The organism is Flavobacterium sp. LC2016-01, assembly GCF_009711135.1.
In the GTDB taxonomy this organism is placed as follows: domain Bacteria; phylum Bacteroidota; class Bacteroidia; order Flavobacteriales; family Flavobacteriaceae; genus Flavobacterium.
The window spans coordinates 403,701-461,371 of sequence record NZ_WMIC01000005.1; the positions used below are offsets into that span (position 1 = coordinate 403,701).

Annotated in this window: 45 protein-coding genes (2 of these 45 cut by a window edge); 16 read left to right on the top strand and 29 right to left on the bottom strand. The window is 34.2% G+C overall.

Going from position 1 to position 57,671, the window contains the following annotated elements; all coding sequences use genetic code 11:
• The 7 genes from rplA to GKZ88_RS12990 form a co-directional block, all read left to right on the top strand.
• Window positions 1-583: the 3' portion of a 50S ribosomal protein L1 gene (rplA, locus tag GKZ88_RS12960; protein ID WP_035619180.1), read on the top strand. Its footprint begins 107 nt before the window's first position; 583 of the gene's 690 nt are visible here — the last part of the coding sequence; the start codon falls outside the window, past its left edge; the stop codon is at window positions 581-583.
• 22 nt (window positions 584-605) lie between these two features.
• Window positions 606-1,106, top strand: a complete 501-nt coding sequence (rplJ, locus tag GKZ88_RS12965) for a 50S ribosomal protein L10 (RefSeq protein ID WP_155102780.1) — start codon at window positions 606-608, stop codon at window positions 1,104-1,106.
• 88 nt (window positions 1,107-1,194) lie between these two features.
• On the top strand, window positions 1,195-1,566 hold the full coding sequence (gene rplL / locus GKZ88_RS12970) for a 50S ribosomal protein L7/L12 (protein ID WP_007807437.1): 372 nt from the start codon (window positions 1,195-1,197) through the stop codon (window positions 1,564-1,566).
• A gap of 263 nt (window positions 1,567-1,829) precedes the next feature.
• Entirely contained in the window at window positions 1,830-5,642 is a 3,813-nt protein-coding gene (rpoB, locus tag GKZ88_RS12975; RefSeq protein ID WP_155102781.1) for a DNA-directed RNA polymerase subunit beta, read from the top strand.
• A gap of 257 nt (window positions 5,643-5,899) precedes the next feature.
• Window positions 5,900-10,210 (top strand): DNA-directed RNA polymerase subunit beta', encoded by a 4,311-nt coding sequence (rpoC, locus tag GKZ88_RS12980; protein ID WP_155102782.1) that lies wholly within the window; start codon window positions 5,900-5,902, stop codon window positions 10,208-10,210.
• A gap of 10 nt (window positions 10,211-10,220) precedes the next feature.
• Window positions 10,221-10,532 (top strand): DUF3467 domain-containing protein, encoded by a 312-nt coding sequence (locus tag GKZ88_RS12985; protein ID WP_155102783.1) that lies wholly within the window; start codon window positions 10,221-10,223, stop codon window positions 10,530-10,532.
• Window positions 10,533-10,881: 349 nt separating this feature from the next.
• The gene (locus GKZ88_RS12990; RefSeq protein WP_155102784.1) at window positions 10,882-11,640 is read left to right on the top strand and encodes a hypothetical protein; all 759 of its coding nucleotides are present in this window, start codon (window positions 10,882-10,884) and stop codon (window positions 11,638-11,640) included.
• Between the two features lie 57 nt (window positions 11,641-11,697).
• Here the strand turns inward: GKZ88_RS12990 and GKZ88_RS12995 are convergent, their stop codons facing one another.
• Together GKZ88_RS12995 and GKZ88_RS13000 are read right to left on the bottom strand one after the other, a co-directional pair.
• Complete coding sequence (locus GKZ88_RS12995; protein WP_155102785.1) at window positions 11,698-13,290, bottom strand: peptide chain release factor 3; 1,593 nt, start codon at window positions 13,288-13,290, stop codon at window positions 11,698-11,700.
• 145 nt (window positions 13,291-13,435) lie between these two features.
• The gene (locus tag GKZ88_RS13000; RefSeq protein ID WP_155102786.1) at window positions 13,436-14,878 is read right to left on the bottom strand and encodes an alpha-amylase; all 1,443 of its coding nucleotides are present in this window, start codon (window positions 14,876-14,878) and stop codon (window positions 13,436-13,438) included.
• A 519-nt stretch (window positions 14,879-15,397) separates the two neighbouring features.
• On the opposite strand from GKZ88_RS13000, the gene GKZ88_RS13005 reads away from it, so the two are divergent.
• Window positions 15,398-16,828, top strand: a complete 1,431-nt coding sequence (locus tag GKZ88_RS13005) for a peptidylprolyl isomerase (protein ID WP_155102787.1) — start codon at window positions 15,398-15,400, stop codon at window positions 16,826-16,828.
• 77 nt (window positions 16,829-16,905) lie between these two features.
• Window positions 16,906-17,859: a MoxR family ATPase gene (locus tag GKZ88_RS13010; protein WP_155102788.1), complete on the top strand. Its 954-nt coding sequence runs from the start codon at window positions 16,906-16,908 to the stop codon at window positions 17,857-17,859.
• A gap of 56 nt (window positions 17,860-17,915) precedes the next feature.
• On the opposite strand, the gene xrtN is transcribed toward GKZ88_RS13010, so the two are convergent.
• Together xrtN and GKZ88_RS13020 are read right to left on the bottom strand one after the other, a co-directional pair.
• Entirely contained in the window at window positions 17,916-19,148 is a 1,233-nt protein-coding gene (gene xrtN, locus GKZ88_RS13015; protein ID WP_155102789.1) for an exosortase N, read from the bottom strand.
• On the bottom strand, window positions 19,149-21,644 hold the full coding sequence (locus GKZ88_RS13020) for an XrtN system VIT domain-containing protein (protein ID WP_155102790.1): 2,496 nt from the start codon (window positions 21,642-21,644) through the stop codon (window positions 19,149-19,151).
• Between the two features lie 422 nt (window positions 21,645-22,066).
• Here GKZ88_RS13020 and GKZ88_RS13025 point away from each other — a divergent pair, with 422 nt between their 5' ends.
• Together GKZ88_RS13025 and GKZ88_RS13030 are read left to right on the top strand one after the other, a co-directional pair.
• On the top strand, window positions 22,067-24,838 hold the full coding sequence (locus GKZ88_RS13025; RefSeq protein WP_155102791.1) for a bifunctional aconitate hydratase 2/2-methylisocitrate dehydratase: 2,772 nt from the start codon (window positions 22,067-22,069) through the stop codon (window positions 24,836-24,838).
• 127 nt (window positions 24,839-24,965) lie between these two features.
• Entirely contained in the window at window positions 24,966-27,230 is a 2,265-nt protein-coding gene (locus GKZ88_RS13030; RefSeq protein WP_155102792.1) for an aconitate hydratase, read from the top strand.
• An 88-nt stretch (window positions 27,231-27,318) separates the two neighbouring features.
• Here the strand turns inward: GKZ88_RS13030 and GKZ88_RS13035 are convergent, their stop codons facing one another.
• Complete coding sequence (locus GKZ88_RS13035) at window positions 27,319-28,701, bottom strand: carboxypeptidase-like regulatory domain-containing protein (RefSeq protein WP_347343876.1); 1,383 nt, start codon at window positions 28,699-28,701, stop codon at window positions 27,319-27,321.
• A 242-nt stretch (window positions 28,702-28,943) separates the two neighbouring features.
• Here GKZ88_RS13035 and GKZ88_RS13040 point away from each other — a divergent pair, with 242 nt between their 5' ends.
• Window positions 28,944-30,083 carry a peptidoglycan endopeptidase gene (locus GKZ88_RS13040; RefSeq protein WP_155102794.1) on the top strand — a complete coding sequence of 380 codons (1,140 nt, stop codon included), beginning with the start codon at window positions 28,944-28,946 and terminating at the stop codon, window positions 30,081-30,083.
• Here the strand turns inward: GKZ88_RS13040 and GKZ88_RS13045 are convergent.
• The 8 genes from GKZ88_RS13045 to GKZ88_RS13080 all read right to left on the bottom strand — a co-directional run bounded on the left by GKZ88_RS13045 (window position 30,070) and on the right by GKZ88_RS13080 (window position 35,445).
• Window positions 30,070-30,474: a response regulator gene (locus GKZ88_RS13045; protein ID WP_155102795.1), complete on the bottom strand. Its 405-nt coding sequence runs from the start codon at window positions 30,472-30,474 to the stop codon at window positions 30,070-30,072. The genes GKZ88_RS13040 and GKZ88_RS13045 overlap by 14 nt on opposite strands.
• Window positions 30,464-31,888, bottom strand: a complete 1,425-nt coding sequence (locus tag GKZ88_RS13050) for a HAMP domain-containing sensor histidine kinase (RefSeq protein ID WP_155102796.1) — start codon at window positions 31,886-31,888, stop codon at window positions 30,464-30,466. Before GKZ88_RS13050 ends, GKZ88_RS13045 begins: the two co-directional genes overlap by 11 nt.
• Before the next feature lie 633 nt (window positions 31,889-32,521).
• Entirely contained in the window at window positions 32,522-33,124 is a 603-nt protein-coding gene (locus GKZ88_RS13055) for a DUF4240 domain-containing protein (protein WP_155102797.1), read from the bottom strand.
• A gap of 47 nt (window positions 33,125-33,171) precedes the next feature.
• Complete coding sequence (locus tag GKZ88_RS13060) at window positions 33,172-33,510, bottom strand: hypothetical protein (RefSeq protein WP_155102798.1); 339 nt, start codon at window positions 33,508-33,510, stop codon at window positions 33,172-33,174.
• A 265-nt stretch (window positions 33,511-33,775) separates the two neighbouring features.
• Entirely contained in the window at window positions 33,776-34,195 is a 420-nt protein-coding gene (locus GKZ88_RS13065; RefSeq protein ID WP_155102799.1) for a lipocalin family protein, read from the bottom strand.
• A 24-nt stretch (window positions 34,196-34,219) separates the two neighbouring features.
• Window positions 34,220-34,657: a hypothetical protein gene (locus GKZ88_RS13070; protein WP_155102800.1), complete on the bottom strand. Its 438-nt coding sequence runs from the start codon at window positions 34,655-34,657 to the stop codon at window positions 34,220-34,222.
• 94 nt (window positions 34,658-34,751) lie between these two features.
• The gene (locus tag GKZ88_RS13075; protein WP_155102801.1) at window positions 34,752-35,150 is read right to left on the bottom strand and encodes a DUF5958 family protein; all 399 of its coding nucleotides are present in this window, start codon (window positions 35,148-35,150) and stop codon (window positions 34,752-34,754) included.
• Window positions 35,151-35,157: 7 nt separating this feature from the next.
• Entirely contained in the window at window positions 35,158-35,445 is a 288-nt protein-coding gene (locus GKZ88_RS13080; RefSeq protein WP_155102802.1) for a hypothetical protein, read from the bottom strand.
• Window positions 35,446-35,614: 169 nt separating this feature from the next.
• Between GKZ88_RS13080 and GKZ88_RS13085 the strand changes: the two genes are divergently transcribed.
• The gene (locus GKZ88_RS13085; protein WP_155102803.1) at window positions 35,615-37,030 is read left to right on the top strand and encodes an amino acid permease; all 1,416 of its coding nucleotides are present in this window, start codon (window positions 35,615-35,617) and stop codon (window positions 37,028-37,030) included.
• Between the two features lie 91 nt (window positions 37,031-37,121).
• Here the strand turns inward: GKZ88_RS13085 and GKZ88_RS13090 are convergent, their stop codons facing one another.
• The 6 genes from GKZ88_RS13090 to umuD all read right to left on the bottom strand — a co-directional run bounded on the left by GKZ88_RS13090 (window position 37,122) and on the right by umuD (window position 42,290).
• The gene (locus GKZ88_RS13090; RefSeq protein ID WP_155102804.1) at window positions 37,122-37,532 is read right to left on the bottom strand and encodes an MFS transporter; all 411 of its coding nucleotides are present in this window, start codon (window positions 37,530-37,532) and stop codon (window positions 37,122-37,124) included.
• Between the two features lie 253 nt (window positions 37,533-37,785).
• Entirely contained in the window at window positions 37,786-38,247 is a 462-nt protein-coding gene (locus tag GKZ88_RS13095; protein ID WP_155102805.1) for a DUF1810 domain-containing protein, read from the bottom strand.
• Between the two features lie 160 nt (window positions 38,248-38,407).
• Complete coding sequence (locus tag GKZ88_RS13100; RefSeq protein ID WP_155102806.1) at window positions 38,408-39,034, bottom strand: alpha-ketoglutarate-dependent dioxygenase AlkB; 627 nt, start codon at window positions 39,032-39,034, stop codon at window positions 38,408-38,410.
• 24 nt (window positions 39,035-39,058) lie between these two features.
• Window positions 39,059-40,438: an exonuclease domain-containing protein gene (locus tag GKZ88_RS13105; protein WP_155102808.1), complete on the bottom strand. Its 1,380-nt coding sequence runs from the start codon at window positions 40,436-40,438 to the stop codon at window positions 39,059-39,061.
• 42 nt (window positions 40,439-40,480) lie between these two features.
• Entirely contained in the window at window positions 40,481-41,740 is a 1,260-nt protein-coding gene (locus GKZ88_RS13110; protein WP_196216479.1) for a Y-family DNA polymerase, read from the bottom strand.
• 100 nt (window positions 41,741-41,840) lie between these two features.
• Window positions 41,841-42,290, bottom strand: coding sequence for a translesion error-prone DNA polymerase V autoproteolytic subunit (gene umuD, locus GKZ88_RS13115; protein ID WP_155102810.1), 450 nt, complete (start codon window positions 42,288-42,290; stop codon window positions 41,841-41,843).
• 98 nt (window positions 42,291-42,388) lie between these two features.
• Between umuD and GKZ88_RS13120 the strand changes: the two genes are divergently transcribed.
• Window positions 42,389-43,162 (top strand): LexA family transcriptional regulator, encoded by a 774-nt coding sequence (locus tag GKZ88_RS13120; RefSeq protein WP_155102811.1) that lies wholly within the window; start codon window positions 42,389-42,391, stop codon window positions 43,160-43,162.
• Window positions 43,163-43,285: 123 nt separating this feature from the next.
• Here GKZ88_RS13120 and GKZ88_RS13125 read toward each other — a convergent pair whose 3' ends face one another.
• The 10 genes from GKZ88_RS13125 to GKZ88_RS13170 form a co-directional block, all read right to left on the bottom strand.
• A complete protein-coding gene (locus GKZ88_RS13125) occupies window positions 43,286-44,047 on the bottom strand; it encodes a phosphatase PAP2 family protein (protein WP_155102812.1) in 762 nt (253 codons plus the stop codon).
• A 415-nt stretch (window positions 44,048-44,462) separates the two neighbouring features.
• Window positions 44,463-46,181, bottom strand: coding sequence for an ATP-binding protein (locus tag GKZ88_RS13130; RefSeq protein WP_155102813.1), 1,719 nt, complete (start codon window positions 46,179-46,181; stop codon window positions 44,463-44,465).
• Between the two features lie 135 nt (window positions 46,182-46,316).
• The gene (locus tag GKZ88_RS13135; RefSeq protein ID WP_155102814.1) at window positions 46,317-47,441 is read right to left on the bottom strand and encodes a sensor protein KdpD; all 1,125 of its coding nucleotides are present in this window, start codon (window positions 47,439-47,441) and stop codon (window positions 46,317-46,319) included.
• 275 nt (window positions 47,442-47,716) lie between these two features.
• Window positions 47,717-48,796: a porin gene (locus GKZ88_RS13140; protein ID WP_155102815.1), complete on the bottom strand. Its 1,080-nt coding sequence runs from the start codon at window positions 48,794-48,796 to the stop codon at window positions 47,717-47,719.
• 395 nt (window positions 48,797-49,191) lie between these two features.
• The gene (locus GKZ88_RS13145; protein ID WP_155102816.1) at window positions 49,192-49,743 is read right to left on the bottom strand and encodes a K(+)-transporting ATPase subunit C; all 552 of its coding nucleotides are present in this window, start codon (window positions 49,741-49,743) and stop codon (window positions 49,192-49,194) included.
• A gap of 137 nt (window positions 49,744-49,880) precedes the next feature.
• Window positions 49,881-51,938 (bottom strand): potassium-transporting ATPase subunit KdpB, encoded by a 2,058-nt coding sequence (kdpB, locus tag GKZ88_RS13150; RefSeq protein ID WP_155102817.1) that lies wholly within the window; start codon window positions 51,936-51,938, stop codon window positions 49,881-49,883.
• A gap of 8 nt (window positions 51,939-51,946) precedes the next feature.
• Entirely contained in the window at window positions 51,947-53,668 is a 1,722-nt protein-coding gene (gene kdpA, locus GKZ88_RS13155) for a potassium-transporting ATPase subunit KdpA (protein WP_155102818.1), read from the bottom strand.
• Between the two features lie 104 nt (window positions 53,669-53,772).
• Window positions 53,773-53,850: a K(+)-transporting ATPase subunit F gene (gene kdpF / locus GKZ88_RS13160; RefSeq protein ID WP_081909388.1), complete on the bottom strand. Its 78-nt coding sequence runs from the start codon at window positions 53,848-53,850 to the stop codon at window positions 53,773-53,775.
• A 165-nt stretch (window positions 53,851-54,015) separates the two neighbouring features.
• Complete coding sequence (locus GKZ88_RS13165) at window positions 54,016-54,297, bottom strand: hypothetical protein (RefSeq protein ID WP_026985832.1); 282 nt, start codon at window positions 54,295-54,297, stop codon at window positions 54,016-54,018.
• A gap of 247 nt (window positions 54,298-54,544) precedes the next feature.
• Window positions 54,545-55,894 (bottom strand): sigma-54 dependent transcriptional regulator, encoded by a 1,350-nt coding sequence (locus tag GKZ88_RS13170; protein WP_155102831.1) that lies wholly within the window; start codon window positions 55,892-55,894, stop codon window positions 54,545-54,547.
• A gap of 167 nt (window positions 55,895-56,061) precedes the next feature.
• On the opposite strand from GKZ88_RS13170, the gene GKZ88_RS13175 reads away from it, so the two are divergent.
• On the top strand, window positions 56,062-57,270 hold the full coding sequence (locus tag GKZ88_RS13175; protein WP_155102819.1) for a polysaccharide deacetylase family protein: 1,209 nt from the start codon (window positions 56,062-56,064) through the stop codon (window positions 57,268-57,270).
• Window positions 57,271-57,368: 98 nt separating this feature from the next.
• Window positions 57,369-57,671, top strand: the start of a protein-coding gene (locus tag GKZ88_RS13180; RefSeq protein WP_155102820.1) for an LLM class flavin-dependent oxidoreductase. It continues 714 nt past the right edge of the window; only the first 303 of its 1,017 coding nucleotides appear in the window; its start codon is at window positions 57,369-57,371; its stop codon lies off the right edge, out of view.

A 57,671-nucleotide genomic window follows, 5' to 3' on the forward strand; every position in this document is an offset into this window, starting at 1 on the left:
AAAATTTGATGAGTCTGTTGATATCGCAGTTCGTTTGGGTGTAGATCCAAGAAAAGCGAATCAAATGGTAAGAGGTGTGGTTACATTACCTCATGGAACTGGTAAAGATGTTAAAGTATTAGCATTAGTAACTCCAGATAAAGAAGCAGAAGCTAAAGAAGCTGGTGCTGATTATGTAGGTCTTGATGACTATTTACAAAAAATCAAAGATGGTTGGACAGATGTTGATGTTATCATCACTATGCCAGCTGTTATGGGTAAATTAGGTCCATTAGGTCGTATTTTAGGACCTAGAGGTTTAATGCCAAACCCTAAAACAGGTACTGTAACTATGGATGTTGCAAAAGCTGTTCAAGAGGTTAAAGCTGGTAAAATTGACTTTAAAGTTGATAAAACTGGTATCGTTCACGCAGGAATTGGTAAAGTTTCTTTTGGAGCTGAGCAAATTGTTGACAACGCACACGAAATTATTCAAACATTAATAAAACTTAAACCAACTGCTGCTAAAGGTACATACATTAAAGGTATTCACCTTACAAGCACTATGAGTCCTGCTATTGCATTAGACCCAAAAGCAGTATAATTGGTAGTTAAAAATTTTTAGTATGACTAGAGAAGAAAAATCAATCGCGATTGAAAATTTAACTGCGCAGTTAGCTGGTACAAATATCATTTATGTATCTGATATTTCTGGTTTAAACGCAGAAACAACTTCAAACTTACGTAGAGCTTGCTTTAAAGCAGGTATCAAATTAGAGGTTGTAAAGAACACTTTGCTTGCAAAAGCAATGGAAGCTTCTGCTAATGATTATGGTGATTTACCTACAGTTTTAAGTGGTAACAGTGCTATATTTATTTCTGATGTTGCTAACGCACCTGGAAAAATTATCAAAGATTTCCGTAAGAAATCTGATAAACCAGTTTTGAAAGGAGCTTACATCAATTCTGAAGTATACATTGGAGATAACCAATTAGATGCATTAGCAACTATTAAATCTAAAGAGGAACTTATTGGAGAAATTATTGGATTATTACAATCTCCAGCTCAAAGAGTTATCTCTGCTTTGCAAAACCAATTCGCAGGAAGCGAAGAGGCTGAAGCATAATTTCAAAAGCAAGGATTTTTTCCTTGCAGCTTAATTAGCGCACAATAATTAAATTATATTTTTACAAATCATTTTAAACGATAGAAAAATGGCAGATTTGAAACAATTCGCAGAACAATTAGTTAACTTAACAGTTAAAGAAGTTAACGAATTAGCAACAATATTAAAAGACGAGTATGGTATCGAGCCTGCTGCTGCAGCTGTAGTAGTTGCTGCTGGTGGTGGAGAAGGTGCTGCTGAAGAAGCACAAACTGAATTTACAGTTGTATTAAAAGAAGCTGGTGCTTCTAAATTAGCAGTTGTGAAATTAGTAAAAGAACTTACAGGTTTAGGTTTGAAAGAAGCTAAAGATGTAGTTGACGGTGCTCCAAGTAACGTTAAAGAAGGTGTTTCTAAAGAAGAGGCTGAAGGTCTTAAAAAATCATTAGAAGAAGCTGGAGCTGTTGTTGAATTAAAATAATTCAACTCGGTTTTAAGAACTAGGTTTAGGTCCTGAGTTAACACTCAAAGGCCTAAACCATTTTTCGTATAATAAAATATATCAAGTTTTATTATCAAATAGTTTAAAATACGAAAAAGTTTTTGATCAATACGAAGAAAAAAAATTGAACTTACTTTTGGTTTATTTTTAAAGATGTATTGATTATAATAAGAAAGTATAGATTAAACAGTGTGTTTCACACAAAAAAAATTACTTTTTTTTAATCAAAATTTTGTCCATTGATGATAACAAATCAGACTGAAAGATTGAATTTTGCCTCTACAAAAAATATCCCTGACTATCCGGATTTTCTAGATGTTCAGGTTAAATCTTTTAAAGATTTCTTTCAATTAGAAACGAAATCTGACGAAAGAGGCAACGAAGGGTTATACAACACCTTCATGGAAAACTTCCCAATTACAGATACAAGAAATAACTTTGTATTGGAATTCCTAGATTATTTTGTTGATCCTCCACGTTATACAATTCAAGAATGTATAGAGAGAGGTCTTACTTATAGTGTGCCTTTAAAAGCTAGGTTAAAACTATACTGTACAGATCCAGAACACGAAGATTTTGAAACTATTGTACAAGATGTTTATCTTGGAACAATACCTTATATGACTCCAAGCGGTACTTTTGTTATCAATGGTGCTGAGCGTGTAGTAGTATCTCAGCTGCACCGTTCTCCTGGAGTTTTCTTTGGTCAATCATTCCACGCAAATGGAACAAAACTTTATTCTGCAAGAGTAATTCCTTTTAAAGGTTCTTGGATAGAATTTTCTACAGATATCAACAGCGTAATGTATGCTTATATCGACAGAAAGAAAAAATTACCAGTAACAACTTTATTCCGTGCAATTGGGTTCGAAAGAGATAAGGATATCCTTGAAATTTTCGACTTAGCTGAAGAAATTAAAGTTTCTAAAACAGGTATTAAAAAATATATTGGAAGAAGACTTGCTGCACGTGTATTGAACACTTGGCACGAGGATTTCGTTGATGAAGATACCGGTGAGGTAGTTTCTATCGAACGTAATGAAATCATCCTTGATCGTGATACTATTATCGACAAAGATAATGTTGAAGAGATCATCGATTCTAACGTTAAATCTATTTTGTTGCATAAAGAGGATAATAATCAAGCAGATTATGCTATTATCCACAATACATTACAAAAAGATCCAACAAACTCTGAAAAAGAAGCTGTTGAGCATATCTACAGACAATTGCGTAATGCAGAACCGCCTGATGAAGAAACTGCTCGTGGTATTATCGATAAATTGTTCTTCTCGGATCAACGTTATAACTTAGGTGAAGTTGGTCGTTACAGAATGAACAAAAAACTTGGTTTAGATATCCCAATGGAAAAGCAAGTGCTTACCAAAGAAGATATCATTACCATTGTTAAGTATTTGATTGAATTGATCAACTCTAAAGCAGAGATTGATGATATTGATCACTTATCAAACCGTCGTGTTAGAACAGTTGGTGAACAATTGTCTCAACAATTCGGTGTTGGTTTAGCACGTATGGCTAGAACTATTCGTGAGAGAATGAACGTTAGAGATAACGAGGTGTTTACACCAATTGATTTGATTAATGCTAAAACATTATCATCAGTTATCAACTCTTTCTTTGGTACTAACCAGTTATCTCAATTTATGGATCAAACGAATCCATTAGCTGAGATTACGCACAAAAGAAGACTTTCTGCACTTGGACCAGGTGGACTTTCGAGAGAGAGAGCTGGTTTCGAGGTTCGTGACGTTCACTATACTCACTATGGTCGTTTATGTCCGATTGAAACTCCTGAGGGACCAAACATTGGTTTGATTTCATCTCTTGGTGTTTATGCAAAAGTTAACGGAATGGGATTCATCGAAACGCCATACCGTAAAGTAACTAATGGTGTAGTTGATTTAGAAAGTACTCCAATTTACTTAAGTGCTGAAGAAGAAGAAGGAAAAATGATTGCTCAGGCAAACATTGAAATGGATGCTTCTGGTAAAATTACAGCTAGCAATGTTATTGCTCGTGAGGAAGGTGACTTCCCGGTTGTTGAGCCATCAGTAGTTCATTATACAGACGTTGCACCTAACCAGATTGCTTCGATTTCGGCTTCATTGATTCCTTTCTTGGAACATGATGATGCGAACCGTGCGTTGATGGGATCTAACATGATGCGTCAGGCGGTTCCTTTGATCCGTCCTGAAGCTCCGATTGTTGGTACAGGTTTAGAGCGTCAAGTAGCTTCAGATTCAAGAGTATTAATCAATGCTGAAGGGCATGGAACTGTTGAATATGTAGATGCAAATATCATTACTATTAAATACGATCGTACAGAAGACGAGAGAATGGTTAGTTTTGATGCTGATGAGAAAACATACAACCTTATTAAATTTAGAAAAACCAATCAAGGTACAAGTATTAACCTGAAACCAATCGTAAGAAAAGGTGACAGAGTTATTCCTGGACAAGTATTATCAGAAGGATATGCTACTCAAAATGGTGAATTAGCTTTAGGTAGAAACTTAAAAGTTGCGTTCATGCCATGGAAAGGGTACAACTTCGAGGATGCGATTGTAATTTCTGAAAAAGTAGTTCGTGATGATATTTTTACATCTATCCACGTTGATGATTATTCATTAGAGGTTAGAGATACTAAGTTAGGAAATGAAGAGTTAACAAACGATATTCCTAACGTTTCTGAAGAAGCTACTAAAGATTTAGATGAAAACGGTATGATCAGAATTGGAGCAGAGGTTAAACCTGGCGACATTCTAATCGGAAAAATTACACCAAAAGGAGAATCAGATCCTACTCCAGAGGAGAAATTGCTTCGTGCAATCTTCGGGGATAAAGCAGGTGATGTAAAAGATGCTTCATTAAAAGCTTCTCCATCTTTACATGGTGTAGTTCTTGACAAAAAATTATTTGCAAGAGCCGTAAAAGATAAACGTAAACGTACTCAGGATAAAGATGCTTTAGGCGCTTTAGAAATGGAGTTCGAAACTAAATTTGTTGAATTAAAAGACAGATTGGTTGAGAAATTATTCCTGATCGTTAACGGAAAAACATCTCAAGGTGTAATGAATGATTTGGGTGAAGAAGTTTTACCAAAAGGTAAAAAATATACTCAAAAAATGCTTTACGCAGTAGAGGATTTTGCTCACTTAAGCAAAGGTCAATGGGTTGCTGATGATGCTACAAATAAAATGGTTAATGATTTGATTCATAACTATAAAATTAAGCTGAACGACTTACAAGGATCTTTAAGAAGAGAAAAATTCACTATTACAGTTGGAGATGAATTACCATCTGGAATCTTGAAATTGGCTAAAATCTATATCGCTAAAAAACGTAAGTTAAAAGTTGGTGATAAAATGGCAGGACGTCACGGTAACAAAGGTATTGTTGCAAGAATCGTTCGTCATGAAGATATGCCTTTCCTTGAAGACGGAACACCAGTAGATATCGTATTGAACCCACTTGGGGTACCTTCACGTATGAACATTGGTCAGATTTATGAAACTGTTCTTGGATGGGCTGGTATGAACTTGGGTAGAAAATTTGCTACTCCAATTTTTGACGGTGCTTCTTTAGATCAAATCAATGAATTAACTGATGAAGCTGGAGTACCACGTTTCGGACATACGCACCTTTATGATGGTGGTACTGGAGAGCGTTTCCATCAAGCTGCAACTGTGGGTGTAATTTACATGCTTAAATTAGGACACATGGTTGATGATAAGATGCACGCACGTTCTATCGGACCATACTCGTTGATCACTCAACAGCCACTTGGAGGTAAAGCTCAATTTGGAGGTCAGCGTTTTGGAGAGATGGAGGTTTGGGCACTTGAGGCTTATGGAGCATCAAGTACTCTTCGTGAAATCTTGACAGTTAAATCGGATGACGTTATTGGTAGAGCTAAAACTTACGAGGCTATCGTTAAGGGAGAATCTATGCCAGAACCAGGATTACCAGAATCATTCAATGTATTAATGCATGAATTGAAAGGTCTTGGACTTGACATTCGTTTAGAAGAATAATAAAAAGTTTTGTAGTCAGTCTCATTTTTTAATGGGACTGATTACTCATTTATAAAAGTTTTTAAAGATTTATACCCGTAACCCGTTCCGATTTTTTATAAGAATGCAAGGCATTTTATAACTAGCGCCTCAAATTAATTTGAGGTTTAGAGAAGTAACCCGAGGTAGTAGCTGAATGATTAACTCTTATTTTTTTAAGAGTAGATTATAAATCTAAATTCAATTTTTTAATTGCAAATAAATCAATAGTAAAAACTATGATGAATAATAGAAACAATAATAAGGATAAAAATCCAGTTAAAAGATTTAATAAAATCTCAATTGGATTAGCTTCACCAGAATCTATCTTGAAAGAATCAAGAGGAGAGGTGTTGAAACCAGAAACAATTAACTACAGAACTCACAAACCTGAGCGTGACGGACTTTTCTGCGAAAGAATCTTCGGACCTGTTAAGGATTTTGAGTGTGCTTGTGGAAAATATAAAAGAATTCGTTACAAAGGTATCATCTGCGACCGTTGTGGTGTTGAAGTTACTGAGAAAAAAGTACGTCGTGACAGAGTAGGACACATCAATCTTGTTGTGCCAATTGCTCACATCTGGTACTTCCGTTCTCTTCCAAACAAAATTGGTTATATCCTTGGTCTTCCATCTAAGAAATTAGATATGATCATTTACTACGAAAGATACGTAGTAATCCAGGCTGGTATTGCTAAAAATGCAGATGGAGAATCTTTACAAAGACTAGATTTCTTAACTGAAGAAGAATATTTGAATATTTTAGATACTCTTCCGCAAGAAAATCAATATTTAGATGATTTAGATCCTAATAAATTTGTTGCCAAAATGGGAGCAGAGTGTATTATGGATTTATTAGCTCGTATTGACTTAGATGCTTTATCTTATGAATTAAGACACAGCGCTAACAACGAAACATCTAAGCAACGTAAAACTGAAGCTTTAAAAAGATTGCAAGTTGTTGAGTCTTTCCGTGAGTCTAACTTAAACCGCGAAAATCGTCCTGAGTGGATGATTATGAAAGTGGTTCCTGTTATCCCACCAGAATTACGTCCGCTTGTGCCACTTGATGGAGGTCGTTTTGCAACTTCAGATTTAAATGACTTATACCGTCGTGTAATTATTCGTAACAACCGTTTGAAAAGATTAATGGAGATTAAAGCTCCAGAAGTTATCTTAAGAAACGAAAAACGTATGTTACAAGAATCTGTAGATTCATTATTTGATAACACTCGTAAAGCTTCTGCTGTTAAAACAGAATCTAACAGACCATTAAAATCATTATCTGATTCCTTAAAAGGTAAGCAAGGACGTTTCCGTCAAAACTTACTTGGAAAACGTGTGGATTATTCTGCTCGTTCGGTAATTGTTGTTGGTCCTGAATTAAAATTATTCGAATGTGGATTGCCAAAAGATATGGCATCTGAATTATACAAACCTTTCGTTATCCGTAAATTGATTGAAAGAGGTATTGTAAAAACAGTAAAATCTGCTAAGAAAATCATAGACAAAAAAGAGCCTGTAGTTTGGGATATCCTTGAAAATGTAATTAAAGGTCACCCTGTATTGCTTAACCGTGCTCCTACGTTACACAGACTTGGTATCCAAGCTTTCCAGCCAAAATTAATTGAAGGAAAAGCGATCCAATTGCACCCATTAGTATGTACGGCTTTCAACGCCGATTTTGATGGGGATCAGATGGCAGTTCACTTGCCATTAGGACCAGAGGCTATTTTAGAGGCACAATTATTAATGTTGGCTTCTCATAATATCTTGAACCCTGCGAATGGAGCACCAATTACTGTACCTTCTCAGGATATGGTCTTGGGTCTATATTATATGACCAAAGAACGTATCTCAACGCCAGAACACATAATTTTAGGTCAAGACTTAACTTTCTATTCTGCTGAAGAAGTAAACATTGCATTAAACGAAGGAAGATTAGAATTGAATGCTCGTGTGAAAATTAGAGCAAAAGATTTTAATGACGCTGGAGAATTAGTGTACAAAATTATTCAAACAACTGCAGGACGTGTATTATTTAACGAAGTAGTACCTGAAGCAGCTGGATATATCAATGATGTATTGACTAAGAAAAACCTTAGAGATATTATCGGTCACATTTTAAGTGTAACTGATGTACCGACAACGGCAGCTTTCTTGGATAATATGAAAGATATGGGGTATAAATTCGCATTTAGAGGAGGTTTATCATTCTCTTTAGGTGATATTAGAATCCCAGAACAAAAAACTAAGTTAATTGCAGATGCCAGAGAACAAGTTGAAGGTATCTCAACTAACTATAACATGGGTCTTATCACAAATAACGAGCGTTACAATCAAGTTATTGACGTATGGACTTCAGCAAATGCGCAGTTGACAGAATTAGCAATGAAAAATATTAGAGAAGACCAGCAAGGTTTCAACTCTGTATATATGATGCTTGACTCTGGGGCGAGGGGTTCTAAGGAACAGATTCGTCAGTTAACTGGTATGCGTGGTTTGATGGCTAAGCCTAAAAAATCTACTGCTGGTGGTGGTGAGATTATTGAAAACCCGATTCTTTCTAACTTTAAGGAAGGTCTTTCGATCCTTGAGTACTTCATTTCTACTCACGGTGCTCGTAAAGGTCTTGCGGATACGGCTCTTAAAACGGCCGATGCTGGTTACTTAACAAGAAGGCTTCATGACGTTTCTCAAGATGTTATTGTTAACATCGAAGATTGTGGAACTTTAAGAGGTGTTGAAGTTGCTGCATTGAAGAAAAATGAGGAAATCGTTGAATCATTAGGAGAAAGAATTTTAGGACGTGTTGCATTGCAAGATGTTATAAACCCACTTACTAATGAAGTAATGGTTCAATCTGGTCAACAAATTACTGAAGCAATTATGAGAACTATCGAAGCTTCTCCAATTGAAAAAGTAGAGGTTAGATCTCCATTAACTTGTGAGGCTTTAAAAGGTATTTGTGCTAAATGTTACGGTAGAAACTTAGCTACTGGAAAAATGACACAAAGAGGTGAAGCTGTCGGAGTTATTGCTGCTCAGTCTATTGGAGAACCAGGTACACAGTTAACACTTCGTACATTCCACGTTGGAGGGGTTGCTGGAGGTATCTCTGAAGAATCTAGTATTGTTACAAGATTTGCTGGTAGACTTGAAATTGAAGATTTAAAAACAGTTAAAGGAGAAGACGGAGAAGGTAACTCTGTTGATATCGTAGTTTCACGTTCAACTGAGTTGAAATTAGTTGACGAGAAAACGGGAATTGTTTTAAATACACATAATATTCCTTACGGATCTAGTATTTTTGTTAATGATGGTGATACTGTCGCAAAAGGAACTGTAATCTGTAAATGGGATCCATATAACGGTGTAATTGTTTCTGAATTTACTGGTAAGATTGCTTACGAGGATTTAGAGCAAGGACAATCGTTCATGGTTGAGATCGATGAGCAGACTGGTTTCCAAGAGAAAGTAATTTCTGAAGCTAGAAACAAAAAATTAATCCCAACCTTATTAGTTTATGGTAAAGAAGGTGAATTGATTCGTTCTTACAACTTACCAGTAGGTGCACACCTTATGGTTGAGAACGGTGAGAAAATTAAAGCAGGTAAAGTATTAGTAAAAATCCCACGTCGTTCTTCTAAAGCAGGCGATATCACGGGAGGTTTACCAAGAATTACTGAGTTGCTTGAGGCTCGTAACCCTTCAAACCCAGCGGTTGTATCTGAAATTGATGGTGTTGTATCTTTTGGAAAAATTAAAAGAGGTAACCGTGAGATCGTTATCGAATCTAAATTTGGTGAGATTAAAAAGTATTTAGTTAAACTTTCTAGCCAAATCTTAGTACAAGAAAATGACTTCGTAAGAGCGGGAGTTCCATTGTCTGATGGTGCTATTACACCAGATGATATCTTAAGAATTCAAGGTCCAGCTGCTGTTCAACAGTACTTGGTAAATGAAATTCAAGAGGTTTACCGTTTACAAGGGGTAAAAATTAATGATAAGCACTTTGAGGTAGTTATTCGTCAAATGATGCGTAAAGTAAGAGTTCAGGATCCAGGTGATACTTTATTCTTAGAAGACCAATTAATTCACACTAAAGACTTTATCGTTCAAAACGATAAGTTATACGGTATGAAAGTGGTTGAAGATGCTGGAGATTCTTCAGTATTGAAACCAGGTCAGATCATTACACCTCGTGAATTGCGTGATGAAAATTCATTATTGAAACGAAATGATAAAAATCTTGTTGTAGCAAGAGACGTAATTACTGCAACTGCAACGCCAGTTCTTCAAGGTATTACAAGAGCTTCGTTACAAACTAAATCATTCATTTCTGCGGCTTCATTCCAGGAGACAACGAAAGTACTTAACGAAGCTGCAGTAGCTGGTAAAGTAGATGATTTAGAAGGATTAAAAGAAAATGTAATTGTTGGACACAGAATTCCTGCGGGAACTGGTATGAGAGAATACGATAATACTATCGTAGGATCTAAAGACGATTACAATGAAATGATGGCTAATAAAGAAGAATACATTTATTAATTAGGAAAATATGAGTAATCCGAAACAACAACAAGAGCAAATTAATATTGAGTTAGACGAAACTGTCGCAGAAGGAATTTATTCTAATCTTGCGATTATAAATCACTCATCATCAGAGTTTGTTTTAGATTTTGTGAGCATTATGCCAGGTATTCCTAAAGCCAAGGTAAAGTCAAGAATTGTTTTGACACCACAACATGCTAAAAGATTATTAAAAGCAATAGGTGAAAATATCCACAGATTTGAGGCAGCTCATGGCGAAATCAAAGAAACGGAACAAGCACCAATACCGCTTAATTTTGGTCCTGCGGGACAAGCATAAATTTAAAAGCCCCAGTAATGGGGCTTTTTTTTGTTTTTGCCAAAATGTAGTTCAACCGATTTAAACCTCTTTTCGTCGACTAAATTTCTTTGTTAAGATGATTTGTTTTAGTTTCGTTACTCCTTTGAGAAAAGGTTAATTTTTGGAATATAATAACTTAGTAAAGGTTGGGATTAATTCAAATAAAAAAAAGCGCTAATTTTAAATTAGCGCTTTTTTTATGCTTTAAAATTTGGCAGTCATTACTTTAAATCAAAAAATAGTTGCGTTTGCCAACCTTTTTGCGAAATTTATACTCTATATAATTAATGATCATCTCGAATGATTTTAACTTAAATACATAAATGGTATGAAAAAGAAGTTTACCTTAGAAATAGTCGCTCCATGTTCTGAAAACTTTGATAAAATGATTCCGAATTTAACGGGTTCATTCTGTAATTCGTGTATGAAAAATGTTATTGATTTAAGTAAAAAATCAAACTCAGAAGTGGCTAAATTCATTGCAGAAAATAAAGATCAAAATATTTGTGCACGACTAAAAACGACGCAGCTGGAAGAAGAATTTGTATATAATGAAACATTTAAGCTTAATAATTTTAAATATGTTGCTGTTGCTGCTTCAATTTTATTAGCATCTAATGTTTCAGGACAAGAGAAAGAATCGGTCAAAACAGAAATAAGTGCTGATTCATCTCGTTATTTAGTTGGTAAAGTGACTTCTAGTCAAAATAGTTTTGAGAATGTTATAGTTACAATGAAAGGCAAATTGTTAGAGGCAAAAACGAATCAGCCCTTTAACCGAAAAGTGTTTTCTAATTTAACTCTATCGGTAAATGGCTCAAGTAAAAAGGTAAAAATAAATTCTAAAACAGGATATTTTTCAATACCAATTATCATCTTAAATGATACAGGCCAGTTAGAAATTACTATTCAGGGACCGAATTATTATCTTTCAAAAACAATACTTTTTAGAGGAAAGGATATTGAGGAAAATGTATTACTGAAAGATATAATTATTAGTGAAGAAGAACTTTCTAATGCCGTGATAATGATTCTTGGCGGATTAGGCATTAATTATTTACCCGAAAAAAAATCTTGGGATATCTAAAATATAAAAATGCTGTTTAATAAATTTTAAACAGCATTTTTATATCTCATATAAGGATTAATCAAACTCAGAAGTAAAGTATAATTTCACACTTGGATATTTACTTTGTGTCATTTGAATAGTAAAATCTGAATCGGCTAAAAACACTAATTGTCCATATTTGTCATGTGCCAAGAATTTTTGCTTAATACGCTTAAATTCTTTGAATTCTTCATTTTTAGCATCATCCGGTTTTACCCAGCATGCTTTATGAACAGGGAAATTTTCGTAGGTACATTTTGCACCATATTCGTGCTCTAAACGATATTGAATAACTTCATATTGAAGCGCGCCCACAGTTCCGATAACTTTACGGTTATTCATTTCTAAAGTAAACAGCTGCGCCACACCTTCATCCATTAACTGATCGACTCCTTTTTCTAATTGCTTAGCTTTCATCGGATCAGCATTATTGATATATCTAAAATGTTCTGGAGAGAAACTTGGAATTCCTTTAAAACTCATGATTTCACCTTCAGTCAAGGTGTCTCCAATTTTAAAGTTTCCTGTATCGTGCAAACCAACAATATCTCCTGGATAAGAGATGTCTACAATTTCTTTTTTCTCAGCAAAGAATGCATTCGGACTAGAAAATTTTAAATTTTTCTTTTGACGAACGTGGTAATATGGTTTGTTTCTTTCGAAAGTTCCAGAAACAATTTTTATAAAAGCTAAACGGTCACGGTGTTTCGGATCCATATTAGCGTGGATTTTAAACACAAAACCAGACATTTTTTCTTCTGCTGGATCAACCAAACGAGTTTCAGAATCTTTTGGTCTTGGAGAAGGAGCAATCGTCACAAAACAATCTAGCAATTCACGAACTCCAAAATTATTTAAAGCTGAACCGAAGAATACAGGCTGAATTTTTCCGTCTAAATAATCTTGACGTTCAAATTTTGGATAAACTTCATCAATCAATTCTAATTCTTCACGAAGTTTTTCAGCTGCTTTTTGACCCACAATTTTATCTAATTCTGGATTATTCTGAACATCAGAGAAAGCAATTGTTTCTTCAATGTTTTTACGGCTGTCTCCGCTGAAAAGATTGATATTTTCTTCCCATAAGTTGTAAATTCCCTGGAAATCATAACCCATTCCGATAGGGAAACTTAGCGGTGTAACTTTTAATCCTAATTTTTGTTCCACTTCATCCATCAAATCGAAAGCATCTTTACCTTCACGATCTAATTTATTGATGAAAACAATCATTGGAATATTACGCATTCTACAAACTGAAACCAATTTTTCAGTTTGTTCCTCAACCCCTTTTGCAACGTCAATAACAACAATTACACTGTCAACAGCGGTTAAAGTTCTAAAAGTATCTTCAGCAAAATCCTTGTGTCCAGGTGTATCAAGAATGTTGATTTTTTTATCTTTATAATTAAAAGCAAGCACAGAAGTTGAAACCGAAATACCTCTCTGGCGTTCGATTTCCATAAAGTCACTCGTTGCTCCTTTTTTAATTTTATTGTTTTTTACAGCTCCGGCTTCTTGAATAGCACCTCCAAATAACAATAATTTTTCAGTTAAAGTTGTTTTACCGGCATCGGGATGCGATATAATTCCGAATGTTCTTCTGCGTTGTATTTCTTTTAAAAAGCTCATATTTCGTATAAATAGGTTGCAAAAGTACTATTAAATACGGCTTTATAAAAATATTCACTTCTTAAATTTGGAAGTCTTTAATCATTAAGAGGTTTTTTAGAAAAAAATAAGGCTGTTTTGCAACAGCCTTATGTAGTCTTTTCAATTACTGATTAATTGACCAAATTGAATATCCTTTTGGCGGACACTGGATTTTTACCCATTTATCGGCTTGCGTAGTTGGATACCAAGTCGAGTTTCCTGTAAAATCTTTAATTTGTGTATTTGCCCAATTAGTCTGAATCCATCTTTCCTGCCAAACATCAGAATTGTTGATGTAAACTACTAAACCAGGATTTCCGTTATAACCATTTCTTCTTGCTACATATTCGTCGTTATCTGAATATAAGATCGAAGTTGTTCCGGTTGCTTTGTTGTTATGAATCCAGATCAAATTATTTAATTTATTTTTATCCAGCCATTCTTCATAATCTCTGTAGAAAATTGTTGGATAACCTTCATGAGTCAATATATAAGAATAAGCTAAAAGTTTGCTCCAAATTTCATCGGTATCATGATTGGTAACAAAAGTTACTGCTTTGTATGGATTTCGTTTCCACATCATATCATCATTTAAAAGAGCAAGATTATTTCCGTCAAAGGCATCATTCATTTTGTAATAGCAGGCAAAATCAAATACAGAACTATTAGCATTGTTTGCCCAATCGTTTAATACGTTTACATTCGAATCCCATAATTCTCCAACAGAAAATCCGCCAACATTTGCGTTCCAATCATGTATAACCCATGGAGCAAAACCTTTAACGTAATCAAATCTCCATCCGTCAAATTTCATAGTATTTTTATAATATTTTCCAACACCATCTGCTCTCAGCCAAAGCCAGTCTTGAACATTTGGAGCAGCATGGCATAAATCAGGAAATCCTCCAAACGAACCTTCATCATTATTACCAAAACTGTTTTTATAAAAATCATTATAAGTACGTTTGAATTTTCCTGAAGCAATTCCATTAAAATTAGTCCAAGTATTTGTTCCAGTAAACGGATTCGCCTCAGATTGTCCTCCACTGTTGTGATTGATTACAATGTCTGCATATACCTTCATATTTTCGGTATGTGCTTTTGTAATCAAGTTTACTAATTCTGTTTTTGAACCAAAACGGGTTTCGATGCTTCCATTTTGATTGTAATCGCCAAAGTCAAAATAATCAGTTGGATCATAACCCATTGAAAACGCACCGTTTTGCGCTTTTGAAGCTGGAGGAAGCCAAATAGAACCAATTCCCGCATTTGACCATGCAGTGACTTTACCGCTGACAGTGTCCCACCAAGTTCCTCCTGCTGGAACATCCCAATAAAAGGCCTGCATCATAACGCCTCCGCCGGGATTGTCAACATATTTTCCAGTTGGTGAGGATTTTGATGCTCCTGTGCTGAAAGGTTTTCCGTCATGATTTGTAACATTGATGATCTCGAATTTCTGACTTTCCGCTTTTGAATCATTCTCTAACGTTTCATTTTGTGAACACGAGCATAAAACGGCTGTAATCATGCCCAGAAACAAAAACTTTTTTTGTGGTTTTTTCATAATAGATTTGGTTAAAATGGTTAATAAAGTTTGTGATTAGATAATTTTTAAGCTTTAAAACGTGGATATTCTTATTTTTAAGACGAAAAAATATTAATTACGCATCGAATGTAGGTTTTTTTTGATTCAATTTTTTTTTGCAGGAAAATAGTTATACAACGAAAACGTTATAGTGTTAAAAACTTTTTTTAGAAGTCTTATTTTTAAAGGGTTGTGTTTTTGATAAAAAATGTCTTTTAGAGAAATTATGCTTTTCATGAGCATATTTTGACGGATTAAAAACGGTTTCTTATTTATGAATGAAAAGACCAATCTCTATAATTTTTTGTTAATAGTATATGCGATAGTTGTATTATGTAATTGAATTGTTATTTTTGTTCGTTATAAGTAAAAGAACTAGAGTTTAATTGTTTACTGGTTTTAAAGTTCAGCTTTAAAAATGAGGCAATTGAGGGTTTAGTTTTTAAAAAACGATAATTCTAAAAACAAGATCTTTACATTTAAATTAAATCTAAAATAATGTTATTAAAAAAATTACAGCTAAAAACAATTGATTACAAGCTTGTACTGACAATGTGTTTTTTACTTTTTTTCAGCTCAATGGTTTCAGCTCAGGAAATTATTCCAGATGCTGTAGCGCAAAAACCGGTTGAAGCTCATGTTGGAGGACAAAAAATTGACGGTATTATCGCTACCGTTGGAGATTATATTGTTTTAGATTCAGATATTGATAAAGGCTTTTTAGAAATTACTGCGCAGGGCGGTTCTGTAAAAGATATTACAAGATGCCAGATGCTTGGTAAACTTTTAGAAGATAAGTTATACGCGCACCAGGCAATTCAAGACAGTATTATTGTTAGTGATGCCGAGGTTAGAGGTATGATGGAAGACCGTTTGAATTATATGGTAAAACAGGTTGGAGATATCAATAAAGTTGTTGAATACTACAAAAAAAGTTCTGTTGAAGAATTCAAAACGTATTTTGCTGACATCTTAAAAGAGCAAAAATTATCTTCAGAAATGAGAGATAAAATCGTTAAAGAAGTTGAAATCACACCTGAAGAAGTTCGTAATTTCTTTAAGAAAATTCCAAAAGATGAATTACCGACTTTTGGAGCCGAAATGGAAGTAGCACAAATTGTTGTAGAACCTAAAGTTTCAAAAGAAGACAAGCAAAAAGTAATTGACAGATTGAACGCAATACGTCAAGATGTTATTGAAGGAGCCAGTTTTGCTACAAAAGCCGTTTTATATTCGCAGGATCCTGGATCATCTGCAAACGGAGGATATTATAAAATGACAAGAAGAACACCTTTTTTGAAAGAGTTTAAAGATGTTGCTTTTAGTTTGCAGGAAGGTGAAATTTCACAGCCTTTTGAAACCATTTATGGATTTCATATTATTATGGTAGACAAGATTAAAGGACAAGAAGTTGAATTGCGACATATTTTAATCTCGCCAACGGTTTCTGAAGCTGCTTTAAAAGAAGCTAAGGAAAGAATCACAAACATTCGTAATAAGATCATAAATAAAGAACTTTCATTTGCAGATGCTGCTAGAACAGAATCTGATGAAAAAGAAACAAGAGCAAACGGAGGTACATTAGTAAACCCTAATACGCAGGATACACGTTTTGAATTGACTAAAATGGATCCGCAATTGTATGGCCAAGTTTCAAATTTGAAAGATACAGAGGTATCTCAGCCACTTTTAAATGTAGATGAAAAAAGCAGTAAAAAGACCTATAAAATAATCACGGTAACAAACAGAATCAACGAGCATACCGCAGATTATGCAATGGATTATACAAAAATTAAAGATCTTGCATTAAAAGAAAAACAAATTAATGCAATCGCAAAATGGTTTGATGCGAAGATTAAAGATACTTACATTAAAATTATTGGCGAATACAGAGACTGTGCTTTTGCTAATAATTGGCTGAAAAAATAATTTTTATTAAATAAATAAAAGAGTTAGTTTTATGAATCCATAGAGCTGACTCTTTTTTAATTTAAAAACATACTTAAATGTCTGACGTAACAGCAATTCATAATTTAGTTCAAAAACGAAACGAGTTAAAATCAGAAATAGCAAAAATCATTGTAGGACAAGATGCAGTAGTTGATCAAATTTTACTGTGTATATTTTCAGGAGGACACGCTTTATTAATTGGAGTTCCGGGTTTGGCAAAAACTTTAATGATTAATACTTTGTCTCAAGCATTAGGCTTAGATTTTAAAAGAATTCAGTTTACGCCAGATTTAATGCCTTCGGATATTTTAGGAAGTGAAATTTTAGATGAAAACAGACACTTTAAATTCATTAAAGGACCAATTTTCTCTAATATAATTTTGGCTGACGAGATTAACAGAACACCGCCAAAAACTCAAGCTGCTTTGCTTGAAGCGATGCAGGAACGCTCGGTTACAATTGCCGGACAGAATTACAAATTAGATTTGCCGTATTTTGTTTTGGCAACACAAAACCCAATTGAGCAGGAGGGAACTTATCCTTTACCAGAAGCGCAGTTGGACCGTTTTATGTTTGCTATTAAATTAGAATATCCAACTTTTGAAGAGGAAGTTCAGGTGGTAAAACGTACTACATCTGACGTGAAAACAACAATTAATGCTTTGTTTACAGCACAGGAAATTATCGATTTTCAGCATTTGATCCGCAGAATTCCAGTAGCAGACAATGTAATTGAATATGCGGTAACATTAGTAAGTAAAACACGCCCGGATAATAAATTGTCGAATGATTTTGTGAAAAATTATTTAGATTGGGGAGCAGGACCAAGAGCTTCTCAAAATCTGATTTTAGCAGCAAAAGCACACGCCGCTTTTAATGGTAAATTTTCGCCGGATATTGAAGACGTAAAAGCCGTAGCAACTGGAATTTTAAGACACAGAATTATTAAAAATTATAAAGCAGATGCTGAAGGAATAACTGAAGAAGTTATCATTCAAAAACTGTTGTAACTATTATATTTTATGGGAAAGCCTGACAAGATTAAGATTTTGTCAGGCTTTTTTTATTACTGGTTTTTTGTTGTTTCGTTAATCAGCCGCACAGATTTATTGGTGAATAGTTTGACCAAAAGAACTTCAGGAAGAGAAGTGTATTTTTTTCTGCCACATTCGTACCACCAATAGGAATTGTATTGCATATTGTTTTTCTCCATTTTTATCTGCCATATTTTTTCATTTCCTCTCGCGATTTCTTTTTTCGCTATAATTTTATAACCATTTCCTGTCCAGCAGACTAACGGATTATGAGCTGGAGTTTTAATATAAATCAGTTTGTTTGGAGTTGAAATTTTAAAAACTTCATTATTTACCCAAGTTCCATTTTGAATGAAATATTCTGGGCTTAAATCTTCAAGTAAATTGTTAGGCTGTATTTTCTTTATTTCAAAACTGGTTGCAAATAGGATTATAGTTCCAATAAGAATAACTAAGAATTTATACTGCTGTTTTTTTATTTGAGTTTCTTCTATTTTCGGTTTTAAAAATCGGATCAGAAACAGCATTGGAACAATTTGATAAAATAGAAAACATAATATTCCAATTGTATGATGCAGTGCGTTTTCTTGTGTACATTGGAATAAAATAAGCGTAATGATTCTGAAGTAATTCGAAATTATATTAAGAATAATTACAACTACACAAAAAAGAAAAATCTGAAGGATATTGAAATATTTTGACTGTTTCTTTTCTTCTAAAGTTAATATAAAAGCACCTGACAGCAATCCGGTTTTAAACATTGACAAGCCCATGCAAGCTGTGTCGACTGTGATTTTTGCATTATTGATATAAAAATTAACGCCTTCTATTTTATCAATTGCAATGAAATTCTTTAAAACGATATAAACATAATAACAAAGAACTTGTTTTATTTCGGTTGTCATGTAATCGAAAAAAGTACTGAATACCGAAGAGAACAATAAAATACAGATTAGCGCAATAAATGAAAATTTTTGTGTAAAACTGTAATACAATAAACAGACAAATAATGCTAAAGCTAAAAGGTGCAATGATTTAGTGTGCAAACGATAGCTTATAAACTCCAATATAAAAATCAAAGCAAAAAGTGGATAGCTTACATTAAAAGTTGTTTTACGGCTCCCAATAAAAAACAGTCCGATTGATGCTAAAATTCCGAACAAATTAGTAGTAAGGCCCGCTGAAATTATGTTGTAGTTTAAAATCAAAAGACAACAAGCGATCAGCAGGAGAGAAGTTTTTTTGTATTCCAGTAATCGATTCATTTATACGGTCTGTTTTTTTGTTTTTCGGTAATAGAAATAAAGTGTTGCAGTTCCAATAATAATCAAAAGCCATTCGTGAGGCTCAGGAACCGCACCGTCATTATTTATTGACGCATTTCCTAATGTGTTTACGTTTTTATCGATTCCATTGTTTTTGTAATCTTCATCTGTTTCCAGAACAATTAAGGATGAAATTGGCGTTACAATATTGGCATCTTTTGCTAGTTCAACATATTGATTATTGGCCAAAGTATCGTTTTGAATTTTAACCTGTTCTTCGAGAACTTTTCCAAAAGCGTACATTCTGTAAATATGATTCGGCCCATTACTTTTTGAATTATTGCCTTGGGTATTTTCACGAATTGAAACTTGAGACGGTTCAATATTAATGCTGTTTTGGTCTGCTTTGTAAACCGGAAATTGATGTTTGTTAATCATCTCTAAACAAACAGCCAAACTGCTTTGAAAATAATCCACATAGTTTTGTTCTTTAGCAGTCTGCCAAAACGGATTAACATCAGAACTGATATTGATGACTTTTATATTTTTTTGTTTTGTTCCGAATTTGATTTTCTTCAGATAATCTGATCCCTCAAGTTCTTCAAAATTAGCAGAGAAAGTTCCTGATTTTGTAATAACTAAACTGTTTTTTGCCAATTTATAAAGAGGTAATAAGGTGTACTGGGAATCTTCAAAATCCAGCTGAATGGCTTTAAAATTATCTTTGTCGATTTTCTTTTTTTTACCATTTACAAAAACGTAAAGATTTTGCTGATCAAGATTGACAAATGATTCTATTTGTTTTGTTGTCCAATTGCTGTTTAAATCCAAAATAATTTCAGAAGGAGTGAATGGAATAACTGCTTTTTGAATGGCATCGACTTCATAAATTTTTCCTTTCCAAGCAAATGAATTATGATTGATTTTGCTTAATGGCATTGTTGCTTCCCAATTGTCAAGTCCTTTAGATTGGTTTATGTAAAATCCTTTTTCAAATTCAAAATCTTTACTGGTTTCTACAGCAGAATTACCGGTTATTTGTATTCTTGAAATTGTTTCGGCATTCGAAATGTTTGGTCCTTTAATAGAAAGACTTTGATATTTCATTTGGCTGTCTTCAACTTTTAGTGGAGTTGTAAAACCGCATTTGAATTTTCTTGGAGTTTGTCTGTTAACTGGAAAAACCCTTACAACAACTTTGTTTCCTTCTTTCCATTGCATTAATGAAGGATCGCGGTATTCTACGCCAACGATTTGTTTGTATGCCTTTTTAGCTTTTTCTTTAGTAGTCAAAACACCTTTGCGCTCCATTCCGTTAACCCATAAAGAAAGTGAGGTTGCTACAGAACCTTCAGGTAATTGAAAAGAGTAAATCGCTTCTCCGTCTCTCCATGAATCTTCGGCAGATGCAATATCCATGGTGATTTCAGTATAGGCTAAACGTGCTTCTGGATATACTTTTACATCTTCCTTTATTTTTTTTGTAAATAAATCTGTTCCATCCCAAAGCTGTTCTTCTGCTTCTAACCTCTTATCAAAGTTTGATTTTAGAATATTTATTTTGTCGTCATTTTCCAAACCAAGATCATCACAAGCTAAGTAAGCAATGCTGACGAAAGGATTATGAATTTTATTTCCGTTGAATTGCTGTCTACCGAAAGAGTTAAAACGGTCAAACGAAAAGAAGTTGTCAATATTGATGTACACAAGATCTTTCTTAAGCAGAATTTCATTGAAAAAATTAGGTTTTATATTTTGAGAAACTGAAATGTATGCGGGTAAATCTGTATTGCTTTCGAAGGAATTGATTTTTGCAATTTGAGCTATTTTTTTGCTTTCAATAACCAAACCGGCAGTAAAAATTAGAAAGCCGACAAGCACAATTGAAAACCCTGCACTAAAAGAAAGATAATAAGGTCTGTTTTTTGGTAAATGCAAAATAACGGTCAGCAAATGAATGATTAAGATTATTGCTGGAACCAATCCGTAGAAGCCCATTCCTAAGGCTAAAATGCCAATAAATGAATAAGGTAGTACAGGAATAAGAAATAGGGCAAAGTAAAATATTATCCAAAATGTGGCACCATTAATGAAATAAAATAGATAAGTGCGTGGGTTTTTTATTTCGTTTTGATAAAGAAAAAAATTAGTGATGCAAAACACAAAAGTTGTAACATATACCCAAACAGGCAAATGTTGAAAAACGGGAAAAAAAACATTTAAGCTAAAACAGCCAATAAGCCAATTGAGCATTAAAAAAGGAGTAAGATGAAGATACTCTTCTCTTTTCTTTAGAATTAGAAATGATACCGCAGTTCCGTAGAAAAGCTCAAACATCAAACTAACCGCTCCAATAGATTCGTATTTGTAAAAAGAAAATTCTTTAGAAGTGAGCGCACAAATCATAAATATTGTACTGAATAGGGTCACTAAGAGGCTAATTTTTACGCCTGTTTTTTGAGAATAATAATCTAGAATTTCAAGTTTGTATTTCATAGTTGTATTTTTTAAAAAGTACTTTGAAATACAAAGTTAATAGAATATTTGAAAAATCAGATTTTTTTATTTTATTTTTTGAAGAAAATTTGGTGTGAATTTGTTGCTTCTAAAAATCGTTTTTAAAGACGAAAAAAGACAACTATAACGTTATAATTCCTTATTTAGAACTATTCTTCACGGAAATAGAGGTAAAATCTCACTTAGTTTATAACAACAAATTTCGACTTTGTTAATGAAAAGATTTTAAAATATCAATAATTCATTTTTTTAATGCAAAATTGATATTTTGGCAAAAACAAGCAGTCAAAATCGTTTTTTAGCAATAATAATTTTTGAAAAGGCGACTTTCATTATATTCTTTTTAATTCTCACCTTTAATCTCTAAATTTGCGTACAAAAAAAAATACTTCTAATATATTATGAATACTTACAAAGATTACATTAACGAAATTGAAGAAAGAAAAGGCCAAGGACTTCATCCAAAGCCAATTGATGGAGCTGAATTAGTAAGCGAAATCATTGCTCAAATTAAAGATTTAGATAATGAATATAGAGAGGATTCTCTTAAGTTTTTTATTTACAATACTTTGCCTGGTACTACAAGTGCCGCTGGTGAAAAAGCAGAGTTTTTAAAAGAGATTATTCTTGGTGAGTCTGTAGTAAAAGAAATTACTCCAGCCTTTGCTTTTGAATTATTGTCTCATATGAAAGGCGGACCTTCTATTAAAGTATTGCTTGATTTAGCTTTAGGTAATGACGCCGCTATTGCAAAAGAAGCTGCAAAAGTGCTTAAAACACAAGTTTTCCTTTACGAAGCAGATACAGATCGCTTAATAGAGGCATTCAAAAATAATAATGAAACTGCAAAAGAAATCCTTGAAAGTTACGCTCAAGCTGAGTTTTTTACAAAACTTCCAGAAGTAGCGGACAAAATTAAGGTTGTTACTTTTATTGCTGGTGAAGGTGATATTTCAACAGATTTACTTTCTCCAGGTAACCAAGCGCACTCACGTTCAGATCGTGAGCTTCACGGGCAGTGTATGATTACGCCTCAAGCGCAGCAAGAAATTAAAGCTTTACAAGCACAACATCCTGATGCAAGTGTGATGTTAATTGCTGAAAAAGGAACTATGGGTGTTGGTTCTTCAAGAATGTCAGGTGTAAATAACGTGGCACTTTGGACTGGTAAACAAGCAAGTCCGTATATTCCATTCGTTAACATCGCTCCAATTGTTGGTGGGACAAATGGTATTTCTCCAATTTTCCTAACAACTGTTGATGTTACTGGTGGTATTGGTCTAGATCTTAAAAACTGGGTAAAAAAGGTTGATGCAGAAGGAAATGTTATTCGTAACGAAAACGACGAACCAATTCTAGAGCAAACATATTCTGTTGAAACAGGTACAGTTTTAACAATCAATATTAAAGAGAAAAAACTTTATAACGGAGATCAGGAATTAATCGATATTTCTAAGGCATTTACGCCTCAGAAAATGGAATTTATCAAAGCTGGTGGTTCTTATGCTATTGTTTTTGGTAAAAAACTTCAAACATTGGCAGCTAAAGTTCTTAACATCGAAGCTCCTTTAGTATATGCTCCGTCAAAAGAAATTTCACATGAAGGACAAGGTCTTACTGCGGTTGAAAAAATCTTCAACAAAAATGCAGTTGGAATCGCTCCGGGTAAAGTATTACACGCTGGTTCTGATGTTCGTGTAGAAGTTAACATTGTAGGTTCTCAAGACACTACAGGTCTTATGACTGCTCAGGAATTAGAGTCTATGGCGGCTACGGTAATTTCACCAATCGTTGACGGTGCTTACCAATCAGGTTGTCATACTGCTTCGGTTTGGGATAAAAAAGCGCAGGCAAACATTCCTAAATTGATGAAATTCATGAACGATTTTGGTTTGATCACAGCGCGTGACCCAAAAGGTGTTTATCATGCAATGACTGACGTAATTCATAAAGTACTTAACGATATTACTATAGACGAGTGGGCTATCATTATTGGTGGTGACTCTCACACAAGAATGTCAAAAGGTGTTGCTTTTGGTGCTGACTCAGGAACTGTTGCTCTTGCTTTGGCTACTGGTGAGGCTTCAATGCCAATTCCGGAATCTGTAAAAGTGACGTTCAAAGGAGATATGAAAGGATACATGGATTTCCGTGATGTGGTTCATGCTACTCAAGCTCAAATGCTTCACCAATTTGGAGGAGAAAATGTTTTCCAAGGAAGAATTATAGAGGTTCACATCGGTACTCTTACTGCTGACCAAGCGTTTACATTTACTGACTGGACTGCAGAGATGAAAGCAAAAGCTTCTATCTGTATTTCTGAAGATGATACTTTGATCGAATCATTGGAAATTGCAAAAGGCAGAATCCAAATCATGATCGACAAAGGAATGGATAATGACAAACGCGTTCTTCAAGGATTGATCAACAAAGCAGATAAGAGAATTACTGAAATTAAATCGGCTGAAAAACCTGCTTTAACTCCAGATGCAAATGCTAAATATTATGCTGAAGTTGTAGTTGATCTTGATTTGATTGCTGAACCAATGATTGCTGATCCAGACGTAAATAATGCTGATGTTTCAAAAAGATATACTCATGATACTATCAGACCTTTATCTTTCTACGGTGGAGTGAAAAAAGTAGATCTTGGATTTATCGGATCTTGTATGGTTCACAAAGGAGATATGAAAATTCTTGCTCAGATGTTGAAAAACGTAGAGGCACAAAAAGGAAAAGTGGAATTCAACGCTCCTCTTGTTGTTGCTCCTCCGACTTATAATATCGTAGATGAATTAAAAGCTGAAGGTGACTGGGAAGTTTTACAGAAATACTCTGGTTTCGAATTCGACGATAGCGCTCCAAAAGGTGCTGCACGTACAGAATACGAAAACATGTTGTATTTAGAGCGTCCAGGTTGTAATCTTTGTATGGGTAACCAGGAAAAAGCAGCAAAAGGTGATACTGTAATGGCGACTTCAACTCGTCTTTTCCAAGGAAGAGTTGTAGAAGATACTGAAGGTAAAAAAGGAGAGTCATTACTTTCTTCTACACCAGTTGTAGTTTTATCTACAATTTTGGGTAGAACTCCAACATTAGCTGAATATACAACTGCTGTTGAAGGTATTAACTTGACTAAGTTTGCTCCTTCTAATAAATCGTTAGTAATGTAATCTTACGATTATTAATATATCAAAAGCCCGAGTGATAAACTCGGGCTTTTTCTTTTATTGCTCTTCTATTTTTTGTAACTTGTCATGTTCAAAATAAAATAGAAAAACAAAAAATAATACAAGACTTATGGCTTTTGATATCGAAATGATTAAAAAAGTGTATGAGAACATGCCCGGTCGTGTTGACAAAGCACGCGAGATTGTTGGTCGTCCACTTACTTTAACAGAGAAAATTTTATACAATCACCTTTGGGATGGAAATCCAACTCAGGCGTTTGGAAGAGGAGTTGATTATGTTGATTTTGCACCAGACCGTGTTGCGTGTCAGGATGCAACAGCTCAAATGGCATTATTGCAGTTTATGCATGCCGGAAAATCTAAAGTGGCGGTTCCAACAACGGTGCACTGTGATCACCTGATTCAGGCAAAAGTGGATGCTGCAACCGATTTGGCCAGAGCAAAAACACAAAGTAATGAGGTTTTCGACTTCCTGTCGTCTGTTTCTAATAAATACGGAATTGGTTTCTGGAAGCCCGGTGCCGGAATTATTCACCAAGTCGTACTTGAAAATTATGCTTTCCCTGGCGGAATGATGATTGGAACCGATTCTCACACTGTAAATGCAGGTGGTTTAGGAATGGTAGCGATTGGAGTTGGTGGTGCCGATGCTGTAGACGTAATGTCTGGAATGGCGTGGGAACTTAAATTTCCTAAATTAATTGGAGTTAAATTGACTGGTAAATTATCAGGATGGACAGCTCCTAAAGATGTTATTCTTAAAGTGGCTGGAATTCTTACTGTAAAAGGAGGAACCGGCGCTATTGTTGAATATTTTGGCGAAGGCGCAACCGCAATGTCTTGTACGGGTAAAGGAACTATTTGTAATATGGGTGCCGAAATTGGAGCGACAACTTCAACTTTTGGTTATGATGCTTCAATGGGGCGTTACCTGCGTTCTACAAACAGAGCCGATGTTGCCGATGCTGCTGATAAAGTAGCTTCATATTTAACTGGTGATCCAGAAGTTTATGCAAACCCGGAACAATATTTTGACCAAGTAATCGAAATCAATTTATCTCAATTAGAGCCACACTTAAACGGACCTTTTACACCAGATTTAGCGACTCCAATTTCTAAAATGAAAGAAGAGGCAATCAAAAATAACTGGCCATTACAAATTCAGGTTGGTTTAATTGGTTCTTGTACAAACTCTTCTTACGAAGATATTTCTCGTGCAGCTTCTTTAGCAAGACAAGTTGCAGATAAAAACTTAAAAACAAAAGCGGAATTTACCATTACTCCGGGTTCTGAAGTAGTTCGTTCGACTATAGAAAGAGACGGATTCATTGATACATTTCATAAAATTGGTGCAACCGTTTTTGCCAACGCCTGCGGACCTTGTATTGGTATGTGGGATAGAGAAGGAGCGGAAAAAGAAGAAAGAAATACAATCGTTCACTCTTTCAACCGTAATTTCTCAAAACGTGCAGATGGTAACCCTAATACATTAGCTTTTGTTGGTTCTCCAGAATTGGTAACGGCAATGGCGATCGCTGGTGATTTAGGCTTTAATCCACTAACTGATAAGTTGATTAATGAAGATGGAGAAGAAGTAATGCTGGATGCTCCAACAGGAGATGAACTTCCTGCTAAAGGATTCTATGCTGAAGATCCAGGCTTTCAAGCTCCGGCAGCAGATGGTTCAGGGGTTCAGGTTGTGGTTAGCCCAACATCTGAGCGTTTGCAATTATTAGCTCCATTTGATGCTTGGGACGGGAAAAATATTACTGGTGCAAAACTATTGATCAAAGCCTTTGGAAAATGTACAACCGACCATATTTCTATGGCTGGACCTTGGCTGCGTTTCCGTGGACATTTAGATAATATATCTAATAATATGCTTATTGGTGCTGTAAATGCATTCAATCAAAAAACAAATTCGGTTAAAAATCAATTAACGGGAGAATATGATGCGGTTCCTGCTGTTGCTCGTGCGTATAAAGCAGCTGGAGTTCCGTCTATCGTTGTGGGAGATCACAATTATGGTGAAGGTTCTTCTCGTGAACACGCGGCTATGGAGCCTCGTTTCTTAGGTGTGAAAGCGGTATTGGTGAAATCTTTCGCTCGTATTCACGAAACAAACCTTAAAAAACAAGGTCTTTTAGGATTGACTTTTGCAAACGAAGCAGATTATGATAAAATTCAAGAAAACGATACGATTAACTTTACTGATTTAACGGAGTTCGCTCCAGGAAAACCATTAACATTAGAGTTCGTTCATGCGGATGGCACAAAAGATATTATTTTGGCAAACCATACTTACAACGCTGGACAAATTGGCTGGTTCGTTGCTGGTTCTGCATTAAATCTAATTGCCGCAGGAAAAGCTTAAATATTAAAATTCAATTATATTTAAAATGCCCTGTGGAAACAGGGCATTTTTTTGTTAGGAGGTCATTTTGAAAATATTTAACAAGGACTCAGTTTGCAAGTTCTATTTGAGATAAAGTCTTTGTTCTATTTGGTTTTGTAGTGTCAAACTCTTCAGTTGAAATGCTAAAAACAAGAGAAGAGGGAGTTTTTGAGTATTCATTTATAGTGTAACCACCTACTATATATAATTTGTTGTTATTATAATACATAGCTGAACGATATAAATTCAGTTCAATAGTATATTCTTTTAATAGTTTTGTTTTGATGTTGTAAACATACATTTTTTTGTTTTCAAAAAAATAGATTGTATCATCATTGTAAGTTATAGCAGGTCTTTCTAAGCCTGAAAATAATTCACCTTCAGTTTGCCATTTTTCAGAGGTTAAGTCAAAAGTTTCAATCTGAGGAACAGGATTTCCGTTGTTACCGCCAATTAAATATATTTTATCTTCAATCAGAATTCCGTTTGTTTCCATTGCGATTGGCATACTTGCCAGTTCGTACCAGTAACCGGAGGTGATATTGTAAAAATGTACTTTATTAGTAAAATCTTTTTCATCCTTCTTCTCTGATTTTATCGAGCCTCCTATAACTATAATATTGTCTTTGTATGAAAAAGATGCAGCGTCAGAAGCTTGATGTGGATAAGTTTTGTCAATCGTAACTGTTTTCTTGTCCATGTCAAAAACTTCAATTTCGTTTTGTAGATACTCAAATTTTCCATTCATTGAGATTTTTTTTCCTCCCAAAATGTATATTGTATTGTTATAGTAATTGACATTATGAAAAGCTCGCTTTTTGAATTTCTCTTCAGTAATTTGCCAGGAGTCTAATGCGATATCATAAATCAATAAATTGGATTTGTACATTGCTATACTATTGTCTTGGCGAAGTTCTTCTAAAAATTTTTGTATGAAATTATCGTTATCATCGAAATTTTGATTTTTTGACCGCAGCCTTTTGAAAGGGTCGTTTTCTATGCTTGCATCACCTCCTGTGATATAAATTTTTCCATCCTTAAGAAAAGATCCAAATGATGAAATACCATATTTTATTGATTTTAGCTTGGTGTATGATAGTTTAGATTTTAGTTTTAATTCATGATTTGCTTCAATTTTCAATTCGTTTAAATTTTCAGTTTCTTCAGAAAGAATAACGTGAAATTTCAGTTTTGCTAAGTTTTCAATGCTTATTTTTAAAGTAGTAAACCCAAGATGAGAAAATTCTACTATTTCATCGGCTTTAAGAGATGAAAAAGAAGATGTTGAAAACTCTCCTTTTTTATTGGTGATAGTTCCAATTTTGCTATTTAATGCTAAAATATTAACATCCTCAAGAGGTTCGTCGTTTCTTGAAAATACAGAACCTTTTTGGTTTTGTGAAAATAAGAACAGCGGAAATAAGAAGAGTGTAAAGAGTAATTTTTTCACAAGTTTTTGCAAGTTAAGTTAGTATTAAATTTAAAATTATTGGTGTTGTGTAAAAAGCTGAATTTTAAAAAGTTGGCTCAATTTTTATGCCGAATAGGTTAATTTGGATGAAATTAGTTGTTAAAAATTGTGTTTTTTTTACTTTAAAAAGTTAAATTCGCCTTGCCCCAAATAACAAAACAGCTTTTTTTGAGTTTTAGAAATAGAAAAGTTCAAAAAGTGCGATAGATAAAATGACAAGGATGACCTATAGATTAATAATATTGATGTTTTTTTTTAGTGTTGGTGTTTTTTCTCAGGAAAAATACATCAAGCATAAAATCTCAAAAGGAGAAAATATTACCGTTATTGCTAAAAAATATGGTGTTAAACCAAAAGATATTATCGACGCAAACCCAGATGCGCCAAAGATATTGAAACTCAATTCGGTTTTATTGGTCCCAAATAATAACAAAGCAGTTACCTTAAAACCTACTGAGAATGTTGAAAATACAAATGCAGATTCTCATGAAATTCAGGCAAAAGAAACGCTTTGGGGAATTGCAAAAAAGTATAATGTATCGGTTGACGAATTAAAAAAAGCAAATCCTTCACTTGAATCCGAAGGATTAAAGATTGGACAACGAATAAATATTCCTTCAAATTCAGCTGCAATTGCTGAAAACACTGCTCAAATTACAGAACAATCAACGGATGTTGAGATTGTAGTTGAGGTGCAGCCAAAAGAAACCAAATACGCGATTGCCAAAAGATATGGAATAACGGTTGCTGAATTAGAAAAACAAAATCCTTTTATAAAAGGAAAACTTCCTGTAGGTTATGTTTTAAAAATAAAAACTTCTAAAGAAAAGGCAGATGCTGCATTAAACCCTGTTCCAGCGACAAATGAAATAACACCAGCTCAGGAAGAAAACACGCAAATAGCTGATAACACAAATGTAAAAACTGATTCGGCGATAGTCCGTGTAAGCAATCACTCAGGATTGATTGATCTTTTAATTTTGAATGCTACGCAAAACATAGGAACGCGTTACCGTTCTGGAGGTACAACAAAAGCTGGTTTTGACTGCTCAGGTTTGATGTTTTGTACTTTTGGAAACTTTGATATTAAATTGCCAAGAAGTTCAATTGAACAATCTCGAATTGGAAGCAAAGTCAATTCTGATGCAGCACAGAAGGGGGATTTAATTTTCTTTAAAACAAATGGACGCCGTCATATTAATCACGTAGGAATGGTTGTTGAGGTGACTGAAGGCGAAATTAAATTTGTTCATTCTTCGACTCATGGAGGTGTTATGATTTCTTCAACAAAAGAGCCGTATTACGAAAGAGCTTTTTCGCAGGTTAATCGTATTTTAGAAGAAGAAACTAAGAAGCTGTAGTGTTTAGGTAAAAATTATCTTTAAATTCTTCAATCGGAAAAGGCTTACTCAGCATTTTCGAGACATATTTGTTTTTTGTGATTTCATCGATTTCATCTGGATCTAAAGTGGATGAAAGAACATAAATTTGAGTATCATTCTTAATTTTTGATTCCAATTTATCGTATTCTTTCAAGAAATCAAAACCATTCATAAAGGGCATCTGGATATCAAGAAGAATAATCAGCGGTTTGTTTATTTCTCTGTTGTTATCGAGCCACAAAAGTGCTTCTTCTCCATTGTTGGCAATGTGAATTTCTTCTATAAAAAGCACTTTTTTTAATAGTTGTCTGATTACCAGCTGATCAATCAAATTATCTTCAATTAATAGAAATGTTGTGTTAAGTGGCATAGTAGTTTGGTATTGTTACGACAAATTTGCTTCCTATTTCAGTTTGTGAGCTTACAGAGATATTTCCTTTAATATTTTCAACTGCTTCTTTTACAATATAAAGCCCTAATCCAGATCCTTTATTTTTGTTTGTTCCAAAATACATTTCAAAAATATTGTCTTTAAATTCCTCTTTAATTCCAATTCCGTTGTCTGTTACTTCAATTTTATTAAATCCATCTTTTACAGAGGTTTTAATAGAAATTAGCATTTCCTGTTTGCTGGCGTCGGCATATTTAATGGCATTTGAGAGTAAATTCGAAATGATGATTTTTAGCCTTAAACTGTCGCTTTGAATTTGATCGACTAATAATTCTTTGGTAAATGTGATTTTGCTGGCGTTTTCAATATGCATTAACTGAGAAATAGCTTCTTCAAATAATTCTTTTAAGCTCACAGGTTCCATGACTATTTGAGTACGTTTGTTTTTCGAGTAATCAATAATGTCGCTTATGAATTGATCCTGTTTGGCCAGACTTTGCTCCATTAAATTCAGATAATCCTTAATCTGTGAGACATTGTCTTCTAATTGTGTGATTTTTATAAGGCCTTTCAAAGATGTAATTGGAGATCTTAAATCATGCGATGCGCTGTAAACAAAGCAATCCAGTTCATGATTTACCAGCATTAGATTTTCGTTTTTTACTTCGATTTCTTTTTTAGAAACTAGCAGGCGCTTTACCATTATGGAATAGTAAAGACAAATGCTGCAGACAATAATCAGAATAAAAAGAATATTTGTGATGATCAGCAAATCTTTTATTTTACGGGTTCCTACGCCTAAGGTATTCAAAAAATTGCGTTCGTTAATGGTAAGTTTGTCGCTTATGACGCTAATTTCGCTAAGAAATTTTCGTTGTTCATTAGTGGTTAATGAATTGTGTTTTATTTTCGCGTCAATCTGCGTTCCAAGTACAAATAATTCATTGATTAATTTGTCTCCTTCTTCCCATTCGTGAATGGCTTTTGCTAAAAAGGAAACTTCTTTAAAATGAACAAAAAGCCAAACAAGATCGTCTAGATCGTCTTTATGATTTCGTCCTTTAAGAAAACCTTCGCGGGCAATTTGGTTGTCGCCAGCTTTTAGGAGTGTTTTTCTGGCGATTCCGTCACCTTGAGGAACGCTCAGCTCTTCGATGTATAATTTCCACTGATTTTGATCTTTCGTATAAAGGTATGTAATGAGATGTCGTGCAGCATCTTTTTGGCCTTTTGAATAATGTGATTCGCCATTAACGTAGGCTCTATTGGCAGATAAAATTTTGATTGTAAAGAAATTGATGCATATTAAAAGGGCGCATGTAATAAATACAATTAGCAAAAGAACAAAGACATTTGGAAATCGCATTTTTCTTAAAAGCTGAATCTTCTGCATATTTCTTATTTTGTAGGTTGATAGTTTCGTTTTAAACGTCTGATTAACTTGTAGTTGATGTTTTTTTTCTGTTTCGTAAGTTTGGGGAACTTTTTATGAGTTTAAGTTATAAAATAAACAATTGTTAATAAAAATAAGGTGATTTGATTAATTTCACCTTCTTATCAAATTTAATAAAAAAATATTTTGCTTTAACAAAGAAGATTTTATTTTCGGAATATTTTGAATTTATTTAAATTAATCTATTGTTTATCAGGTATTTATAATTTAGTTAAAATTTTTTAAAACATTTTTTTGACGAAAGTATATTCATTTTTAATAATCATTTTACGAATAAATAATTATTTCAAAGCATAATTTTGTTTAACGATTCTTGGTTTTGAAAACAATTACAAGAAAAGGTTTTGTTTTATTTTTTTAGAAAGTTAAAAAAAAATAATTTATAAAAAAATGTAAGAATAAAATGGATCTTTTTTTCTTTTTTAAGTGTGTTTTAATAACAAAAGAAGCTGCAAGTTCTGCTTGCAGCTTTTTTTTAAAAGTAAAGTTATTTCATAAATTTAAACGTGTTGCATATTAAAAAATGATTGATAATTCTAAGTGTATCAAATTGTTATATTTTGAAAGACTATGCTAAATGTTGTTTTCGTATTTGGCATAAAGTTTTGGAAACATTTGCTTTAAATCGTCGCTGTCTTCATTCCATTCTTTTCCGGTTGTTATATGGTTCTCCTGAAATGGATAAGGCATTTTTTGATCAGTCAGTTCTTCAAAGATTATGCCCGGCAAATAGCCAAAGCCCTCCCAATCAAATTCTTCTATTAAATGTGTTTCAATTTCTGCAAGCGATTCTGGATTCTCGAGAACCTTGTAATAAAAATCCTTTCCCTGCGCAATTACCCATTCGCGAAAATCGCTGAAACTGTCATCACTGCAGCCTCCATGAATAATATAAATAGCGCCCCAAAGTTCCCAAGTATTTGCTTTACCTCTGAAATTTCGAAAGCTGTTTCCAAATAAAATTAGTTCATCAGCTGTCAGTTTTCGGAGTTCATTTGCTAGTTCTTCTTGCTGTTCTTCAAAATTGCCTCCAGAGATGTCTTTGGTTTTTTGAATGATTTTCCAAAATAAATCTTCCTGCATCAGTTCTTCTGAAACTGTATAATCTGTGTTTTTGATAATTTTAGAACAGCGGTTTTTTTCTGTATTACCAAAAAATATATCAAATATTCCCATTGGTTTTTGGTATTAGTTTGTATGTCACATTTTAATAAAAAAATATTTTAGGAATTCACATTAATTACTCCTTTAAAAAATTGAATACCGCCAAATAAGATAGCGCCCCAAAATATAAAACCAATATCAGCGAGTGTCAAAATAATCCCGCCGCAAAACCATAGTGCGCCGTAAACCATATCTTTTCTGGCCTTTTCATATTTTGCTTCTTGTATTTCGATTTCTAGATTTTCTACTATTAAAGCAGCAACTTCAGTACTGAGGCCCTGTTCTGCAAGTTTGGCTTTTGTTTCGTGAGCTGATTTGTTTTCATTGATTAGCAGATTTGCTGCATAATTGTAATGATGATTTGAAGTATCTGATGATTCAATTTGGGTGGTTTCCATAAATTTGTTTTTTTGGTTGGCTTGGTTTTTATTTTTGATTTTAACGAATCAAAGTTTAATTGTTCAGATTTATATTTCACATTCTATGGCTATCATATTGTATTGCGAAATAATTCTGAAAAACTATTTTGGTTTTGACACCCAAATATAAATAGTTGAAAATTTATATACTTACGGGAAGACGTAAATGGGAAAGTTTTTTCAATAAAAAAAGCTACAAGTTTATTTGCAGCTTTTTTTTATGATGTTTTTAGTGAAATCAGACTTATTTAATTTTTGTGAATACGTCTGAGCATTCTTCAATGCAACGCATGTAGTTGACATGATAGAAATACATTTGTTTATCTTCTATTGTATAGTTTTCTATAAAAGTTCCTGCTGGTTTTTCCATTGTGGTTGTAAATCCAGGGCAGCCATAAACTAAAGTTAAAGTTTTTGTATCCGTTTTATAAGTTCCAGCTTTACATTCTGGGAACCGTGTTGAGGTGAAGCTGCCATCGCTGTTAAAAGTATAAGTATAGCTGTCATCAGCAGGAATCCAATTGGATGGTCCACCAGCACTAACATAATGCCCTGTTAATTTCCAGGTTCCAATTATTCCTGTATTTTTAACTTTAGGTTCATTGTCACTATTACAGCTTACTTGAAAAAGTGCAAAAACAAATAAAACGATTAATTTCTTCATAGCATTTTATTTAGTATCAATTTCTTATTCAATTCTAACAAAACCACTTCCAATTCCGTCTGGATTGTTCTCAGCGATTTCAAGTTTATTTGATTCTGAATTTGTAATTATGCCTCGTATTGTAACATCAAGTGGTTCTTGAAGATTTTCAGTGATATTACAAGTTATAAATTTCTCCATTTCACCTGTAAAAATGGATTTCTGCATTGTAATGTCATAGTTACCGCTAGCAGTTATTTTTCCGTTTTTAGTTATTGAAAAAGTATTGTCTTTGTTTAAACTTAATTGAATTGAATTTCCCGTAGAAGCTGGTGTACTATGTAAATGAAAAGCAATACCACCATTTGTACCTTCCCAATTCCATTTTCCATAAATTCCTGATTTTCCTGAGTTAGCATCAGTTTCTGAACTGCAGGAAATAAGGCCGATGGCAAGAATAAAAAGTGTAATTATTTTTCTCATAATTTCGTTGGTTTTTTTATAAGATAAGTAAACTTCAAATTGGTTGCGTTATAAATGATATTATTTTGAAAATTAATTTGTTAGTGAAGTTTTTTTATTCAATTTCATGCCAATAATGCCCACAGCCATTTTTACATTCTGTATCTCGTCTTTCAGTATCAGTTATTTTAAAAATCCAGAGTAGTGCAGTTATAGTTTTTTTATTTTCTTCCATCGGAAGCAAGGCCAATTTTTGAAAAGCAATTTTAGGTGGAAATGTTTTTAAAATTACTATTGGAGTGTAAGTTGATTTTAGGGGAATAGTGTTTATTGCTGTTTGATAAGCTTCAGAATTATAATCTGTTTTATTCGGAATTGAATTAAAAATATAATTGTACAATGTTGCAAATAATTCTTTGAAGTTGTAATCGCCTTCTAGTAAAAGCTCTAAGCCAGCATTAAATTCGAGCTGGTCTTGTGCAATTTTGTTGATTATTTTTTCTGATTTTTTCAATGCTTTTCTATTTCTTTTGAATTAGTTTTCCAAACTCTGTTCTCAAACTATCCTGAGTAAATAAAAGTCTTTTCTTTTGATCGAAAGTTAATTCATTATTCGAAAATAACATTTGAAGGTCTCTTTGAATTTGAAAATAATCTCCAATATAACGTCCGTTTAATTCGGTATAGAAAGTTTCAATTTCTTTATTTGTCTTTTGAATTTTATGCTGTTTGAAATTATTTTGTAGAATATAAATAATAAAGAAAACAGTAATGAAAACAAGTAATTTGAAAATTATTTTCTGATTCATTTTAGTTTTGTGAAAGTTGAATTTCAAATGTAAATAATTGAAATAAGATTTAAGTGCGGAAAACCGTAAAAGAGATTTTTTTTGGTTTATGAAATAATCGGAATTTAAAACTTCAAGATTTGAAATTTCTAAAAAAAGTATATCTTTAACCAACCCAAAAACCAAAAAAATGCAAGAAAACGACCAAGACCAAGAACATTTTAAAAGAGAACTCGGATTATTAGACGGAACCATGCTTGTAGTTGGTTCTATGATTGGATCTGGAATATTTATCGTAAGTGCCGATATCGCCAGACAAGTTGGATCTGCCGGCTGGCTGACACTGATTTGGCTTATCTCTGGATTAATTACAATTATCGCTGCCGTAAGTTACGGAGAACTCAGCGCAATGTTTCCAAAAGCTGGAGGACAATATGTTTACCTTAAAGAAGCATACAATAAATTAATTGCCTTTTTATACGGCTGGAGTTTTTTTGCTGTAATTCAGACCGGAACAATTGCGGCTGTTGGAGTGGCTTTCTCAAAATTCGCATCGTATTTGTATGAGCCTTTCAGTGACGAAAATATTTTGTATGAATTAGGTTCTTTTAAACTTAATGCAGCACAGCTTGTTTCAATTTTTACAATCGTTGTATTGACATACATTAACAGCCGCGGTGTAAAAAACGGAAAAATTCTGCAGACTGTTTTAACAATAATCAAAATTTTATCATTGCTGGGGTTAATCGTTTTTGGATTAACGCTTGCGGCAAAAGCTTCAGTTTGGGATGCCAACTGGGCAGATGCTTGGACAACACGCTCCTATAATGCTGAAAGCACTTCATGGCTTCCAATTAGCGGAACGGCTTTGATTACCGGAATTTCTGCTGCAATGGTAGGTTCATTATTTTCAAGCGATGCGTGGAATGGTGTTACTTTTATTGCCGGTGAAATTAAAAATCCAAAACGTAATGTTGGGTTAAGTTTATTTCTGGGAACTTTTATCGTAACGGTAATTTATGTTTTGACTAATTTAATGTATTTGGCTGTTGTGCCGCTTCAGGAAATTGCAACTGCAAAATCGGATAGAGTAGCAGTTGTGGCTTCGCAATATATTTTTGGAGATATTGGAACCCTGATTATCGCCATTATGATTATGATTTCAACTTTTGCGTGTAACAATGGGCTAATTATGGCTGGGGCAAGAGTTTATTATACAATGGCAAATGATGGTTTGTTCTTCAAAAAAGCGGCCGTTTTAAATGAATCAAGCGTTCCTGCTTGGGCATTATGGGCACAATGTATTTGGGCTTCTGCTTTATGTTTGACAGGGAAATATGGTGATTTACTTGATTTTGTAATCATCATTGTTTTGATTTTTTATATTCTGACGATCTATGGAATTTTCATTTTAAGAAGAAAAATGCCGGATGTAGAAAGACCTTACAAAGCATTTGGATATCCATTTTTACCAATGTTATATATCATCGTTGCCACCGCAATTTGTATTTCATTGTTATTTACGAAATTTTCAACCTGTGGCTGGGGAGTTTTAATAATGCTGGCAGGAATTCCAGTTTATTATTTAACCAAACCAAAAGAATAAAATTTTGTTTCAAGTTTCAAGTTTCATGTTTGAAGTTTAATACTTGTATAAAAAAAGCGTTTTATTTATTATAAGACGCTTTTTTTGTTTTCTAATTGTTAGTATCTGATAAGTCATTATCAATTCTTTCTGCTGTTGGTCTTAAGAAAATCAGATAAATTAAAATCAGAATTCCGAATAATATAAAATCTGGTTTTAAAATTAAGATCAAAAAAGCAGCACCTTCAAGAACTGCCCAGCGCAGAATTGATGCTGTTTGATAAATAGGGAATTTTTCTTCAAGTTTTAATTTTGGATTAATTTGTTTCAATTGAGATTTGAATAAAAAACTGCTCAAAACAAATGCTAAAACAGGAATTAAAATATATACTGCCGAAGAAGTATCGATAGACGGAATTCGTAATTTTTCAATCGAAAGGTCGCCTATAATGTAATACGCTATAATTGTTCCTGCGCAAATGGCAAGATGTATAATTTGGAGAGTTTTAATTTTTTCAGACATGATTTGGTTAGGTTTTGAAGGAGGTTTATATATGCAAGTTAAGAATTAATTACTTGAAAATTAGTATTTTGACAGTTGTAAATAGTGTTTTTTAATTTGTTGTTTTAATTTTTTACGGTCTTGTAAAGAATAACAAAGAAATAAAAAAAAGTAAGAAACACTCTATAAAATCATATTTTCTTTATTTGAAATCAAAAAAAAAGACACTGCAATTAAGCAGTGTCTCTTTGATGCAAATAATCTGGAAACTGTTTTATAACGCAACAGCTTCAGCAGATGATTTTATTGTTGAATTAATAATAGACAAAGTAAGAGGGTCAGATTCTCCTGAGAAGAAAGCCTCTAAAATTTCCTGAAATATTGGGTTTGTGTTTTCTACTAAAGAAAAAAGTGTCATAGACGAACGTAATTTGCGTGCATCTAAATCTCCCAAAATTCCATCAGCAGATTTTCTTTTGAAAGTCAATAAAAGTTCTGAAATTTCGATTAAATGTTTTCCTAAAATAGGATGTTCCAAATAATCTGTAGCTTCTTTTAAATCATTAATGGCATAAAGATTTGCCGTATCACTTTTGCCTAAACCTTTTATTTGCGGAAAAATGAACCACATCCAGTGTGTTTCTTTTTTCCCTTTTCTGATTTCAGAAAGAGCGGTAAGATAAAGTTTGTTCTGCGCATCTAAAAAACGCGCTAAATCATTGTTTGAATAGGCCATTATGGTAATGTGTTTAAAAAAAGGTTGCAAAAGTAGTAAAAAAGATAGGGTTTGCCTAATAAAAGGTTCATACAGTGTGGGTTTTAACTTTTTAAAGAAGGAATATCTTACTGTTTTTTTTATCAAAAAAAGTTTTTCTAATCATTCAATTCTATAAAAATCAAAGTTTTCGATTGGTTCTTCTAAAGGTAAGATTGATCCTTGGCAAAACATCTCGGGCTGTTTTTGGAACTTGATGTTGCCAAAAACTGTTTGTTGTTCCAGCCATTAATAAAAAAGAACCATGATGAAGCGGAATCTCAACCTGCGGAATTTCCTTGCTGTATTTATGACGAAGTCTGAACATTCTGGTTTCTCCAAAAGTCACCGAAGCAATGACCGGATTAGGCCCCGAATTGTGTTCTTTGTCGCTGTGCCAGCCTACACCGTCATTTCCATTTCGGTATAAATTTAAAAGGAGGCTGTTAAAATCAAGCTGCGTTTCTTTTTCAACGCGGCCTCGAATAGTTAATAAGTCATAAGTCCAGTCAGGCCCTTTTGGATCTGCGCCGGGATTATCTTTATCTTCATACCAGGAAATCATTCGGGGAACAGTATAGGTTTTATCATAAATTTCCATTTCATATTCTCTCCATTTAGTTTTGCGAAGTATTCTTTCATAAAAACGGTCAGATTCTTCTTTAGTGAAGAAATTATCGATCAGAATAAGTTCTGAGTCAGGAATGTCAAATATTTTTCTGCCTTCCAAACCAGTCGCAAATAATTCGGTGTCGTTAAATAGTGTCATAACTTAATTTTTCAAGATTTTGGCTTAATTCTGAAACTGCTTGTTAAAGAATACTTTTCCAGGATGTTTTTCTGCGAAAGCAAAAATCAAATGCTCGATATATTGATTGCTTTTATAAGGTTCCGTATAATTTTTTACTTCTGATGGATCATGAATCGAAATATCCGAAGGAATATAACCCATTCCATAAAAATGTCCCTTTTCAATCCAAATACAGCTTCGTTCGTCTTTAGATCTTCCTTTGTCTATAATCGCAAAAGTGGGCCTATTGTTTAATAAAAAATCAATGGCATTGTCCACTTGTTCGTTATGAAGTACAATATCAGGCAAGTTTTTCAGATCATTATTTTGCGGAAGTTCTCCTTCTTCAGGTCTGGCATATTTGCAGAATCTTTGATCAATTTCAAATCGTTCAGACAAACCTCTCAGTAAATTTATAGCATTATACAAACTATTAAATTCATGAATGCAAGTCTGAAATTTGCTTAGTTTTCCAACGGCCAAATATTTATATCCGTTTCTTGCTTCATACTGATAAATGCCAAACCTTGCTTCAAAACGTTTTAATGCCCTATTGTAGGTGGGCCAAAGCTGTTTTATTTCAGTGCATTCTAACAAAAGCGCCATTAATTCGGTGGCACAGACTTCAAAGGAAATTCCATGAATATCTCTTAAAAAATGCTGTCTCTGCGAATTGATTTTATGACCGCTAAAATGAGAAGCTACGCGTTTTTTTAAGTTGATTGCTTTCCCTACATAGATTACCTTTTTTACCTGATTATAAAAATAATATACACCTGGTTTTTCCGGTAAATTGTTAAAGTCATCAGGAGGCAGGTTGGGTGGCAAACGCTGATCTTGCGAAGTCATTTTAATCATTTTTGCGATCTCGCCTTCATCGTCCCATTCCAGCAATTGAGAAAATAGTATTGCGGTAGCATCTGCATCTCCGCCAGCACGGTGTTGATTCTCTAACGGTATGTTTAACGAATGGCAAAGTTTCCCCAAGCTGTACGATGCCAGCCCCGGTTTAATTTTTCGTGCGGCGCGAACGGTGCACAGTTTTCTTGCGGTCCATTTAAAACCCGCTTGTTCCAGCTGATGACGTACAAAAGAATAATCGAAGTTGACATTATGTGCAACAAAAATGCGATCCGTCAGCATTTCCAGTACTTTCTCTGAAATATCATCGAAAATAGGGGCGTTGGCAACCATTTCATTATTAATTCCCGTTAATCCAAAAATTGACAGCGGTATATCTTTCTCTGGATTTACAAGCGTTTCATAACGATCAAGTACATTTTTACCATCATGAATAATAATGGCAATTTCTGTAATGCGGCTGCCACTGGCATTACCGCCTGTGGTTTCAATATCGACTATGGCATATTCCGTATTTTTCATCTGTATATAACGTAAAACTTATTGTTTTTCTGTTGTTTATATTTAAACTTTAACCGTAATAACATCTTTGAGCAAAGTAGAAAACTTGGGAGATAATCTGTTCTGTCTCATTTTCCATTGTCGTCCTAAAGACTGTACGCCGAATTTAATTTTATTATTGCCATAACTCTGATTCATTTTATCAATCACACTCATTAAGGGCTGATGTTTAGGATTTGATGTTTTGAATAAATTAAGCTGCGTTTCATTATTTGGAGTTAGACCCATTACAATTACGCCAGCCTTTTTATAACGATAGCCTTTTTTAAAAATAGCTTTAAATCCCTTTTGCGCAGCCTCATTAAGCTCTATTGTCGAATTTGTCGGAAAATCAGTAGTGATAGTAATACTTCGTGAGTATTGTGAGTTTTCGTCTTTTAAAAAACTAGTCTGAATAAAAACAGTTACCATATTGCAATGACAATCCTGACGCCTTAATTTCTCAGCACAAGAAGCTGTAAACGTGCTGATTCGTTCTGAAATTTCTTCATAAGTAGTATATCTTTTTTCGAAAGATCTTGTGGTGGCAATCATTTTTCGATCAACGGCTTCTTCTAAATCCAAAGTTGGTTTTCCTTCTAATTCATGTTTTAAACGAAGCCCAACTACAGACATTTCTTTTCTTACCCAAGCATCCGGAAGTTGGGTAAATTCATAAGCCGTGTTGATTTTTTTTAATTTAAGCCGTTTGGCGTGTTTTCTTCCAATTCCCCATACGTCTTCAATTTTAGTCCACCTTAATGCTTTAATTCTTTTTTCTTCAGAGTCAATACAATAAACACCCTGCGTACGATCTGCAAATTTTCGAGCAATTTTATTTGCCACTTTTGCCAAAGCTTTGGTAGGCGCAAAACCTATACTGACAGGAATGCCCGTTCCTTGTGTTACTTCTTTCCTCATTTTCAAGCCTAGCACATTCAGATCAAATAAATCGTAACCTGAAAATTTCAGGAAAGCTTCATCAATACTGTAAATTTCGATTTCGGGAGTATAAGTTTGAAGCAGGTTCATTACCCGATTGCTCATATCGCCGTACAGCGGATAATTAGAAGAATAAACAAAAATGTTTTTTTCTTTAAAAACAGATTCATACTTAAAAGCAGGAATAGCCATTGGTATGCCAAGAGCCTTAGCTTCATCGGAACGCGAAATAACACAGCCATCATTATTAGAGAGAATAACGATAGGTTTTCCTCTTAAACTTGGCTCAAATACTCTTTGGCAAGAAGCATAAAAATTATTACAATCGACTAAAGCAAACATTTCTAATGTGTTTTTTATTTCTATTTCTATTTTGCCACCCTGAGCGAAGTCGAAGGGCTTCATAGTATAAAAGGTCTTCGACTTCGCTCAGACTGACAACTTAAAAAGATTTAATACAATGAATTACAATTCCCCAAATCACAAAATTATTTTCCGGAGTTACTTTTATAGGCAGATAATCTTCATTTTCTGCAATAAGCCAAATGATCTCTTTTTCTATTTTGATACGCTTTACAGTAAATTCCCCATCAATTTGGCAAACAGCAATTTTATTGTTTTGCGGTTCAAGGCTTTTATCAATAATCAATAAGTCACCATCATTGATGCCGGCATTTTTCATAGAATGTCCTTTTACTCTGGCGAAATAAGTAGTGTATTTGTGTTTGATGAATTCTTTGTTGAGATCAATCGATAATTCGATAAAGTCATCAGCAGGCGAAGGAAAACCTGCGCTGATACCAACGTCAAAAAAAGGCAGTTTTACTTCCGAACTTACATCCGGAATGTATAATTGTATTGATTGTGTGGTATTTATATTTGTCAATTTCATAATTCACTTCAAAAAGTTGTTTTTTTGTAACCACAAAATTAGTACAGATAAGAACAATTTTTTATATATTTGCTGTTCCAAATTATAACAAATTAATTATGTCTTTATTTTCAGATAACATCAGAGCATTGAGGGTTAAGCATAAAATATCACAAGAGAAATTAGCTGGAAACCTTAGCATTACAAGAGGAAGATACGTGAAATACGAAGATGGAACTTCGGAAGCGCCGTATGACATTTTAAAGAAAATCGCCTTGTATTTTCATACCAGTATCGATTTGATATTATCGGTCGATATTCGGAAAATTAATATCGAAAATTTGATCAAACTAGAAGGTAACCGACTCATTTTACCCATCCAGGTTGATAATTTTGGAGAAAATTATATCGAAATTGTTTCCCAAAAAGCAAAAGCCGGTTACCTAAACGGCTATGCCGATCCGGAATATATTGAAAGCCTTCAACAGGTTTCGCTTCCGTTTTTAGGACCTGGCAAACACCGTGGATTTCCTGTAGAAGGCGATTCGATGCCACCGCATGAAGATGGTTCGATTATTATTGGCCGTTATGTGGAAAGGCTAGGTGAGGTGATGGATGGAAAAACGTATATCCTGATTACCAAAAATGAGGGAATGGTTTATAAACGACTGAACAAAAACAAAAAGAATGCTTTGGTTTTAGAATCAGATAATAGTTTTTACCCAAATTATGAAGTGAAAGCTTCTGACATTTTGGAGATTTGGGAATACGAATGCAACATCGGCCGATCTGATAAAAAACAAACATTATCTGAAACAGAGAGCATGAAAGAATTGCTTTTGGAAGTAAAAAGAGAAGTGATGGAGATTAAGAATAATACTTCGAATACGTAGATTTTTCCGCCACGAATTCACGAATTATTTTAAATCAAAATGTCAGTCTGAGCGGAGTCGAAGACCTTTTATATTATGAAGCCCTTCGACTCCGCTCAGGGTGACAATCGGAATCAAAAAAATCTAAAAAACCTTCACAAAACTCAAACCATATTGCTGTCCGTTATAAAAAGGCGCAACCATAGAAGTTGATTTATTTTCAGAAGATGATTTGAACAGTTTTTTAGTAATATAAGGATTCATCCAATACGCGATTTTTGTACTCAAAATCCCGATTCCGGCTCCTGCCGCAACATCGGTTAACCAATGGCGATTGTTGTAAATTCTAAATAATCCCGTTCCGGTGGCTACGGCATAACCGGCAATTCCGTACCAAATTGACTTGTCTTTGTATTCCTGGTATAAAAATTCGGCACCCATAAATGCAGTTGCGGTGTGTCCAGAAGGGAAGGAGTTGTTAGAACTTCCGTCAGGTCTTTCTACATGCGAAATCGATTTTAAACCCAAAACCGTTGTCGCCATAATCGCATACGAAGTCACAAGTATTACAGAACGGTCGCGCATATTATTTTTACCTTTTACACCAAAAGCATTCAACGCATAAACCGATGCTGCGGGTGCATATTGCGAGAAATCATCAATAGTAACTTTCTCGTCAATATCCTCGGTAACTTCATCCTTAATTTGGTGATTAAAACTTAGGAGCTGATCACTTTCTAAACCAATCACGCCATAACCAATTAATACACCCGGAATGATTAATTGTTTGTAATTGAATTTTAAATGATTGGAGGTGCTGTCGATTTTTGTAATAGAATCATTTTGTTGTGCATTCGCAGAAAATAATCCGAATAGAAATAGCAGAAGAATAGCTTTGCAGGACATCGTTATTTTTGTTTTTGTTGCAATAATAACGAATGTCTGAACGAACTATTTTTCCCTTAATTCAACCTTAAGCGAACTTTAATTTGTTGGGTTTAAATGTGATAGTTGGATTAAGATTGGCTTATTTTTTTTAAATTCTGCTGGAATGATTTTCATATTGTAGCAACGGATTTCAATCCGTTGAAGTTTGATCAAACCATGTTTTAAAGTCCCGTAGGGACGATTTATATTGTAGGGCTGGATTTCAATCCAGTCCAATATGAATCGAGCCCACAGCTCTTTTGCATTTTGGAATTTCTTTGTCAACCGGATTGAAATCCGGCCCTACAATATGTGTCGAGCCTATGGCTCTTTTAATATTTTTGTTTAAACAATTAACAATTAACAATTAACAATTAACAATTAACAATTATTCTTATACTTTCAATGAAAACCAAAACGTACTACCCAATCCCAAATTACTCTCAACACCAACATTCCCATTTTGCGCTTCAATAAACTCTTTACTGATTGCTAAGCCCAATCCCGTTCCAGATTTTTGACTTCCCGGAACCTGGAAATATTTATCGAAAACTTTATCTTTATATCTTGCGTCAATTCCTTTTCCGGTGTCAATGACCTGAAATACGATTTGATTATTTTCTTTTTTAAGTTTAATGTGAATAGTACTTTTTTCAGAAGAATACCGAATAGCATTTGACAAATAATTAATCAAAACCCAGCCTGTTTTTTCGCTATCGGCTTTTACGTCTTCTAGATTTTCATCGGCATCAATTATTAATTTAATCTGTTTTTGTTCCGCCTGAACTTTTACCGCTTCGACGGCATAATTTACAATTTCATGCGGATTACTTTTTTCAATATTCAGCTGAATATTTCCTGTTTCCAATTGTGATAAATTGAGCAATTCGCCAGTAATTTTTAATAAGCGCTGACTGTCCTCTTTTATACTTTCGACCAATTGTTTCTGGTCGTCGTTCATGTCGCCTGTTTTTTCATTTTCAAGCAATTTCAGACTTAATTTTATCGAAGCAATTGGTGTTTTTAATTCGTGTGAAACTGTCGCAATAAAATTGGTTTTAGCAAAATCCAGTTCTTTAAAAAGCGTAATATTTCGTAGAATAATCACATCGCCAATATTGATTTCTTTTTCTTCGCCTGTTGGAATAATAGTAATGTTCAGAATTTCTTTTTCGAAATAACTTTCTTTTCCGTGCGCGTAAATTTTAAGTGGCTGTTTTTTAGGAGAATCTGAATCTTCTTTTAAAATTAAAGAACGAATCAAATCATTTGACAAGGCTAGAGTTGAAGCCGATTTCCCGATAACATCTTCCAGTTTCAGACCAACAATTTTCAGTGCTTCATCATTGGCAAACAAAACAATTCCTTCATGATCCAAACCAATAATAGGATCATTCATATTATTGATTAAAGTTTCCAGTCGTTTCTTTTCGAAGAAGAGTTTGTACAAATTACTATCGTTATATTCCTGAAGTTTCTGCGCCATCGTATTAAACGATTTGGCCAAATCTCCAAATTCGCTATGACTTGTAAAATGAACGCGCTCTGAATAGTTTTTATTCGCAATTTCCTTAATACTCAGCGTTAATTCCTTTATAGGGTTTGCAATATTATTGGGCAGATTAACCAACAAATTAAAAGCAATCAAAAAGCATAAACTTCCCACAATGGCAATCCATAAATTAGCATTTTCGGCGGTATGTTTGGCAATATCGCTTTTCTGTTTTATCGCGTCCAGATTCAGTTTCATAATCGCAAAAATATCCTGTCTGATTTTTGCTTTTATGGTTTCGTTTGCTCCGTTTTGTTCTAAAATCGTAAAACTTTTTTCAAGGTTTTCGGTTGCTTCTTTTTCTCCCGGTTCGGTAACATTTTGCGTTTGTTTTTCAAGATATTCCTTGAAAACATGAATCTTGCTATCAGGGCTCGCTTTAATTTCATCCAAAGACAAAATCATATTTCGCGAATATTCCAGCGTATTATAATTCGCTTTCAGAATATTCTCGGTATCTGCTTTTATCAAAAAAACAGAATAACCGCTCACTAACGAAAGTATGATGATCATTAAAAATAACAATCCAACTCCCAGATTCAATTTGGTTTTAATTCTCATGACGTTTATTTAAAAACAAGTTTTTTATTTGAACCATTAAGATATTAAGGAAATTAAGTTTTGAACTTAATGAAACTTACAAAGAGAAAATTAAGCATAGCCTTTATTTTCTTAATATCTTAATGGTTAGAAAAATTACGACAGTATAACAAGATCAACATTTGACAGCGACAATTTGTTTAGTAAACGTCTAAAAATTGTTGTAGACAAAATTACTTTAAATAAATTCAAATGCGGTTTTCCGATGCAGACAGTTGTAATTTGTTTTTCTTCTACGGTTGCCAAAATCGCATCTGTAATATTACTGTTTTCCAGTTTAATAACTTCTGCGCCTAATTGCACGGCGAGTTTAAAGTTATTAATTAAATGTCTCTGTTTGTCCAAAGCAATTTTATTACTGCTTTCCTGCGGAGTTTCTACATATAAAACATACCACAATCCGTTATAATAACTGGAGAGTCTTGCTGTTTTTCTAATTACAATTTTAGCCGTTTTATCATTACTGCTAATGCAGGCCAAAAGTTTCTCATGTCGTAAAGCATGAAGATTCGGAACTTCATTTTCAACTTTCCGAACGACCTGACTCGCTACTTCTTTCAAAGCCAATTCCCGAAGTTGTAAAATCTGTTCCGATTTAAAAAAGTTCGTTAAAGCCGTCTGAATTTTATCCGGAGTATAAATTTTTCCTTCTCTCAAACGCGCAATCAAATCTTCAGATGTCAAGTCGATATTCACGACTTCATCCGCCAATCGTAAAACATTGTCCGGAATACGTTCCTGAACATCAATGTTGGTAATCCGTTTTACATCTTCATTTAAACTTTCAATATGCTGAATATTCACCGCCGAAATCACATTAATTCCCGCTTCCAAAATTTCTAAAACATCCTGCCAGCGTTTTTCATTTTTGCTTCCCTCAACGTTCGTGTGCGCTAATTCATCAACAATAACCACTTCCGGACGAAGGTTGATAATTGCCTGAACATCTAATTCTTCCAGTTCTTTTCCTTTATAGAAAATGGTCCGTCTCGGAATTATAGGCAAACCTGCTAATAATTCATGCGTTTCTTTTCGCATATGCGTTTCGATGTAGCCAATTTTCACATCGATTCCGTTTTTCAATAACGAATGCGCTTCCTGAAGCATACGAAAAGTCTTGCCCACACCGGCGCTCATTCCAATGTAGATTTTAAATTTCCCCTTTCGTGATTTCTGAATTAAATCGAGAAAGTGCTGTGCGTTATTATTTTCGTTTTCCATGTTTTTTGGTTTAACCATTAAGACATTAAGTAAATTAAGCTCATGAGAAAATTTAAAATACTTCATTTCTTATTGTTGAGATTAGCACACGGATGGCGCGGATTTACTTCGTAAAAGCGCTGATAAAAACGGATTTTTTTGTTCACTCTAAAATATAAAATCCGTATTAATCTGCGTCTTCGCGGTAGCGAATCGGTTTCATCCGTGTTCTAATTTTTAGGCAAAAGAACAAAGTACAGAACTTAATCTCTTAATGGTAAAAAATCTTTTAATGTTTAGAAAGAAATCGCCAAGGAAGTCGTTACAAACGTATTCGTATCCGTTGGAAGATTGTCTTTATTGGTGAAGATTTCGTCTTTACTTGAAAGATTTCTTGCTTCAATTCTAAACATAACATTATCAGTAACTAAGTAATCAAAGTTAGCTGAAAATCCGTAAGTTTTAAAACCATTAGGTGTTTCAGTTACGATAATTACACCTTTTTCATCACTATAATATTCACCTCTCACTGCAAGCTGAATCTTGTCAACTGGTTTGTATTGCAGAATCAAAACTGGCGAAAACCAAGTATTATATTTATCACTTCCTTTAGCCGATTGCTGAGATCCAATATCAAAACCAGCTGTAATATTTGTCTTTTCCGTTACTTTAAACTGTCCGTAAAAGTTGTTGAAATAACGCCACTTTTTATCAATATCCGGCTGTTCATTTCCAACATAAGTACTCCAGTTCAAAGCAACCCGATCAGATGGTTTGTAAGTAACCTGAGTTCCAAAAGCAGGCGTTTGATTACCTTCGACTTTCTCAATTCTCTGCCAGCCATTCAAGTACATTCCTGCCAAATACCATTCCCCAGATTCAGAAGTATAACCAATTTTAACTCCCGTTTCATAATAAGGAGAATTTTCAGCCAGAATGCTTCGAGTTAAAGTCTGACAGTCTTTTCCAATCGCACTTTCAAAACCAATATGCGAAGGCATAATTCCCGCATCAACCCATAAATTATGGTTTTTCGAAATCTTTACACCAACATTCGCTTCGTAAACATTTTTCAATAAACCCTGCTCGGCAGACATATTATATTCGGCGTAAGTCCCCGCCATCAAGGCAAAATTTCCTCGAATATTTTCTTTCGAATAATTCACTTTCGCCATTCCCAAATTCAGGTTTACCTCGTTGCTTTTATTATAACTGTAAAAAAAGTTTGGCCGAGTATGATTTTCTGGTTTCCCGAAATCATAACTATAATAAGCGTCAACATATCCCGAAAATGTCAATGGACTTTTAGATTCTTCTTGTGCGTGTAAATTGCTATAACCAAAAGCGATTAAAGCAGTAAGTATTATTTTTTTCATTTTTGTGGTATTCTATTATTTATTAGTAGATTTTTTAGGAGCTAATCCCGCTATCCGTTTCAATCTTTTCCTGGCTAAAGAAGCCAGAAAAAGGATTTCCACTACTATCGGGGCTAGGGCATTTGGGGTAAAAAGGCGTTTTTGTACTATAATATTTTCATATCCGAACAGGTTTCCAAAACCTGTTAGGTATATTGTAAGTTTAATTTTTCGATTCCAATTCTCGCCACAGTTTGTCATTCCGAGAAACGAGGAATCTCCGCAAGAAACTCCATAAAGTAATTTGTCAATCTTTGTCGAGCTACTCGCGGAGATTCCTCGTTCCTCGGAATGACAAAAATGCGTAAAGAGAAAACTTAGAATCTTAGAACCTTAGCGACTTAGCATCTTTGGAATTAGCGAAGCTGATCCAGCGCCACATTCAATTCCAAAACATTCACAGTTTCAGGACCAACAACAGCCGTATTAATTTTAGATTCAACCAAAGATTTTACTTTAGCTTCGTCCAGTTTTCTTTCTTTAGCAATTCGTTTTACCTGAATCAAAGCGCCTTGCGGAGAAATATTCGGATCTAAACCACTTCCAGAAGCCGTAACCATATCTGACGGAATATCAGATTTTTTCAAGTACGGATGAACCAATAAAAGTGTATCAATTCTTTTTTGAACCAAAGCCAAATAATCAGGATTGCTTGGACCTTTGTTGCTTCCGGCACTTCCCGCCGCGTTATAATCAACAGCCGAAGGTCTTCCCCAGAAATAATTTGACTTATCGAATTTCTGACCAATTTTTTGGTAACCAACGACTTTCCCGTTAACCAAAATAGTTTCTCCTTTTCCTTGATTTGGAGCCAATTGTGCGATTCCATAAATCGCTAAAGGGTAAATAACTGCGAATAAGATTAAGGTAACCGCAGTAAGTTTTATTATAGAAAATAGATTTTTCATTTCTTTTGAGATTCTAAGACTCTAAGATGCTAAGGTTCTAAGTTTTTTTCTTAGAAGCTTAAGGAATCCAAAGTCTATGTTTTTAATTTGAGTTTTTGTAAACCTGACAGGGTTTTAAAACCTGTCAGATTTAATATTTACATAAAGAGTGCGACCAACAAATCAATTACTTTAATTCCGATAAAAGGAACAATCAATCCGCCAAGACCATAAATCAAAAGGTTTCTTTTTAAGATGGCACTTGCTCCAATTGGTCTGTAATCAACCCCTTTCAGCGCAAGCGGAATCAATATCGGAATGATAATCGCATTGAAAATTACTGCTGATAAAATAGCACTTTCAGGACTATGCAAATGCATAATATTTAAACCTTGAAGCGCAGGAATCGCAGTAATAAAAAGAGCAGGAACAATAGCAAAATATTTCGCAACGTCATTTGCAATAGAAAAAGTAGTTAAAGTGCCTCGAGTCATTAAAAGCTGTTTTCCAATTTCAACAATCTCGATTAATTTCGTTGGATCATTGTCAAGATCGACCATGTTTCCGGCTTCTTTTGCCGCTTGAGTTCCGCTGTTCATCGCAACTCCAACATTGGCTTGAGCCAAAGCCGGAGCATCATTTGTTCCGTCACCCATCATGGCAACTAATCTTCCTTCAGCCTGTTCTTTCTTGATGTAATTCATTTTATCCTCAGGTTTAGCCTCGGCAATAAAATCATCAACACCGGCAGCTTCGGCAATAAATTTAGCCGTAAGCGGATTATCACCAGTAACCATTACCGTTTTGATTCCCATTCTGCGTAAGCGCTCAAAACGTTCTTTCATTCCGGTTTTTATAATATCCTGAAGTTCAATAACACCTTGAACTTCATTGTTTTTGATTACCACTAATGGAGTTCCTCCGTTAGAAGAAATTGTGATTACTTGTTGCGCTGTATCTTCAGGAAAAGTGTTTCCGGCTTGCTGTGCAATGTTTTTAGCAGCGTCTTGTGCGCCTTTACGAATGTTAGTTCCGTCTTTTAATACGACTCCAGAAGTTCTGGTTTCTGCAGTAAATTTGATGGTATGTGAAATATCAGAAGTAGTTTTTAAGAAACTTGCTTTCGTTTCATTTTTTACATCGATCATCTCACTTAGCTCGAGAATACTTTTCCCTTCTGGAGTATCATCTGCTAGCGAACTCAAAACAGCCGATTTCACGAAATCATCAAAAGAGATTCCTTTTGTTGGATAAAAATTGGTTGCTTTTCTGTTTCCAATGGTAATGGTTCCGGTTTTATCCAAAAGCAATACGTCAATATCTCCAGCAGTTTCAACCGCTTTACCCGATTTTGTAATTACGTTAGCTCGTAAAGCTCTGTCCATTCCCGCAATACCAATTGCAGAAAGCAATCCTCCAATTGTAGTTGGAATTAAACATACAAACAAAGCAATGAAAGCCGCGATCGTGATGGGTGCGTTGGCATAGTCGGCAAACGGTTTTAGCGTAACGCACACTATCACGAAAATTAAGGTAAATGCGGCTAATAAAATGGTTAAGGCAATTTCGTTTGGCGTTTTCTGACGGCTTGCACCTTCAACCAAAGCAATCATTTTATCCAAAAAGCTTTCGCCTGGTTCAGAAGTTACTTTTACTTTAATTTTATCAGATAAAACTTTTGTCCCTCCAGTAACAGATGATTTATCACCTCCAGCTTCGCGGATTACAGGAGCACTTTCTCCGGTAATGGCACTTTCGTCGATTGTAGCCAGACCTTCGATAATTTCACCATCGGCAGCAATTAAATCACCAGCTTCGCAAACGAAAATATCGTCTTTTTTCAATGCCGAAGAACTAATGTTTTTTATTTCTCCGTTAGGCAGAATCTGTCTTGCAGGAGTTTCCTCTCTTGTTTTTCTTAAACTGTCGGCTTGTGCTTTTCCTCTTGCTTCGGCAATTGCTTCGGCGAAATTGGCAAATAAAAGCGTTGCCAGTAAAATTAAAAATACAATTAGGTTATAAGTAAAACTACCTTGGTCATTTGCACCCATTAATATTGAAATGCAGACAGCAAACATAATGGCTGTTCCAATTTCTACGGTAAACATTACCGGATTTTTGATCATCATTTTTGGGTTCAGCTTGACAAAAGACTGCAAGAATGCTTCTTTTACCTGTTTACTTTCAAACAATGATGTGGATTTATTAGTTGTCATTTTTTATATTATTTTAAAGTAAAGAATTCTGCCAATGGACCTAAAGCCAATGCTGGGAAGAATGATAAAGCAGCGATAATTGCGATTACAGCAAAAGTCATGATTCCGAAAATTGATGTATCTGTTTTTAAAGTTCCTGCACTCTCCGGGATGTATTTTTTGCCTGCCAGTAAACCTGCAATTGCTAATGGACCAATGATTGGAATAAAACGGCTTAGCAGTAAGACAATTCCAGTTGTGATATTCCAAAATGGATTATTATCTCCAAGACCTTCAAAACCAGAACCGTTGTTAGCAGCACTCGAAGTGTATTCGTATAGCATTTCTGAGAATCCGTGATTTCCAGGGTTATTTAACCAGCCTGTCGCATTTCCGCTGAACCAATAACCCATTGCAGTATCATGCGCAGCAAAATAAGAGGCTAAAGCGGTTCCAGCTAATATTAATAAGGGGTGAAGAATGGCGATAAAAGCGGCAATTTTAACTTCCCGCGCTTCGATTTTCTTGCCTAAAAATTCGGGAGTTCGACCAACCATTAATCCGGAAATAAATACAGCCAGAATAATAAAAATGTAGTAATTCAAAATACCAACACCGCATCCGCCGTAAAAGGCATTCACCATCATAGATAATAATTGCATAGCTCCAGAAACCGGCATCGAGCTATCGTGCATACTGTTTACAGAACCTGTAGAAATTACCGTTGTAGCAATACTCCAGAAACCTGACATCGCGGGGCCAAACCGAACTTCTTTTCCTTCCATCGCTCCGGTTGTCTGTGCGATTCCCATTTTTTCGATAGCAGGATTTCCGTTGATTTCACTCATAACAGTTGGAACAACCAGAAGTAAAAATCCGACAGTCATTACACCAAAAATAATATTCGATAATTTTCTTTTGTTGAGGTAAAATCCAAGAGCAAAAATCATCGCAAACGGAATAATCATTTGTGCCCAAAGTTCAACTCCGTTAGTAAAATAAGTTGGGTTTTCTAATGGATGTGCTGAGTTGGCTCCAAAAAATCCACCACCATTTGTACCAATATGTTTAATAGCAATAAAGGCTGCAGCTGGTCCGCGAGAAACTTCAACATGATCGCCTTGAAGCGTTGTAATAGCATCTTTTCCTTCAAAAGTCATTGGAGTACCGCTAAATACTAGTGCAACAGCCACAATTGCTGAAAGTGGTAATAAAATACGAGTACAGCTTTTGATAAAATAATCGTAAAAATTACCTAATTTCTCTGTTGTTCTTTCTTTCATTGCTGTGAAAATCATAGCGGCAGCAGCCATTCCGATACCTGCAGAAACAAATTGAAGGAACATCAAGACGATTTGCGAAAGGTAAGAAACCCCACTTTCGCCTGAATAATGCTGTAAATTACAGTTTACGATAAATGAAATGGCAGTATTAAATGCCAGATCTGGCGTCATGGACGGATTATTATCAGGATTTAAAGGTAAAGATCCCTGAAACAATAAGACAAAAAAGCAAAGAAAGAACCAAACCATATTAATACTTAAAAGTGCTTTTAAGTGTTGTTTCCAGTTCATTTCTTCAGTCGAATTAATACCGCTGATTTTAAAAATAAATTTTTCAATTGGATTGAAAATCGGATCAAGAAGTGTTTTATCTCCCAAGAAAACTTTAGCAATATATTTTCCTAAAGGAATCGCTAAAACAATCGTCAGGATAAAAATACCAATGACGCCTAATAATTCTGTGTTCATAATTTTTATATTTTTTAGTGAAAGGTGAGGAGTGATTTGTAAAATGAGTTGATGAATAAATTAAGTTTACATTTCACATTAAGGATTTCACTTTTTTACATGATTTAAAATTTTTCGGGTTTGATTAATACATATACCAAATACACGAAAACAGCGATTGAAATAATAAATAGTGCAGTCATGATTTAGATTTTTTCAAAAAATTCAACAGAGAGAAAACAAATGGCAAACAGCACAACGGCTAGCCCGAGTAAAAGAAAAGTGATCATAATAGTATTTTAGATTTAAGATTGTGGACTTTAGATTTTTCCGATTAAACAATTAAACAGTTAATTGATTCAACATATTTATACGCCTGAAGCATTAACCTGCTTGATGTATTCTGCTTTAAGCGTTTGAGGAAACAAATGTGAAATATTGCAGTGACGCACTTCCATAAAAGAAGAAACCGAAAAAACATACACATTAGAAATGGCGTTTTTAGTTTCGATGCTTCCACTAATAAATAGGCGTTCAGCAAGAGCAAGGCATTTTTTTGCACGAACGATGTTTCCAGAAATAATAGATTTTTTGGTTATCTCGGCAAAGCGTTCTGCTTGTTTGTAGATTGAGGTTACTTGATTTTTCATTTGGAATGAATTTTTAATGTTCTCTCTCCTTATGCCAAAATATGTTCCGAAAAATCCAAGTTATAGCTAAAGTGCTGTCAATAAAAGGAATGTAGTTTTGTGCCAAAAATCAGGCATAAAAAAAGCCTATCAAAATGATAAGCTTTTATTGAAATGATAAGATTCTTTTAATTATTAATTGTGAATTATTAATTGTGAATTGTAAAATGTAACCTACTTTGACATTGGAATTTTTAAATTTTGGAATTTAATTTTTCTCTATCCCATATTCTTCCAGCTTTCTATATAAAGTCGCAATCCCAATTTCTAATAATCTAGCCGTTTCTGCTTTATTTCCTTTCGTATAATTCAAAACTTTTTGTATATGCAGTTTTTCAACACTCTGCATCGAGAATGCCGACATAGATTTGGTACTTTTCTCTGCTTGATGCTGCATTTCGTAAGGTAGAACATCCGAAGTTAAAGTATCGCCATTACTCAAAATAACCGATCTTTCTATAATGTTTTTAAGTTCACGGATATTTCCCGGCCAGGAATAATTTTCTAATTTCTGCAGAAAATCATCACTAATATGTAAAGTTTTTTTATTCGTTTTTTCAGAAAACTGTTTTACGAAATGATTAGTCAGGACCGGAATATCTTTAATTCGTTCTCGTAAAGAAGGCAATTTTATTTCGAAGATATTCAAACGGAAATACAAATCGGAACGGAAACGATGTTCGTCACTTTCTGTTTTTAAATCACGATTCGTAGCAGCAATTAATCTGAAATTTGATTTTTTTGGAGTGGTATCGCCAACCGGAATATATTCGGAAGTTTCTAAAACACGCAATAATTTGGCCTGAAGATCAATTGGCATTTCTCCAATTTCATCCAAGAATAAAGTACCGCCATTGGCTTCTTCAATAAAACCTTTTTTATCTTTTACAGCTCCGGTAAAAGCGCCTTGTTTATGACCGAAAAGTTCGCTTTCTAAAATTTCTTTTGTAAAAGTACTGCAGTTTAATGCCACAAAAGATTTCCCCACACGATTACTGTTTTCGTGAATCGCTTGTGCAAAAACTTCTTTTCCGGTTCCGGTTTCGCCCGTAAGTAAAACGGTTGAATCTGTTTTGGCTACTTTTTGTGCCAGATCAATAACCTGTTCAATTCCTTTTGATTTCCCGATTATGGTAGTGAAAGAATATTTGTCGTTGATACGTTTTTCGAGTTGCTGAACCTTTTTTTGCAAATGCACTTTTTCGACAGCTTTATAAAGAAGCGGAATAATTTTATCGTTATCGTCGCCTTTTACAATATAATCGAAAGCGCCATTTTTCATCGCCTGAACGCCGTCTGGAATATTTCCGAAAGCAGTTAATAAAATAACTTCTGTAAGTGGAAAACTTCCTTTTATATTCTGAAGAAAATCAACGCCATTTCCATCCGGGAGTTTTACATCACATAAAACAACATCAATTTCGGTTTGTTCCAGTTTCTTAAAACCCGATTTTAAATCTTTGGCTTCAAAAACTTCAAAACCTTCCGATTTTATAATACGCGCCAGCAGACTTCTCAGTTTTTCTTCGTCGTCTATAATTAAAATTTTGTGTGTCATTTGCAGATAAGCTAAACCCGAATTGGTATTTTGATGTACAAATTTAGGTTTAAAATCACTTTCCTTTTTTGATTTGGAGGAAATTATTTTCAAAGAGTAATTTGGTTTTAAAATATTTTTCTCAAAAAGAAATGTACTTTTAAGCAAAATTTGAACCCATATAATTTATGTTAAAACGCATTCTTCTTATCGTTATACTATTCTTCGGATGTTTTACTTGTTTTTCAAATGAAGTGACCGAAAAAGATTCTTCAAAATCAAAGACCATTTCATTTAAAATTAAATTAAAGTCGGCAGAAAATGTTCAAGTTAAAGTTGCTCCTTTAAAATATAACAAACATTTCGCTTATAGTTTTACGCTCGATGATGGTTATAGATCAGCTTATCTAACAGCATTTCCATTATTAAATGGCGGAAAAATCAGCAGTCCAGATAAAAACGAATGGAAAATTGATCAAGGCGGAGACGGAACAACTTCAGATGGTCTTTTTTATTCGGACGGATTCGGAAATAAAATTCCGTTTAAATTGGCATTGGCTGTAAACGGAGGTGCAATTCGTGATTTGCCAGCAAACCGTGGACATCTTTCTTGGCCCGAAATTAAAGAAATGTATAACGCTGGTTGGGATATTTTAAGCCATGGTTTTCATCATGCAACAAAACATGGCACAAATTATTTGACAGAAGTCAAAGAAAATACAGCTTCAATAAAACAGAATCTTGATTTTACAATGTCACATTTTGTAGTTCCGGGCGGAGAAGGCGATGAGAAATATTATTTGGAATATGAAAAAGAGGCACTTAATAATGGACATCTTTCGGTAGCGTCTTATTATGGTGTTGGCCCAGTTTTTAAAGTTGACTCAAAAGTAAATTTAGATAAAATGATTACGGCAAGAACTTTTGTGCAGAGTTCAAAAGATACGATTGGTTTTAAAACAATGGATCGTTATTTAAAAACATTGGACTCAATCGTAAAACAGCCAAATGCACTTTGGTTCAACGAATTTACACATGGAACAGGAAATACAAATTTGTGGAACTTAAGCATGCGTTTTCCTGATTTCAAATATTATATGACAGCGCTTGCTGATAAATATGGTGTAAAAGGAAACGATTCAATCTGGATGGCGCCGTGGCAGGAAGTTTACGAATATATTTGGCTAAGAGACCGAATAAAAATTGATTACAAACAAAAAGGAAAAGATGTAGAAGTGAAAATTGTAATTCCTGAAATTCCTGAAGCATTTAGATATCGAGAAATTTCATTAGCGATTGACGCTTCTTCTAAATTTGAAATAGAATCTGGCAAAAATTTAATTATAAAAGATGATGGTAAAACAAACCATAAATTAATTCATCTGAAATTGAAATAATAAATATTTGTAGCTACAAATATTATAATTCTATTAACATTAGAAAGCAAAGTGCATCAATATAAATGAGTTAATTTTGCACCTTAGCATTATTTTATATGAAAAACCCAATTTCAGTTTCAATATTAGAGCTTGCAATCATTACGCAAGACAGCAACGCATCAGAAACATTTAAAAAAACAAAAGACATCGCGCAATTAGCCGATAAATTAGGATACAAACGAATTTGGCTCGCAGAGCATCATAATATGGCACATGTTGCAAGTACAGCAACTGTAGTTTTAATTGGATATGTTGCGGGGCAGACAGAGAATATCCGTGTAGGTTCAGGCGGAATTATGCTGCCAAATCATTCTCCTTTAGTAGTGGCAGAACAATTTGGAACATTAGAAACGCTTTAT

What these genes read in the sequence shown, in the direction of transcription:
- rplJ (WP_155102780.1), top strand. Translation starts at nt 606, where the DNA reads ATGACTAGAGAAGAAAAATCAATCGCGATTGAAAATTTAACTGCGCAG.
- rplL (WP_007807437.1), top strand. Translation starts at nt 1,195, where the DNA reads ATGGCAGATTTGAAACAATTCGCAGAACAATTAGTTAACTTAACAGTT.
- rpoB (WP_155102781.1), top strand. Translation starts at nt 1,830, where the DNA reads ATGATAACAAATCAGACTGAAAGATTGAATTTTGCCTCTACAAAAAAT.
- rpoC (WP_155102782.1), top strand. Translation starts at nt 5,900, where the DNA reads ATGATGAATAATAGAAACAATAATAAGGATAAAAATCCAGTTAAAAGA.
- GKZ88_RS12985 (WP_155102783.1), top strand. Translation starts at nt 10,221, where the DNA reads ATGAGTAATCCGAAACAACAACAAGAGCAAATTAATATTGAGTTAGAC.
- GKZ88_RS12990 (WP_155102784.1), top strand. Translation starts at nt 10,882, where the DNA reads ATGAAAAAGAAGTTTACCTTAGAAATAGTCGCTCCATGTTCTGAAAAC.
- GKZ88_RS12995 (WP_155102785.1), bottom strand. Translation starts at nt 13,290, where the DNA reads ATGAGCTTTTTAAAAGAAATACAACGCAGAAGAACATTCGGAATTATA.
- GKZ88_RS13000 (WP_155102786.1), bottom strand. Translation starts at nt 14,878, where the DNA reads ATGAAAAAACCACAAAAAAAGTTTTTGTTTCTGGGCATGATTACAGCC.
- GKZ88_RS13005 (WP_155102787.1), top strand. Translation starts at nt 15,398, where the DNA reads ATGTTATTAAAAAAATTACAGCTAAAAACAATTGATTACAAGCTTGTA.
- GKZ88_RS13010 (WP_155102788.1), top strand. Translation starts at nt 16,906, where the DNA reads ATGTCTGACGTAACAGCAATTCATAATTTAGTTCAAAAACGAAACGAG.
- xrtN (WP_155102789.1), bottom strand. Translation starts at nt 19,148, where the DNA reads ATGAATCGATTACTGGAATACAAAAAAACTTCTCTCCTGCTGATCGCT.
- GKZ88_RS13020 (WP_155102790.1), bottom strand. Translation starts at nt 21,644, where the DNA reads ATGAAATACAAACTTGAAATTCTAGATTATTATTCTCAAAAAACAGGC.
- GKZ88_RS13025 (WP_155102791.1), top strand. Translation starts at nt 22,067, where the DNA reads ATGAATACTTACAAAGATTACATTAACGAAATTGAAGAAAGAAAAGGC.
- GKZ88_RS13030 (WP_155102792.1), top strand. Translation starts at nt 24,966, where the DNA reads ATGGCTTTTGATATCGAAATGATTAAAAAAGTGTATGAGAACATGCCC.
- GKZ88_RS13040 (WP_155102794.1), top strand. Translation starts at nt 28,944, where the DNA reads ATGACCTATAGATTAATAATATTGATGTTTTTTTTTAGTGTTGGTGTT.
- GKZ88_RS13045 (WP_155102795.1), bottom strand. Translation starts at nt 30,474, where the DNA reads ATGCCACTTAACACAACATTTCTATTAATTGAAGATAATTTGATTGAT.
- GKZ88_RS13050 (WP_155102796.1), bottom strand. Translation starts at nt 31,888, where the DNA reads ATGCAGAAGATTCAGCTTTTAAGAAAAATGCGATTTCCAAATGTCTTT.
- GKZ88_RS13055 (WP_155102797.1), bottom strand. Translation starts at nt 33,124, where the DNA reads ATGGGAATATTTGATATATTTTTTGGTAATACAGAAAAAAACCGCTGT.
- GKZ88_RS13060 (WP_155102798.1), bottom strand. Translation starts at nt 33,510, where the DNA reads ATGGAAACCACCCAAATTGAATCATCAGATACTTCAAATCATCATTAC.
- GKZ88_RS13065 (WP_155102799.1), bottom strand. Translation starts at nt 34,195, where the DNA reads ATGAAGAAATTAATCGTTTTATTTGTTTTTGCACTTTTTCAAGTAAGC.
- GKZ88_RS13070 (WP_155102800.1), bottom strand. Translation starts at nt 34,657, where the DNA reads ATGAGAAAAATAATTACACTTTTTATTCTTGCCATCGGCCTTATTTCC.
- GKZ88_RS13080 (WP_155102802.1), bottom strand. Translation starts at nt 35,445, where the DNA reads ATGAATCAGAAAATAATTTTCAAATTACTTGTTTTCATTACTGTTTTC.
- GKZ88_RS13085 (WP_155102803.1), top strand. Translation starts at nt 35,615, where the DNA reads ATGCAAGAAAACGACCAAGACCAAGAACATTTTAAAAGAGAACTCGGA.
- GKZ88_RS13090 (WP_155102804.1), bottom strand. Translation starts at nt 37,532, where the DNA reads ATGTCTGAAAAAATTAAAACTCTCCAAATTATACATCTTGCCATTTGC.
- GKZ88_RS13095 (WP_155102805.1), bottom strand. Translation starts at nt 38,247, where the DNA reads ATGGCCTATTCAAACAATGATTTAGCGCGTTTTTTAGATGCGCAGAAC.
- GKZ88_RS13100 (WP_155102806.1), bottom strand. Translation starts at nt 39,034, where the DNA reads ATGACACTATTTAACGACACCGAATTATTTGCGACTGGTTTGGAAGGC.
- GKZ88_RS13105 (WP_155102808.1), bottom strand. Translation starts at nt 40,438, where the DNA reads ATGAAAAATACGGAATATGCCATAGTCGATATTGAAACCACAGGCGGT.
- GKZ88_RS13110 (WP_196216479.1), bottom strand. Translation starts at nt 41,740, where the DNA reads ATGTTTGCTTTAGTCGATTGTAATAATTTTTATGCTTCTTGCCAAAGA.
- umuD (WP_155102810.1), bottom strand. Translation starts at nt 42,290, where the DNA reads ATGAAATTGACAAATATAAATACCACACAATCAATACAATTATACATT.
- GKZ88_RS13120 (WP_155102811.1), top strand. Translation starts at nt 42,389, where the DNA reads ATGTCTTTATTTTCAGATAACATCAGAGCATTGAGGGTTAAGCATAAA.
- GKZ88_RS13125 (WP_155102812.1), bottom strand. Translation starts at nt 44,047, where the DNA reads ATGTCCTGCAAAGCTATTCTTCTGCTATTTCTATTCGGATTATTTTCT.
- GKZ88_RS13130 (WP_155102813.1), bottom strand. Translation starts at nt 46,181, where the DNA reads ATGAGAATTAAAACCAAATTGAATCTGGGAGTTGGATTGTTATTTTTA.
- GKZ88_RS13135 (WP_155102814.1), bottom strand. Translation starts at nt 47,441, where the DNA reads ATGGAAAACGAAAATAATAACGCACAGCACTTTCTCGATTTAATTCAG.
- GKZ88_RS13140 (WP_155102815.1), bottom strand. Translation starts at nt 48,796, where the DNA reads ATGAAAAAAATAATACTTACTGCTTTAATCGCTTTTGGTTATAGCAAT.
- GKZ88_RS13145 (WP_155102816.1), bottom strand. Translation starts at nt 49,743, where the DNA reads ATGAAAAATCTATTTTCTATAATAAAACTTACTGCGGTTACCTTAATC.
- kdpB (WP_155102817.1), bottom strand. Translation starts at nt 51,938, where the DNA reads ATGACAACTAATAAATCCACATCATTGTTTGAAAGTAAACAGGTAAAA.
- kdpA (WP_155102818.1), bottom strand. Translation starts at nt 53,668, where the DNA reads ATGAACACAGAATTATTAGGCGTCATTGGTATTTTTATCCTGACGATT.
- kdpF (WP_081909388.1), bottom strand. Translation starts at nt 53,850, where the DNA reads ATGACTGCACTATTTATTATTTCAATCGCTGTTTTCGTGTATTTGGTA.
- GKZ88_RS13165 (WP_026985832.1), bottom strand. Translation starts at nt 54,297, where the DNA reads ATGAAAAATCAAGTAACCTCAATCTACAAACAAGCAGAACGCTTTGCC.
- GKZ88_RS13170 (WP_155102831.1), bottom strand. Translation starts at nt 55,894, where the DNA reads ATGACACACAAAATTTTAATTATAGACGACGAAGAAAAACTGAGAAGT.
- GKZ88_RS13175 (WP_155102819.1), top strand. Translation starts at nt 56,062, where the DNA reads ATGTTAAAACGCATTCTTCTTATCGTTATACTATTCTTCGGATGTTTT.